Origin of the sequence: Amycolatopsis sp. NBC_01480, from assembly GCF_036227205.1 — a bacterium.
GTDB lineage: Bacteria > Actinomycetota > Actinomycetes > Mycobacteriales > Pseudonocardiaceae > Amycolatopsis.
On sequence record NZ_CP109442.1, the window covers coordinates 968,024 to 1,023,911 of the forward strand.

53 protein-coding genes (2 of these 53 cut by a window edge) are annotated in these 55,888 nt (G+C 69.9%); 23 read left to right on the forward strand and 30 right to left on the reverse strand.

The features are described from left to right. From OG371_RS04535 to OG371_RS04550, 4 genes are all read right to left on the reverse strand, one after another. On the reverse strand, positions 1-2,228 hold the 5' portion of the coding sequence (locus OG371_RS04535; protein ID WP_329065823.1) for an NACHT domain-containing protein. Its footprint begins 895 nt before the window's first position; the window shows 2,228 of its 3,123 coding nt (coding positions 1-2,228); its start codon is at positions 2,226-2,228; its stop codon lies beyond the left edge, outside the window. Positions 2,229-2,340: 112 nt separating this feature from the next. Next, positions 2,341-3,348: an adenosine deaminase gene (locus tag OG371_RS04540; RefSeq protein WP_329065825.1), complete on the reverse strand. Its 1,008-nt coding sequence runs from the start codon at positions 3,346-3,348 to the stop codon at positions 2,341-2,343. Between the two features lie 49 nt (positions 3,349-3,397). Then, on the reverse strand, positions 3,398-3,952 hold the full coding sequence (locus OG371_RS04545) for a TetR/AcrR family transcriptional regulator (RefSeq protein ID WP_329065827.1): 555 nt from the start codon (positions 3,950-3,952) through the stop codon (positions 3,398-3,400). Further along, a complete protein-coding gene (locus tag OG371_RS04550; protein ID WP_329065829.1) occupies positions 3,933-4,937 on the reverse strand; it encodes an AraC family transcriptional regulator in 1,005 nt (334 codons plus the stop codon). The genes OG371_RS04545 and OG371_RS04550 overlap by 20 nt, the downstream gene beginning before the upstream one ends. 31 nt (positions 4,938-4,968) lie before the next feature. Here OG371_RS04550 and OG371_RS04555 point away from each other — a divergent pair, with 31 nt between their 5' ends. Then, complete coding sequence (locus OG371_RS04555) at positions 4,969-5,703, forward strand: SDR family oxidoreductase (protein WP_329065832.1); 735 nt, start codon at positions 4,969-4,971, stop codon at positions 5,701-5,703. Positions 5,704-5,716: 13 nt separating this feature from the next. On the opposite strand, the gene OG371_RS04560 is transcribed toward OG371_RS04555, so the two are convergent. Further along, positions 5,717-6,082 (reverse strand): DUF5684 domain-containing protein, encoded by a 366-nt coding sequence (locus OG371_RS04560; protein ID WP_329065834.1) that lies wholly within the window; start codon positions 6,080-6,082, stop codon positions 5,717-5,719. Positions 6,083-6,218: 136 nt separating this feature from the next. Here OG371_RS04560 and OG371_RS04565 point away from each other — a divergent pair, with 136 nt between their 5' ends. Genes OG371_RS04565 through OG371_RS04575 form a run of 3 tightly spaced genes read left to right on the forward strand, consistent with a single transcriptional unit; the run spans position 6,219 to position 10,947 of the window. Beyond that, positions 6,219-8,891 carry a helix-turn-helix transcriptional regulator gene (locus OG371_RS04565; protein WP_329065836.1) on the forward strand — a complete coding sequence of 891 codons (2,673 nt, stop codon included), beginning with the start codon at positions 6,219-6,221 and terminating at the stop codon, positions 8,889-8,891. Positions 8,892-8,917: 26 nt separating this feature from the next. Continuing rightward, on the forward strand, positions 8,918-9,274 hold the full coding sequence (locus tag OG371_RS04570; RefSeq protein WP_329065838.1) for a hypothetical protein: 357 nt from the start codon (positions 8,918-8,920) through the stop codon (positions 9,272-9,274). Next, positions 9,271-10,947, forward strand: a complete 1,677-nt coding sequence (locus tag OG371_RS04575) for a class I adenylate-forming enzyme family protein (protein WP_329065840.1) — start codon at positions 9,271-9,273, stop codon at positions 10,945-10,947. The genes OG371_RS04570 and OG371_RS04575 overlap by 4 nt, the downstream gene beginning before the upstream one ends. Positions 10,948-10,953: 6 nt before the next feature. Here OG371_RS04575 and OG371_RS04580 read toward each other — a convergent pair whose 3' ends face one another. Beyond that, on the reverse strand, positions 10,954-11,679 hold the full coding sequence (locus tag OG371_RS04580) for an SDR family oxidoreductase (RefSeq protein WP_329065842.1): 726 nt from the start codon (positions 11,677-11,679) through the stop codon (positions 10,954-10,956). Positions 11,680-11,761: 82 nt separating this feature from the next. Here OG371_RS04580 and OG371_RS04585 point away from each other — a divergent pair, with 82 nt between their 5' ends. Beyond that, positions 11,762-12,634, forward strand: coding sequence for a LysR family transcriptional regulator (locus OG371_RS04585; RefSeq protein ID WP_329065844.1), 873 nt, complete (start codon positions 11,762-11,764; stop codon positions 12,632-12,634). Positions 12,635-12,658: 24 nt separating this feature from the next. Here OG371_RS04585 and OG371_RS04590 read toward each other — a convergent pair whose 3' ends face one another. The 3 genes from OG371_RS04590 to OG371_RS04600 form a co-directional block, all read right to left on the reverse strand. After that, positions 12,659-14,167: a purple acid phosphatase family protein gene (locus OG371_RS04590; protein WP_329065845.1), complete on the reverse strand. Its 1,509-nt coding sequence runs from the start codon at positions 14,165-14,167 to the stop codon at positions 12,659-12,661. A gap of 56 nt (positions 14,168-14,223) precedes the next feature. Continuing rightward, positions 14,224-15,723 (reverse strand): purple acid phosphatase family protein, encoded by a 1,500-nt coding sequence (locus tag OG371_RS04595; RefSeq protein ID WP_329065847.1) that lies wholly within the window; start codon positions 15,721-15,723, stop codon positions 14,224-14,226. Between the two features lie 146 nt (positions 15,724-15,869). Continuing rightward, complete coding sequence (locus tag OG371_RS04600; protein WP_329065849.1) at positions 15,870-16,802, reverse strand: LysR family transcriptional regulator; 933 nt, start codon at positions 16,800-16,802, stop codon at positions 15,870-15,872. 165 nt (positions 16,803-16,967) lie between these two features. Between OG371_RS04600 and OG371_RS04605 the strand changes: the two genes are divergently transcribed. Next, a complete protein-coding gene (locus tag OG371_RS04605; protein ID WP_329065851.1) occupies positions 16,968-18,377 on the forward strand; it encodes an MFS transporter in 1,410 nt (469 codons plus the stop codon). Positions 18,378-18,565: 188 nt separating this feature from the next. On the opposite strand, the gene OG371_RS04610 is transcribed toward OG371_RS04605, so the two are convergent. The 3 genes from OG371_RS04610 to ligA form a co-directional block, all read right to left on the reverse strand. Next, the gene (locus OG371_RS04610) at positions 18,566-19,330 is read right to left on the reverse strand and encodes a barstar family protein (RefSeq protein WP_329065853.1); all 765 of its coding nucleotides are present in this window, start codon (positions 19,328-19,330) and stop codon (positions 18,566-18,568) included. Between the two features lie 67 nt (positions 19,331-19,397). After that, positions 19,398-20,291, reverse strand: a complete 894-nt coding sequence (locus OG371_RS04615) for a Hint domain-containing protein (RefSeq protein ID WP_329065855.1) — start codon at positions 20,289-20,291, stop codon at positions 19,398-19,400. Between the two features lie 364 nt (positions 20,292-20,655). After that, on the reverse strand, positions 20,656-22,647 hold the full coding sequence (gene ligA / locus OG371_RS04620; protein ID WP_329065857.1) for an NAD-dependent DNA ligase LigA: 1,992 nt from the start codon (positions 22,645-22,647) through the stop codon (positions 20,656-20,658). Between the two features lie 166 nt (positions 22,648-22,813). Between ligA and OG371_RS04625 the strand changes: the two genes are divergently transcribed. Further along, entirely contained in the window at positions 22,814-23,233 is a 420-nt protein-coding gene (locus OG371_RS04625; protein WP_329065859.1) for a tautomerase family protein, read from the forward strand. 3 nt (positions 23,234-23,236) lie between these two features. Here OG371_RS04625 and OG371_RS04630 read toward each other — a convergent pair whose 3' ends face one another. Continuing rightward, positions 23,237-24,148 (reverse strand): LysR family transcriptional regulator, encoded by a 912-nt coding sequence (locus OG371_RS04630; RefSeq protein ID WP_329065861.1) that lies wholly within the window; start codon positions 24,146-24,148, stop codon positions 23,237-23,239. Between the two features lie 50 nt (positions 24,149-24,198). Here OG371_RS04630 and OG371_RS04635 point away from each other — a divergent pair, with 50 nt between their 5' ends. From OG371_RS04635 to OG371_RS04660, 6 genes are all read left to right on the forward strand, one after another. Next, positions 24,199-24,792 (forward strand): carboxymuconolactone decarboxylase family protein, encoded by a 594-nt coding sequence (locus OG371_RS04635; RefSeq protein WP_329065863.1) that lies wholly within the window; start codon positions 24,199-24,201, stop codon positions 24,790-24,792. Between the two features lie 108 nt (positions 24,793-24,900). Further along, complete coding sequence (locus tag OG371_RS04640) at positions 24,901-25,596, forward strand: metallophosphoesterase family protein (RefSeq protein ID WP_329072912.1); 696 nt, start codon at positions 24,901-24,903, stop codon at positions 25,594-25,596. 60 nt (positions 25,597-25,656) lie between these two features. After that, positions 25,657-26,421, forward strand: a complete 765-nt coding sequence (locus OG371_RS04645) for a heparin lyase I family protein (protein WP_329065865.1) — start codon at positions 25,657-25,659, stop codon at positions 26,419-26,421. A 46-nt stretch (positions 26,422-26,467) separates the two neighbouring features. Further along, complete coding sequence (locus OG371_RS04650) at positions 26,468-27,733, forward strand: hypothetical protein (RefSeq protein WP_329065867.1); 1,266 nt, start codon at positions 26,468-26,470, stop codon at positions 27,731-27,733. A gap of 6 nt (positions 27,734-27,739) precedes the next feature. Beyond that, positions 27,740-28,303 carry a chloramphenicol phosphotransferase CPT family protein gene (locus OG371_RS04655; protein WP_329065870.1) on the forward strand — a complete coding sequence of 188 codons (564 nt, stop codon included), beginning with the start codon at positions 27,740-27,742 and terminating at the stop codon, positions 28,301-28,303. 52 nt (positions 28,304-28,355) lie between these two features. Beyond that, positions 28,356-29,579, forward strand: a complete 1,224-nt coding sequence (locus tag OG371_RS04660; protein WP_329065872.1) for an MFS transporter — start codon at positions 28,356-28,358, stop codon at positions 29,577-29,579. Between the two features lie 84 nt (positions 29,580-29,663). Here OG371_RS04660 and OG371_RS04665 read toward each other — a convergent pair whose 3' ends face one another. Next, entirely contained in the window at positions 29,664-30,185 is a 522-nt protein-coding gene (locus tag OG371_RS04665) for a TetR/AcrR family transcriptional regulator (protein WP_329065874.1), read from the reverse strand. A 144-nt stretch (positions 30,186-30,329) separates the two neighbouring features. Between OG371_RS04665 and OG371_RS04670 the strand changes: the two genes are divergently transcribed. Continuing rightward, a complete protein-coding gene (locus OG371_RS04670; RefSeq protein ID WP_329065876.1) occupies positions 30,330-31,388 on the forward strand; it encodes a saccharopine dehydrogenase NADP-binding domain-containing protein in 1,059 nt (352 codons plus the stop codon). A 13-nt stretch (positions 31,389-31,401) separates the two neighbouring features. Here the strand turns inward: OG371_RS04670 and OG371_RS04675 are convergent, their stop codons facing one another. Further along, positions 31,402-32,790 carry a mercuric reductase gene (locus tag OG371_RS04675; RefSeq protein WP_329065878.1) on the reverse strand — a complete coding sequence of 463 codons (1,389 nt, stop codon included), beginning with the start codon at positions 32,788-32,790 and terminating at the stop codon, positions 31,402-31,404. 299 nt (positions 32,791-33,089) lie between these two features. Continuing rightward, complete coding sequence (locus OG371_RS04680; protein WP_329065880.1) at positions 33,090-33,611, reverse strand: penicillin acylase family protein; 522 nt, start codon at positions 33,609-33,611, stop codon at positions 33,090-33,092. 168 nt (positions 33,612-33,779) lie between these two features. Between OG371_RS04680 and OG371_RS04685 the strand changes: the two genes are divergently transcribed. Together OG371_RS04685 and OG371_RS04690 are read left to right on the forward strand one after the other, a co-directional pair. Then, entirely contained in the window at positions 33,780-34,760 is a 981-nt protein-coding gene (locus tag OG371_RS04685) for a LacI family DNA-binding transcriptional regulator (RefSeq protein WP_329065882.1), read from the forward strand. A 173-nt stretch (positions 34,761-34,933) separates the two neighbouring features. Further along, positions 34,934-36,376 (forward strand): GntP family permease, encoded by a 1,443-nt coding sequence (locus OG371_RS04690; protein WP_329065883.1) that lies wholly within the window; start codon positions 34,934-34,936, stop codon positions 36,374-36,376. Here OG371_RS04690 and OG371_RS04695 read toward each other — a convergent pair. Continuing rightward, a complete protein-coding gene (locus OG371_RS04695) occupies positions 36,345-37,715 on the reverse strand; it encodes a carboxylesterase/lipase family protein (protein ID WP_329065885.1) in 1,371 nt (456 codons plus the stop codon). The two genes, OG371_RS04690 and OG371_RS04695, sit on opposite strands and share 32 nt — an antisense overlap. Positions 37,716-37,733: 18 nt before the next feature. After that, entirely contained in the window at positions 37,734-38,639 is a 906-nt protein-coding gene (locus OG371_RS04700) for an MBL fold metallo-hydrolase (RefSeq protein ID WP_329065887.1), read from the reverse strand. A gap of 129 nt (positions 38,640-38,768) precedes the next feature. Between OG371_RS04700 and OG371_RS04705 the strand changes: the two genes are divergently transcribed. After that, positions 38,769-39,713, forward strand: a complete 945-nt coding sequence (locus tag OG371_RS04705) for a helix-turn-helix domain-containing protein (RefSeq protein WP_329065889.1) — start codon at positions 38,769-38,771, stop codon at positions 39,711-39,713. On the opposite strand, the gene OG371_RS04710 is transcribed toward OG371_RS04705, so the two are convergent. After that, complete coding sequence (locus OG371_RS04710) at positions 39,649-40,479, reverse strand: SDR family NAD(P)-dependent oxidoreductase (RefSeq protein WP_329065891.1); 831 nt, start codon at positions 40,477-40,479, stop codon at positions 39,649-39,651. The genes OG371_RS04705 and OG371_RS04710 overlap by 65 nt on opposite strands. Positions 40,480-40,585: 106 nt before the next feature. Between OG371_RS04710 and OG371_RS04715 the strand changes: the two genes are divergently transcribed. Continuing rightward, a complete protein-coding gene (locus OG371_RS04715) occupies positions 40,586-41,023 on the forward strand; it encodes a MarR family winged helix-turn-helix transcriptional regulator (RefSeq protein WP_329065893.1) in 438 nt (145 codons plus the stop codon). A gap of 39 nt (positions 41,024-41,062) precedes the next feature. Beyond that, positions 41,063-41,839 (forward strand): SGNH/GDSL hydrolase family protein, encoded by a 777-nt coding sequence (locus tag OG371_RS04720; protein WP_329065895.1) that lies wholly within the window; start codon positions 41,063-41,065, stop codon positions 41,837-41,839. Positions 41,840-41,860: 21 nt separating this feature from the next. Here the strand turns inward: OG371_RS04720 and OG371_RS04725 are convergent, their stop codons facing one another. From OG371_RS04725 to OG371_RS04755, 7 genes are read right to left on the reverse strand one after another with little or no spacing between them, the layout of a single operon-like run. Next, positions 41,861-42,418: a YbhB/YbcL family Raf kinase inhibitor-like protein gene (locus tag OG371_RS04725; protein ID WP_329065897.1), complete on the reverse strand. Its 558-nt coding sequence runs from the start codon at positions 42,416-42,418 to the stop codon at positions 41,861-41,863. Beyond that, positions 42,415-42,969, reverse strand: a complete 555-nt coding sequence (locus tag OG371_RS04730; protein ID WP_329065899.1) for an isochorismatase family cysteine hydrolase — start codon at positions 42,967-42,969, stop codon at positions 42,415-42,417. The genes OG371_RS04725 and OG371_RS04730 overlap by 4 nt, the downstream gene beginning before the upstream one ends. Then, complete coding sequence (locus OG371_RS04735; RefSeq protein ID WP_329065902.1) at positions 42,966-44,117, reverse strand: MFS transporter; 1,152 nt, start codon at positions 44,115-44,117, stop codon at positions 42,966-42,968. The genes OG371_RS04730 and OG371_RS04735 overlap by 4 nt, the downstream gene beginning before the upstream one ends. Further along, positions 44,114-44,671, reverse strand: a complete 558-nt coding sequence (locus OG371_RS04740; RefSeq protein ID WP_329065904.1) for an MFS transporter — start codon at positions 44,669-44,671, stop codon at positions 44,114-44,116. The genes OG371_RS04735 and OG371_RS04740 overlap by 4 nt, the downstream gene beginning before the upstream one ends. A 19-nt stretch (positions 44,672-44,690) precedes the next feature. Then, positions 44,691-45,125 carry a MarR family winged helix-turn-helix transcriptional regulator gene (locus OG371_RS04745; protein ID WP_329065906.1) on the reverse strand — a complete coding sequence of 145 codons (435 nt, stop codon included), beginning with the start codon at positions 45,123-45,125 and terminating at the stop codon, positions 44,691-44,693. Positions 45,126-45,152: 27 nt separating this feature from the next. Next, on the reverse strand, positions 45,153-46,019 hold the full coding sequence (locus tag OG371_RS04750; RefSeq protein ID WP_329065908.1) for an alpha/beta fold hydrolase: 867 nt from the start codon (positions 46,017-46,019) through the stop codon (positions 45,153-45,155). Further along, complete coding sequence (locus OG371_RS04755) at positions 46,016-46,621, reverse strand: GNAT family N-acetyltransferase (RefSeq protein WP_329065910.1); 606 nt, start codon at positions 46,619-46,621, stop codon at positions 46,016-46,018. The genes OG371_RS04750 and OG371_RS04755 overlap by 4 nt, the downstream gene beginning before the upstream one ends. Positions 46,622-46,738: 117 nt before the next feature. On the opposite strand from OG371_RS04755, the gene OG371_RS04760 reads away from it, so the two are divergent. Continuing rightward, the gene (locus OG371_RS04760; protein ID WP_329065912.1) at positions 46,739-47,650 is read left to right on the forward strand and encodes a TetR/AcrR family transcriptional regulator C-terminal domain-containing protein; all 912 of its coding nucleotides are present in this window, start codon (positions 46,739-46,741) and stop codon (positions 47,648-47,650) included. Positions 47,651-47,654: 4 nt separating this feature from the next. On the opposite strand, the gene OG371_RS04765 is transcribed toward OG371_RS04760, so the two are convergent. Together OG371_RS04765 and OG371_RS04770 are read right to left on the reverse strand one after the other, a co-directional pair. Then, positions 47,655-49,724, reverse strand: coding sequence for a phosphocholine-specific phospholipase C (locus OG371_RS04765; RefSeq protein ID WP_329065914.1), 2,070 nt, complete (start codon positions 49,722-49,724; stop codon positions 47,655-47,657). 204 nt (positions 49,725-49,928) lie between these two features. Next, on the reverse strand, positions 49,929-51,275 hold the full coding sequence (locus OG371_RS04770; protein WP_329065916.1) for an ABC transporter substrate-binding protein: 1,347 nt from the start codon (positions 51,273-51,275) through the stop codon (positions 49,929-49,931). Positions 51,276-51,635: 360 nt separating this feature from the next. Between OG371_RS04770 and OG371_RS04775 the strand changes: the two genes are divergently transcribed. Together OG371_RS04775 and OG371_RS04780 are read left to right on the forward strand one after the other, a co-directional pair. Next, positions 51,636-53,177: a choice-of-anchor A family protein gene (locus OG371_RS04775; protein WP_329065917.1), complete on the forward strand. Its 1,542-nt coding sequence runs from the start codon at positions 51,636-51,638 to the stop codon at positions 53,175-53,177. Between the two features lie 31 nt (positions 53,178-53,208). Beyond that, positions 53,209-53,373 (forward strand): hypothetical protein, encoded by a 165-nt coding sequence (locus OG371_RS04780; protein WP_329065919.1) that lies wholly within the window; start codon positions 53,209-53,211, stop codon positions 53,371-53,373. Here OG371_RS04780 and trpD read toward each other — a convergent pair. Next, positions 53,348-54,385: an anthranilate phosphoribosyltransferase gene (gene trpD, locus OG371_RS04785; RefSeq protein ID WP_329065921.1), complete on the reverse strand. Its 1,038-nt coding sequence runs from the start codon at positions 54,383-54,385 to the stop codon at positions 53,348-53,350. The genes OG371_RS04780 and trpD overlap by 26 nt on opposite strands. A gap of 481 nt (positions 54,386-54,866) precedes the next feature. On the opposite strand from trpD, the gene OG371_RS04790 reads away from it, so the two are divergent. Further along, on the forward strand, positions 54,867-55,520 hold the full coding sequence (locus OG371_RS04790) for a DUF4232 domain-containing protein (protein WP_329065924.1): 654 nt from the start codon (positions 54,867-54,869) through the stop codon (positions 55,518-55,520). 70 nt (positions 55,521-55,590) lie between these two features. Here OG371_RS04790 and OG371_RS04795 read toward each other — a convergent pair whose 3' ends face one another. After that, positions 55,591-55,888 carry the 3' portion of an NAD(P)-binding domain-containing protein gene (locus tag OG371_RS04795; RefSeq protein ID WP_329065926.1) on the reverse strand. Its footprint extends 485 nt past the window's final position, so the window shows 298 of its 783 coding nt (coding positions 486-783); the start codon falls outside the window, past its right edge; it ends in the stop codon at positions 55,591-55,593.

Sequence of the window (55,888 nt, forward strand, 5' to 3'; positions counted from 1 at the left end):
ACCGCGGCGGCCACCGTGTCCCGGTTCGGCCCGGTCAGCTCGTCCGGCCCCGGCAGCAGGCCGACGACGAACCGGCCGGCCTTCGCCAGCATTTCCGCCTGTTGCACGTCTACCGGCGGCACGAGCTGCCGCGCCGCCTCCTCCACCTCGACGCGCCGGCTGTGCGGGTCCACCACGTCGGCGTACTCCAGGCAGGCGGCGGCGACCAGCTTCAGCCGATCGGCGACGGCCTGGTCGGTGCTGCGCTTGGCGCGCCGCAGGAGGCTGTCGAGCAGCTCGGCGACCTCGCCCTCCCGGGCCCGCGCCGCGGCCATGAAAACGACCTCGTACCAGGAGTCCTCGTGCGCGTGGCCGGCCAGCTCGTCGAGTTCGCCCCGCTTCACGATGTCGGCGGCGGCCAGGTAGTCGCGGAACGTGCGGTGCACGAACTGGATCTGGTGATCGGCCGCGCTCTCCCGCAGCACGGACCGTTCCAGCAGGTGCTGGAGCAGCGGTTCGGAGGGAAGGTCTTGCGCGCGCAGGCCGGCCTTCGCTTCGTCCAGCCGACCGAGTGCTTCCGGCCGGGGCACCAGCAATTCGTTGCGCCGCACCATCGGCGAGGCGAACCGTTCCAGCAGGATCTGCTTTTCCGCCTTGACCAGATCGAGGCTGTCGACGACGGTCATGCCGCGGTGCGCCGTGTCGTCCCAGCGCGTGAGCAACAGGTCGAGCGCCTGGTCGAGCAGCTCACGGCGGGTCCGGGGCAGGTACTGGTCCTCGCGGTAGAGGGCGCACATCAGCCCGGCCATCAGCGGGCTGGACACCAGGCCGCGCAGGTTCGGGCGGGTGTCCAGCTCCGTGCGCAGCCGCTCCGGGTAGGTCTTCAGCAGTTCCTGCTGCTGGGCGCTGGGTTCCTGGTCGGTCGCGGCGGCGAACCAGCGTTCGATGACCCGGCCGAGGCCGAGGCGGCTGAGTTCGGGCAGCTCGAAGCGTTCCAGGCCGATCTCGGTGTCGGTGTCGACGAACCACCGATCCTCCACAGCGGACGGTCGGGTGGTCACGACGTAACGCGCGTTCGGGCAAGTGCGCACGAGCGTTTCGACCCAGGTTCGGGTCCTCGCGCGCCGTTCCGCCACGAGCTCGTCGAGCCCGTCGACCAGGAGCATGGCCCGGCCGGACGCGAACAGCTCGGTGACCCAGCCCTTCGGCTTCTCCTCGGCGAGCGTGGGCGCGACGGCGGCCAGCAGCTGCTCCGGGTCCTCCGGCAGGTCGGTCCCGGCGAAGCGGCGCAACAGGATCGGGAAGGGCACGACCCCGCGCCACGGGCCCTCCTCGGCGTGGCGGCGGGCGACGTCGTTGGCCAGCCAGGCCAGGAACGTCGTCTTGCCGGCGCCCGCACCGCCGAGCAGCAGCACCCGGCGCGCGTCGGCGATGGCGTTGGCGGAGTCCGTGCCCGCGCCGGTCAGCTCCGGGGTGGGGGTCGCCGCCTGCCGCCGCGTGACCGGCGGGACGACGTAGTACTTGTCGAAGGAATAGTCGGTCGGCCCGCGCCGCCGGGCGACCCGGAACAGTTCGAAACCGGCGTTGTCCTCGCGGATGAAATCGACGTAGCGTTCTTCGAAATTGCGGTCCGGAATGGGGTCTTCGTCGGACACCCGGTCCGGATAGGAATCGTCCGGGCGGCTGATCCACGCGTCGCTACGGGTTTCCTTGTTCTCCACGCGAACCCGGCGGTACGACTTCGGCCGGGCGGCCGCGTTGTGCTGGACCACCTCGTCGTAGAACCAGGTCGACACCGCGAGCGCCACCACTCCGGCCGACTTGTCCAGCGCCCCGCGCAACGGCGCCGAGTTCACCAGCCGGAACGCCAGGTTGATCGCGGTCCCGGTGTAACCGTGACTGTCCGCGGCCACCTCCCCGGCATGCAGCGCGACGCGCAACTGGACCCGCTCGCGCTCCGGCAACCCGGCATTACGCTCGGCAAGGGCGCGCGCCAGCTCGTCCGGCAGCGCCGCGGCGAGCGGATTCTTGGGCAGCTGCCCGGGAATCAGCACCAGCACCCCGTCGCCCCGATCCTCGTGCGGGCACTTCTCCCAGGGCACCCCGGACCGCTCGAACGCCGTTTCGAGCGCCAGGTAAACCCGCTCCCGCGCCTCGATCTGCGCCGGCCGCGTCGTAAACCGGCTGAACTCCTTGACATCGACTACGAAAATCGCGTAATGCCCGTCAGCCGGCCCGGTTCTGGTCACGAATTCCAAGTTACACCGGCGGGTTGGGAGCGGTCCCGGTCCCCGCGCCCCAAGGACTCGTGAGTGGCTGTGACGGTTCTAACCGTCATAAACACTCACGAGCCCTGCAGTGCTAGAACGCGCGCACGTGCTCATCAACCGCGGCAAGGTGGGCACGAACGTGTGCCGGTTCATCGAAGGACGCGCGGAAGCTGTTGCGCGCCAGGTCCGCGAGAGCAGCCCGATCCAAACCAAGCTCCGTCCGTACCGCCTCGTAGTTGTCATTGACGTACCCGCCGAAATAAGGCGGATCATCAGAGTTGACCGTCACCAGCAGACCGGCCTCCAGCATCGCGCGCAGCGGATGCTCAGCCATGGACGGGACCACGCGCAGCGCCACGTTCGACAGCGGGCACACGGTCAGCGGCACCCCCTCATCGCGCAGCCGAGCCAGCAGGGCCGGGTCGCCAGCAGCGGCGACGCCGTGGTCGATGCGGTCGGGGCGGCAGACGTCCAGGGCCTCGCGCACGTAGTCGGCCGGGCCGTCCTCGCCTGCGTGAATGGTGGTGCGGTGGCCGCGCGCCCGGGCGGCCTCGTAGTAGTCCGCGAACTTCGCGGGCGGATTGCCCCGCTCCGCCGCACCTAGCCCGATGCCCAGGATTCGCTCCCGCCACGGCTCGATCAGGTCCAGCACTCGCAAAGCGTCAGCCTGCGAACGGTGCCGCTGACAAGTGACGATCAGCGCACCGTCCACGCCGAGGTCGGCTCGCGCGTCGGCGATCGCGGACAGGACGCTGTCCAGCTGATCGGCGATCGGCACGCCCGCGTCGAGGAACGTCTGCACGCCCAGGAACATCTCGGCTCGGCGGACGCCGTCGTGGGCCGCGCGGGTCAGGTAGGCGTGGGCGAGGTCGTAGAAGTCCTGGCCGGCGCGGAGCACCGAGGCGGACCGGAACAGCAGGGGCAGGAAGTGCTCCAAGCCGGTGAACGTGTACGCGGCGCGGGCCTCGTCGACGTCCGACCAGGGCAGTTCCACCCGGTTGCGCGCGGCGAGCGTGAACAGCAGCTCCGGTTCGAGCGTGCCCTCCAGGTGAACGTGCAGCTCGGCTTTGGGCAGCGTCGCGATGAACGCGTCGGTCACGGTGCGGCTCCTTCAAAAGTGAACTGGTCGATTCACTTCCTGCCGCACCCTACCCGAGCAGCCGGCCGATGGCGAGGGCGTGGACGGCGTCGACCCGCGATCGGGGCTCACCGCAAATGAGCTGCATCTGCAGCCCGCGCCACAACGCGACGACGGCGGCCGCGGTGCCGTCGGGATCCTCGATCTCCGGCCACGCCCGCAGCGCGCCGGCGACCACCGTGGCCCACCGGTCACGGACGTCACCCAGGAAGCCGGCGTAACGATCGGGCAGGTCGACGGCCATGCCGAAGCGCGCGAAGAACAACCGGAGATGCGGCAGGCGCTCGGCGATCTCCCGCCACGCCGCCCCCAGCCGGTCCGCGGCGGTGCCCGGAGACCGGAGCAGCCCGTCGAGCCGATCGAGCAGGGCCGTGCCGCCGAGGATGTCGTCGACGGCCGCGGCGAGCAGTTCCTCCAGCGAACCGAAGTGGTACAGCAGCATGCGGTTGTTGGAGCCGACGCTCCGAGCCAGCTCGCTGAGCGACAGGCCGGTCACCCCCCGCTCGAGGATCACCTCGCGAGTCAGGGACAGCAGGCGCGCTCGTTCACCAGGACCACTCGCCACCGGCCGATGGTAAAGCCTCGGCCTCAGCCTGGCGGGCAAGGTCGCGAAACTGTTTGGGCGAGGACCCGACCACGCGGCGGAACGCGGTGCTGAACGCGCTTTCGGACTCGTAACCGGTGGCGGACGCGAGCTCGGAGATCGACCGGGTGCCGCGGCGCAGGGCGTCGCGGGCCAGGCTCATCCGCCACGCGATCAGGTACTCCAGCGGCGCGGTGCCGACCCGGCTCTTGAAGGCCGCGGCGAAGGCCGAGCGCGACATGCGGCTGATGCCGGCGAGTTCCTTGAGCGTCCAGCGGTGCGCGACGTCCGCGTGCATGGCGCGCAGCGAGGCGCCGATGCCGTCGTCGTTGAGAGCGCCCAGCCAGCCGGTCGGCCGCCCGGTCGAGTCGGCGTGGGCGCGCAGCATGTGGACGAACACGATCTGCGCGAGGTGGTCCAGCACCAGCGTGCCGCCGACGGCGGCGTTGGCCTCGGTCTCGGCGACGAGCAGCTCGCTCAGGTTGGCCAGCAGCTTGCCGCGGGGATCCGTGGCGCGCACGTGCACGAGCGAGGGCAGGACGTCGATCAGCATCGAGGCGTTCTCGTCGTCGAACGAGAAGTGCCCGCCACACAGGGAGGTGACCTCCCCGGATGACGGTCCGATGTGGAAGACCCCGTTCATCGCGCTGCCCCACAACGCTTTCGCGTCAAGTGGTGTCGCGGCGGAGCCACCGGAGAGCACGTACGACGGAGGGTTGCCCAGCAGGAAGAAGTCGCCTTCGCCCAGCAGCACGGGTTCGTGTCCTTCGAGGTCCAGCCGGCATTCGCCGCGCACCACGACGCCGAGCTTCACGTGCGGGTACGGATCAAACCGCACCGCCCACGGACCCGTGGCGTGCAGGCTCGCACCGACCACGACCCGGGGCCGCAGCAGCCCGATGGCGTCCGCGATCGGATCGCCAGAGCCGATCCGCCTGGACGACGCGTAAGGAATTGTGGACGTCACATTATGGATCGTACGCGCCCGCGCTTGTTGGATGGAGTTCGTGAACACCACGAAGCAGACGGCGCTCGTCACGGGCGCCAACAAGGGCATCGGATTCGAGACCGCACGACAGCTCGCGCAGCAGGGCTTCACCGTCTGGCTGGGCAGCCGAGACGAGGCACGTGGCGAAGCCGCGGCAAAGGAACTGGACGGGGACGTTCGAGTCGTCCGCCTCGACGTGACCGACACCGAAAGCATCACGGCCGCGGCGGCCCGCATCGGCGAGGAGACCGGCGCGCTGGACGTGCTGGTGAACAACGCGGGCGTCGCGATCGAGGAGGGAGAAGGCCTCCCGAGCACGGTCCGGCTCGACACCATCCAGCGCACGTTCGACGTGAACTTCTACGGCGCCCTTCGCGTGACGCAGGCCTTCCTGCCGCTCGTGCGCCAGGCCCCGGCCGGGCGCATCGTGAACGTGAGCAGCACGATGGGCTCGGTCACCGCGCTCACGTCGCCGGGCAGCCCGCTCGCCGAAATCCCGGCTTTCGCTTACACCGCCTCGAAAACCGTCCTCAACGCGCTCAGCGGGCTGCTCGCCGTCGAACTCCGGGACACGCCGGTCAAGGTCAATTCGGTCTGCCCCGGCTACAACGCGACGGACATCAACAACAACAGCGGCACCCAGCACCCGTCCGAAGGCGCGAAGGTGGTCGTGCGCGCCGCCACCCTTCCGGCCGACGGCCCGAGCGGGACCTTCTTCGACGTGAACGGCCCCGTGGGCTGGTGAGGCTCCGGCGTCTTCAGGCGGGCGACGCGGTGTAGCGCGCCCCGCCGAAGGCGAGGATGAGGTAACCGATGATGGAGAACACGAACAGCCCGAAGAAGCCGAACAGCCCGCCCTTGCCGAACGCCTTCGCGACGTCGAGCGAGACGATGATCGCGACGACGATGTTGACCACCGGGATCAGCAGCAGGATCAGCCACCAGCCGGAGCGCCCGGCGACTTTCAGCAGCGTGTAGATGTTGTAGATCGGGATGATCGCCGCCCAGCCGGGGCGCCCGGCCTTGGTGAACACCTTCCACAGCGCGATGATCATGAGCAGGCCGAAGACCACGCCCCCGCCGCCGAGAAGGGGGCTGCTGAGGGACGTCGAGGTGTCGTTCATGGAGCTGGTGTTCCGTTCGGCCGAGGGGCGGGAAGGATGGCTGACCTTAGCGGCACACGGCGGAGCGGGCAGCGTGGCACGGCCGGCCGGGTAGGCTGAGCGGCATGATCAGCGGCCGGGCCTGGTGAGCACCCCCATGCCCGAGCCGCCGATGATCGGCCAGGACGCGGGGAAACGCCGGGTCGACGGGCTGATCGACGGGGCGCGGGCAGGCCGGGGCGGTTCGCTGGTGGTGAGCGGCGAGGCCGGCATCGGCAAGAGCACGTTGCTGGAGCACGCGGTCCGGACGGCCTCCGGTTTCCGCGTGCTTCGAGCCTCCGGCGCCGAGTTCGAGCAGGAGCTGCCGTACTCCGCTCTGCATCAGCTGTGCGTGCCGATCCTCGAGCACCTCGACGAGCTGCCTGAGCGGCACCGCGACGCGTTGCGGATCGCGTTCGGGCTGGCCGACGGGACGCCCCAGCCGTTTCAGGTCGGGCTGGCGATCCTTGAGCTGGTCACGACGACGGGCAGCGACCGGCCGGTGCTGTGCGTGATCGACGACGCACAGTGGCTGGACGAGGCGTCGTCGCGGGCGATGGCCTTTCTCGCCCGGCGCGTCGGGGCCGATGCCGTCGCCATGGTCCTCGCGCTGCGGTCACCGTCTAAAGTGGACGAGCTGGCCGAGTTGCCGGGGCTGGCCGTCGGGCGGTTGAGCGTCCAGGACGCCAAGGCCCTGCTGGCCGCCCGCAACCCGTTCCCGCTTGACGACCGGGTCCGCGACCGGCTCGTCGCCGAGGCGGACGGCAATCCGCTCGCGCTGCTGGAACTCCCCCGGGCCGGCGGTTTCGCGCTGCCCGATGCCTCGGTGCCGTCCCGGATCGAGGACGGCTTCCGGGCGCGGCTGACCGGGCTGTCGGCCGATGCCCGGCTGTTGCTGACCGTCGCCGGCGCCGATCCCACCGGTGATCCCGGTCTGCTGTGGCCGGCCGCCGAGGCGTTGGGCATCAACGTCACGACAGCTGGCGCGGACGCGGCCGCCACCGGGCTGGTCGAGTTCGCGGCGCGCGTGCGGTTCTGTCATCCGCTGGCCCGCTCGGTGGTCTACCGCGCCGCCGACGACAGCGTGCGTCGCGCGGCTCACGGCGCGCTGGCCGACGCGACCGACCCGCTCACGGCCCCGGACCGGCGCGCGTGGCACCGCGCGCAAGCCAGCGCCGGCCCGGACGAGGACGTCGCGGCCGACCTGGAGCGCTCCGCGTCGCGGGCCAGGTCACGCGGTGGTGTCGCGGCCACGGCGGCGTTCCTCAAACGCTCCGTCGCGCTCTCACTGGACGCCGGACGCCGAATCGAACGCACCCTGGCCGCGGTGCAGGCCGGCATCGACGCGGGTGCCGCCGACCGGGCGGCCGACCTCCTCACCACCATCGAAACCGCCACCCTGGACGAATTCCAGCGCGCCCACGTCGACCTGCTGCGCGGCCGGATCGCCTTCATCCGCCCCGGCGACAGCGACGGCCCGTCCCTGACGGTGACCGCGGCGCGACGGCTGTCCAAACTGGACCCCGATCGGTCACGGGACTGCTTCCTGGACGCGCTCGAGATGAGCCTGCTCGTCGGCCGCGCCGGCGGTGTGGTCGACGAAGTCCTCACCGCAGCCCGGTCCTCGGCACCCGCGCCGAGCGCCCCGGACCTGCTCGAAGCGTTGATCACCCTGGCCGAGCAGGGTTACCGGGCGGCCCTTCCGTTGCTTCGTCAGGCGTTCCAGGCCGATGGAAGTCCACTGTGGATCCAGCGTCCCGGGCTCGCGTCGATGATCAGCACCGAGCTGTGGGAGCCCGACATCCTCCCCGCCATCGTCGAATGGCTGGTGAAGGCCGGCCGGGAGTCGGGCTCACCCTCGTTGCTGAGGCTGGCCTTCGCGCAGAAGACGACCGCCGCCGCCCTCGCCGGTGACATCGGGCTGGCGCTCGCCGCGACCGCCGAGGAGGCCGCGATCGCCGACGCGGCCGGGGAGCCGCCGCTGATGTACCACCGGCTGCTGCTGGCCGCCATCCGGGGACGACGTGAGGAGGCGTTGGAACTCTTCGAGACGGCCACAGCCTCCGGCGAAGGGGGGCAGGTGACCGATCTGTACTGGACATCGTCCTTGCTGCACAACGGTTTGGCCGACTACCCCGCCGCACTGACCGCAGCCCGTCGGGCAACCGAGCACAGCGACCTCTTCCTCACCGGAGTGGCTCTGCCCGAACTCGTCGAGGCTGCCGTCAAGTGTCACGAACCCGAGGTGGCGACGCGGGCCCTCGAGTCGTTGACCGAACGCACGGAAGCGGCGGGAACCACGCTCGGCCGCGGCGTCACGGCGTACGCCCGAGGCCTCGTGACGGGAGCCGAGGACGACTACCGGGAAGCCATCGAGTGTCTCGCGGACGGTCCTTACCTGCTCTACGAAGGCCGCGCGCACCTGCTGTACGGGGAATGGTTGCGGCGCAAGGGCCGCCGCAAGGATTCACTGCCAGAACTGCGCACCGCCCACGAATCCCTCTCGACGGCCGGAGCCGAGGCCTTCGCCCGACGCGCCGCCGACGAACTGGGCGCCGCCGGGCAGCAGGTTCAGCGCCGATCCGCCCAGGCGTACGAAAAGCTCACGATGCAGCAGGTCGCCGTCGCCCGGCTGGTGGCCGCAGGCGCCACGTCGAACGAGGTCGCCACCCAGCTCTTCATCAGCAAACGCACGGTCGACGCCCACCTGCGCTCGATCTTCGGCAAACTCGGGGTGACCTCGCGCAAACAGCTGAAGGATCATCCTGATCTGCTCGGCCTGGACCGCTGAGCACCAATCCCGACAGTGAGGACACCATGAGTTTCGATTTGGCAGTGTGGTTCGAGCCCGACTCGTCGCTGATTCCTGAAGCTGCGGAGGAGAAGTACGCGCGGCTGTGCGAGGAGGACTTCGCGGGCCTCGTTCCGAGCGAGCACGTTTCCGCCTTCTACCAGGCGTTGACGGCGAAGTACCCGGAGCTGACCGCGCTCGCCCCTGAGGACTTCGAGACGTGCCCGTGGAACGCGGGGCTGGAGGTCTCGCCCGGTCACGTGATCATGCCGATCGCCTGGCCGCGGGCCGAGGAGGTCGGCTCGGTGGTGCGGGCGCTGGCCCGTGAGCACGGCCTCGTGTGCTTCGACCCGCAGGCCCGGGCCGTGCACGCCGCGAAATGACCAGCCCCGCGCGCCTGACCTGGACCGCCGACTCGGTACCGGCCGACCTCCGGGACCGGCTGATCGGCCCGGGAGCGCCGTTCGAGCTGGTCACCGAGGACGTGCTCGGCGCCCCGCACCAGGTTTTCGCGCGACGGCCCCGATCGCTGCGGCAGCTGCTCGACACGTCCGCGGCCGAGAGCCCGGACCTCGTCTTCCTCGTCGCCCCCGGCCGCGAGTGGACCTACCAGCAGGCGGTCGAGGACATCGACGCGATCGCCGTCCTGCTGGCCGAACGGTACGGAGTGCGCGCCGGGGACCGGGTGGCCATCGTGTCCGCCAACTCCGCGGAATACGTTCTGGTCCTGTGGGCGGTGCTGAGTCTCGGCGCCATCGTCACCAGCCTCAACGGCTGGTGGACTGGGCACGAGCTGACCGCCGGCATCCAGCTGACCGAGCCGGTCCTCGTCGTGGGCGACGAGCGTCGGCTGGAGCGCCTGGACGACAGCCCGCTGCCCGCGCGATTGCTCACGGAGATCCTCGACGAGTCGGCGGAATTCCGGGGCCGCACGACCCCGGCGCCGGACATCACCGAGGACGCGGCCGCGGTCATCCTGTTCACCAGCGGCACCACCGGGCGGGCCAAGGGCGCCACCCTGTCGCACCGGAACGTGGTGAACTACGCCCTGTCACAAGGGCTGAGCCGGGCCATCGCCGCAGCGGGAGCGGCTGCGACCGGGCCGGCCGGGCAGGCCGGGCGGGCGGCGTCGATCGTGGTGAGCCCGATGTTCCACGTCTCCGGATTCGTCGGGGTGGTGATCTCCGGCGCCGTGTTCCGCACGAAGCTGGTGTTCACCGAACCCGGCGCCTGGGACCCGGGCCGCCACCTGGAACTGACCGAACGGCACCGGATCACCGCCTGGTCCGGCGTCCCGACGCACTTCTGGCGCCTGCTCCGGCATCCGGACCTGGCCACCCGCGACGTCAGCTCGGTGATCGCGGTCAACTCCGGCGGCGCCGTCTTCCCGCCGGAGCTGGTCCGGGCGCTGCGGCGCGAGCTGCCCCGGGCGCGGCTGGGCAACGGTTACGGCGCGAGCGAGACCGTCGGCCTCGGCACCCAGGCCAGTGGCGCACTGTTCGCCGAGCACCCGGATTCGGTCGGCGTCGCGCCGCCCACGTCCGAGGTCGAGATCCGCGGAACCGGCGGCGCCGTGCTCGCCGACGGCGAGATCGGCGAGATCCACCTCCGGCACCCGTCGGTCTTCCTCGGGTATTGGGGCGAGCCCGAAGCCACCGCCGAGGTGCTCGGCCCCAATCGCTGGTACGCCACCGGCGACTTCGGGCGGATCGAGAACGGGTTGCTGTACCTGGAAAGCCGCCGCACCGACCTGATCCTGCGCGGCGGCGAGAACGTCTACCCGATCGAGATCGAGAACCGGCTGATCGAGCACGCCGGGATCGCCGAGGCCGCGGTCGTCGGCGTTGACCATCCGGAGCTGGGCCAGGAGGTCAAGGCCTTTGTGGTCCGGGCGCCCGGCGCGGACGGCCTCACCGCCGAGCAGGTCCGCGAGTGGTGCGCGGCGGCGCTCGCCGCGTTCAAGGTGCCGAGCCGGATCGAGTTCCGGCCCAGCCTGCCGTACACCGTTTCGGGCAAATTGCTCAAGCAGCAGCTCAGAAACGAGGATCCGCAGTAAGCCGGGTTACCAGGCGACCACACCCTCGTCGTCGAAGAATCCGCCACGCGGTCCGTCGTCCGGCAGAGTGGCGAGCCGGATCGCGATGGCGGCGCCCTGCTCGGGCGTGCGCGGCGAGGCGAAACCGGTGAAGTCCGTCGCCACGTAACCGGGGCAGCAGGCGTTCACGATGACGTTCGTGTCGGCGAGCCGGCGGGCGTACTGCACCGTGAGGCTGTTGAGCATCGACTTCGACGGCGCGTACGCGGCCATGATCGGGCCGGTCTGCAGGGTCAGCGAGCCCATGTTGCTGGAGACGTTGACGATGCGCGGCGAGTCCGCGCGACGCAGCAGCGGGAGCACCGCGTTGGTCACCCGGACCACCCCGAACACGTTGGTGTCGAGGACGGTGCGGACGACGTCGAGGTCCAGCTTCGTCGGGTCCTGCACGTCGCCGTCGGCCCGGCCGCCGATGCCCGCGTTGTTCACGAGCACGTCGAGCCGTCCGGTGGTCTGCTCGATGGCCGACGCCGCGGCGGCGGCGCTTTCCTCGGAGGTGACGTCGAGGGCGACCCCGAACGCGTCAACGCCGTCCGTGCGCAACTTCTCGACGGCTTCCTCGCGCCGGACGTCGTCGCGCGCGCCCACCGCGACCGTGAAGCCGAGCGCGCCGAGGCCCTGCGCGATGGCCAAACCGATTCCCTTGTTCGCGCCGGTGACCAGCGCGGTCTTCGTTTCGTTCACTCCGCCCATGGTCGGCCGGCCGCGCCCCGGCTGTCCAAGACCGCTTCGGCAAGCTCTGATACCGGCCGGGTACCAGGCGTAGGCTTCGGCCGTGGACGATCTCGAGACCCGCGAGCTCCGGTACTTCGTGGCCGTCGCCGAGGAGCTGCATTTCGGCCGCGCCGCGGTCCGGCTCGGGATCGCCCAGCCGCCGCTGTCCCGCGCGATCCGTCAGCTGGAGCACCGGCTCGGGGTCCGGCTCCTCGATCGCGACCGTCGTGGCGCGGCACTCACCGAGGCCGGCGAAGTGCTGCTCCGCGAAGCCAAAGTGGCCCTCGACGCGGTCGCGGCCGCCGCGCGCCGAACCCGCCGAGCCGGGGATTCGCAACGGCCGCTGGTGCTCGTGACCAAAGCCGGAGCGTCCAACGAACTCCTGCAACGGCTGCTCGACGCGCTCGCGAACGAACCAGGTGCGGCACCGATCGAAATCCTCCTGTGCGAGGTCGGCGAGCAGGCCGGGCTGCTGCGCGACGGGCGCGCCGACGTCGCCCTGATGCACCGGCCGTTCGACGACTTCGCCGGGTTCGACACCGAGGATCTCTACGTGGAGAGCCAGATCGCGCTGCTGCCCGCGAGCCATCCCCTCGCGTCGCGCGATCGGCTCACCATGGCGGAGGTCAGCGACGTGCCGGACCTGCCGATCGCCCGGTGGCCCCGGCTCGACGGGTCCTATCCGGACGGTCCCGGGCCAGAGGTGCACACCCAGTCCCAGCTCGCCCAGCTCGTCTCGCTCGGCCTGACGCTGCTGGTCATCCCCGCGTCCAGCCGGGCCTGGCAGTGGCCCGATCACGTCGCGGTGCCCGTGGTCGACGCGCCGGAGGTGACCACGGTGATCGCCTGGCCGCCGGGCAGCCACTCACCGGCGATCGCCTCACTCGTCCGCTCGGCGGCCGGGCTGCGCGGTTCCATGCTGTCGACGGGCTGATTCTGAATCCACTGTGGACAATTCTTATGCGCGACGCATCGTGACCTCGTCGATCAGCGTGCCGTCCTCGGCGATCGCGCGCACCGTCATCCGGGCGGACGTGCTGCCCGCTGCCGGGGCGACGTCGACCGCCACCAGGCCGTAACCCCGATAACGCACCCGGGACCAGGTGACCGCGGTGTCCGTATGGCTGGTGCTGTTCTTCTTGAAGCACTTCATCGTCGGGGTGCCGCCGGAGTTTTCGTGGTCCAGATAGCTTTCCGGCGGATTCTTGTAAAACGGGTCGAGGGCCTCACCGCCGCCACCGGCCGTGATGTACGTCGTGCCGTCTGATGCCGGGGTGACCGTGCCCCGGGGTTTCACCGGTTTGGTGCCCTTGCCCGCGCGGATCGGGTCGGTGCGCTCGTACAGCCGGTTGTGCGCGTTGAGCACCAGGTCGACCCGGTGCTTGTCGAACAGCGGCGCCCACTTCTGCTGCGCGACGCTCTCGGCCCCACCGGCGTCGGCGGTGGAATACGGCACGTGGTGGAGGCAGACCACCACGAAGTCGATCGTCGGGTCGCTCCGGAAACTGCCGAGCCGGGCGTCCAGCCAGGTGGTCTGCTTGCCCTTGGTGTAGTCGGCGTTCCCGGTGTTGCGAGAGCAGATGTCGTTGCCGTCCAAGGAGATCAGCCCGACGTTCTGGTACCGCCACGAGTAGATGCCGGTGGAGCCGCTCCACGCGTTGTCCGGCATGGTGAACCTGGCCGCGGTCCCGGCGTAGCCGTTCGCGGCGTACCAGGCCTCCATCTCGCGGTTGCCCAGCGTGATCATCCACGGCGTGCCGGCCGCGACGATCTCGTTCTGGGCGAAGGCGGAATCCCACTTCCCGGCGTCGTACTTGTCGGTGTCGGTGTGCCCGCCTTCGGCGTTCGCGGTGCCGGAAGTGATGGCGTAGCCGATATTTCCGAGGGCGAGGTGGAAGGCCGGTGCGAGATCCGCGAGTTGGCTATTAGCGCGGCCCGCGTTGTAGCCGACGCCCTGGTCGCCGAAAGCGGTGAAGGTGAACGGGTCCGTACTCCCGGTGGCCGGGGCCGTGCGAAAGGTGGCGATCTCGCCGGGACGCTCACTCGCGGTGGGGTCGTAATCCTGGTGCCCCACCACATAGTGGTACGTGGTGGCGGGGGTCAGGTTGTCGAGCCGGACGTGCAGGTAGTACTGGCTCATGGAGTCCGGCGCGTGCGGCGGGAAGTCGTGTTCGGGTGCCTGCCACGACAATTCGCTCTTCAGCGTGCGTGCCTCGGCGGCGATCGGGGCGCCGAAAACGCCCGAGCTGTCGGCGATCCGGACGTACGGCCCGGTGACCGCGCCCAGCTCCTGCCAGGAGATCACCACCTGCTTGGACGGGTCCTGGCCGTACGCGAGGTGGCGTCCGAGCGGGCGCAGTTTCGCCGCGGCGGCAAGGGGTGCGGCCGTCGCGGTGCTGGGGAGCAGTGCACCGGCGGTGAGGACCGCGCCGCCCTGGAACAACGCCCGTCGGGAGATCTCAGCCATGAGGGAGCCTTTCAGGACTCGTGAGTGTTTATGCCGGTTCTAACCGTCATAGCCACTCACGAGCCTTTACGTTGCAGGGTGATCTCGTCGACCGGCGTGCCGTCCTCGGCGAGCGCGCGCACCTTCAGCTGGGCGGGGCTGCCGTTGAGGGCCGGGGTGACGTCGGCGGTGACCAGGCTGTAGCCGCGGTACCGCACCCGGGACCAGGTGACCTTGGCCGAATGCTCCCCGCCGTCCACGTCGTCGAACCGCATCGTGGCCGTGGCGTCCTTGACGTGGCCGTAATAGGAGTCGGCGATCTTCGTGTCCACCCACTCGTTGACGCCCTCGCCGCCCCCGCCGGCGGTTATGTAGGTGGTGCCGTCCTTGACCGGGTCGACGGTGCCCTGGATCGGCGCCTTCTTGCCGGCCTTGCCCGCGCGGATCGGGTCGGTGCGCTCGTAGACGTGGTTGTGCCCGTTGAGCACCAGGTCCACCTGGTACTGGTCGAACAGCGGGGCCCACTTCTGTTGCGCGCCAAGCTCCGCGCCGTTCGACGAGGAGGTGGAGTACGTGCACTGGTGGCAGTAGACGACGATGAAGTCGATCGTCGCATCACCACGGAACCGGGCTAGTTGCGCCTTGAGCCAGGCCAGCTGCTTGCCCTCGGTGTAGTCCAGATTGGACGGACTGTTGTAGCAGATGTCGTTGCCGTCCAGGCTGATCAGCCCGACGTTCTGGTAACGCCACGAGTAGATGCCGGTGGAGCCGTCCCACGCGTTGTCCGGCATGGTGAACCGCGCCCGCGCCCCGCCGTAACCGTGGTAGTCGTACCAGCCCTCCATCTCGTGGTTGCCGAGCGCGACCATCCACGGGATCTCGGCCGCGATGGGCTCGTTCTGCGCGAAGAAGGAGTCCCACTTGCGCGCGTCGTAGGCGTCCTCGTCCGGGTGCCCGCCTTCGCCCTCGAGCGCGTAACTCATGTCGCCCATGGCGAGGTGGAACTGGGGCGCGAGATCGGCGACCAGGCTGTTGGTCGCGACCGCGTTGTAGCCGACGCCCTGGTCGCCGAAAGCGGTGAAGGAAAACGGGCTGGTGCTCGACGGCGTCGGCGCGGTGCGGAAGGTGGCGACCTCGCCGAGACGGCCGCTGGTGGTGGGGTCGTACCCCTGGTGGCCCACGACGTAGTAGTAAGTAGTGCCGGGGAGCAGGTTGTCCAGCCGCGCGTGGAGGTAGTACTGGGTCACGGATTTCCCGAGGTGCGGCGAGAACGTGTGGTCCGGCTTCTGCCAGGCCAGGTCGCTGACCAGCGCCCGCGCCTCGGCCGGGATCGCCTCGCCGTACTCCCCCGCGACGGTGCCGAACCGCAGGTACGGCCCGGTCACGTTCGCGGGCGCCTGCCAGGAGACCACCACCTGCGTGGCCGGGTCTTGACCGTAAGCCAGATGCCGCCCGAACGGCCGTAGCGCCGATCCGGCGACGGTTTCGGCGGTGAGCAGCACGGTCGGGACGGCGAACGGGCTGGCCGACGCGGTGCCGGGAAGCAGCAGTCCGCCGGACGTGAGAGCAGCGCCCATGCGGAAGACGTTCCGGCGGGAGTATCGCCGGGTGTCCTCGTACTGTTCCTGCAGGGTTCGAGTGCTCCTGCGCCGGGGAGTCTCTGCCATGGCTGAATGTTAGGAAACTTTCCTAACATGGTCAACCGTCCACTCGGGCGCCGTTGTCAGCGGGCCCAGTCCGGCACCCAGACGTCGTCGCCGGCGGTGGCTTGGCAACGGGCCTGGAGGTACTCGAGGAAGTTCGCGAGGACGGGGTGGCGGTTGTCCGCGCGCCAGATCACCGAGAGCGGGTAGACCGGGATCGGGTCGACGACCGGGATCCGTCGCAGGTGGTAGCTTTCCGGCCAGAGATATCGGGAGCCTTCGCCGATCAGGTTGGCGAGCCGGGTGGAGTCCGCGAGTTCCGCGAGGAGCACCTCGGCGCCGAACACCGGTCCGATCGTGTCGATGGTGAGGCCGAATTCCTTCGCCAGATCTTCGTAATAGCCGACGGGCTCGGCGTCGGTCATGCCGGGCATCCAGATCGGGTGCCCGGCGAGCTCGGCCGGCGTCACCGTTTTCTTGTCCGCCAGGGGATGCCCCGGCCCGACGAGCAGCTCGTGCCGATCGTCGATCACCCGCGCCGACCGGAGTCCACTCGGGACTCGGCCGGCGGAGTCGCGCAGGGACCGGAAGGTGGCGTCCACGGTGCCCGCGCTGACTTCGGCCAGCGCCGAGGTGGCGTCGAGGTTCGCCAGCGTGACGACCTCGAGTTCGATGCCCGGGTGCTGCCGGTAGAAGTCACGAAGAATGGTGGACGGCGCGATCCGGCGGTTGACGACGTCGATCCGCAGCGCCCGCCTCCCCGGCGTCACGGCGACCTTGGCCCGTTCGGCAGCGCGGAGGAGCTCGCGGGCGTGGGGCAGGAACGTCTGCCCGTCCACAGTGAGCCGGACCCCGCGGGCGATCCGCTCGAACAACTTGACGTCGAGTTCCCGCTGCAGCGTGGCCACCCGCTTCGACGCCGCCTGCTGGGTGATGCCCAACTCGTCGGCGGCGGCTTGGAACTGGCCGCTCTCCGCGACGGTGACGAAGGTACGGACTGCTTCGAGATCCACCGTGCGGAGATTACTCCCACAACTCTTGGTTGTGCCTCGTGCTCGTCCTGGCGACGGTATTGCGATTTTTAGGCTACTTACACCTTCCACTCACAACTTGTTGTTGTGGATCGCCGGTGGGTTGGTTGTTTGATCGCGGTGCTGACGGTCGGCTTTGATGCGGGCATGAGGAGCAGGAAGTCGTTGGGGCGCCGGTTCGGCTGGCTGTGGGCGGCGTACGCGGTGAGTGCGTTCGGAACTTCGTTGGCGTTCGATGCGTTCTCGCTGATCGCGATCCAGGTGCTGCACGCCGGCCCGCGCGAGGTCTCGGGGCTGGCCGCCGCCGGGCTGGCGGTCGGCGCACTGGTCGCGGTCCCGCTCGGCCCGTGGATCGAGTTCCGGCGCAAACGCCCGGTAATGATGACGATGGATCTGCTGCGGTTCGTGATGCTGCTGAGCGTGCCCGCCGCGTATGCGTTGGGCTGGCTCGGTTTCGCCCAGCTCTTGGTAGTTTCGGTGATCGTCGGCGCCGCGGACATCACCTTCACGGCGGCCAGCGGCGCCTACCTGAAAGCGTTGGTGCGCCGGGAAGACCTCCTACCCACCAACGGCCGCTTCGAGGCCACAACCTGGACCACCACCATGCTCGGCCCCCCTCTGGGCGGCGTGGCGATCGGCCTGCTCGGCCCCGTGGTGACGGTGCTGGCCAACGCGGCCAGCTTCTTGCTCTCAGCCGCCGGAATCCGGGCGATCGGTGGCCGGGAACCCAGCCCGGCGCTGATCGGCGGGCCGGAATCCAGCCCAGCACCGATCGCCCGGCAGGGAAACAGCCCGACGCCGACCAGCAAGCAGCGGCCCAGTCCGGCACCGGCCAGCGGGCGGAAAGCCAGCCCGGCGCCAACCGCGATGGCAGGCGGCGGGCGGGAGGCCAGGCTGGTGCCGACTGGCCAGCGGCGGTTGCGGGTGGCCGACCTGCTGGAAGGCTGGCGCTACATCCTGACGCACCGCGGGCTGCGGCCGTTGTTCTTCAACGTCATCCTGGTCAACGGGCTGATCATGGCGGCCCAGCCGCTGATGGCGCTGCTCATGCTCGGGCAGCTCGGGTTCACGCCCTGGCAGTACGGCCTCGCGTTCGCCGCCCCCTGTGTCGGCGGGCTGGTCGGTTCGCGGATGGCCCCCAGGCTCGTGGCGCGGTTCGGGTCGCATCGGATCATGCGGATTGTCGGCGGGTTGCGTGCTTGCTGGCCGATCGGGCTGGTCTTCGTTCACCCGGGCGTGGGCGGCCTGGTGCTTGTCATGGCGGTCGAACTCGCGGTGATCACCTGTTTCGGCGTCTTCAACCCGGTGCTGGCCACCTACCGGCTCACCCAGGTCCCGGCGGACCGGGTCGCCCGGACGCTGTCCGCCTGGTCGGTCGCGAGCAAGGCGAGCATCGCGGCCCTGACCTTCCTGTGCGGCCTCCTGGCCGGTGCCATCGGCTCGCGCCCGGCGATCGCGGTCGCCGGGCTGGTCATCTTGGGCACGCCGTTCCTGCTTCCTCGGCACGACCGGGCAAGACACCAAGAGCGAGAAACCCCGACTGCCGCCCGCAGATGAGCATCAGCCACCTTTATCCGCCTCAGGCCTAGCATCGCCAAACGCGCACGTTGCCCGCGATTCCCTTACAGATGAACAATGACCTCGGCGGACCCAGTCTGTACCGCCTCGGTACGTTCAGCCCATCCGGGGCCACCCGCCGCCGACCTGACGGAGCGTCATAGTTACTTGCACACACGCCCTCAAAGTCAGCAAGTCGCGAGATCTACGCGAAATTCGCGCATTAGTCCCACAATCGAATCCAGGAAGACGTGATCAAGAGATTCTTGAGACTCCTGAAAGTTCCGCCAAATAATCCTCGCCGGAGGTCCCTCGCCGAAATTCGAAGAAAGACAGTCCGCGAGAGCGTCGAGATTCGATCCAAAGTATCCACCCGGGCCATTGACCGCCTCACCCAATGCGCAGTAGAAATCCGATCTCGTCGAAATTTGTCCACCATCCAAGTTGGCAACCTCTTCCACTCCATAGCGAGCAGCCCTACGGTTCGTAGCGAACCAAGAATTCTGAACGACGTGCAGCCATGCGTCCCGATAGTTCGCTGGCCACCGAAGCCATTCACCCTTCACCAGGGCGACCCCCGATGCCCAACGCAGCCAAATTCTCTCAGCTTCGGGATACTCACAGCGATTGCCGAAAAACCGGTAATCGACTCTCGAAATTTTTCCGCCCGCCTCCTCTACGCCCACATCGCCGAGCACAACACGGCCAATGAAATACTCACCAATCTTCTCCTGCTGACGATTCATGATCTCCATCACTGCATCTTCGACCCTCCGTCTACCCCGCTCGACCTCATGGACCCCAAGGAAGGCCAATTCCGGCAATTCTTCTTCCGGATCGACAAAAAATCCCTCTACTCCTTCAGCTGCAACAAGTACCCCTCTGCACTCTTCATCAGATACCCTGTACAGCGGAAAATCCACCTTTCCCACCACCGGCAGCTCGCCAGCCATACCAATCCCCAAACCGTAACCAGTGCAGCGACAATCAAGCCGTTGCACCAGTCAACCAATAGAGCTACTAATTCCACCCCGAATCAGGGAACTGGGGTGCGCTGAAGCGTTGAATCTTCGCGTAATGCGTGGACGTCCACCCATATACCTTGATGCCGTTCGGCAGCTCCTTTTCCAGAATTCTGTCAGTTTCCGGCCTACCGGGCACGCGATACTCCTTGGAACCTGCCCACCACGAGTGTTCACGTCCCCCGTACGTGTCGTGCGAAGAAATCCGTCCCGCCTTCACGTCGTCATAGGCTGAAGCGATCTTATTGTTCATCCCGCTAGGCAGGGGATCCGACAGCTTCCCGCTGGGGCAGTTGCTGTTGTGAACCAAGACCGGCGTCCGACCGGCGAGTACATAGTACGTATGGACACCGTCGATCGTCAGGTCATAGGTGACCCCTCGTTCAACGCTGGAACTGACCCTGGTGATCGTGAGATTACCCCTAGGCGTGTCGAACTTGTCACCAGGCTGGAGTTGGCCTGCTTCGACCCAGTGATGGCTGCGCGCTTCCCAGATCTGGTGATGCTCAGTGGTGCTGACCGGATGGTCCGGTCCGCTCGCCGTCGTAAGCTCGACCCGGTCCTGGTCATCGGTCGTCACGTGAACCGCGGTTACGAGGTGTACCTCTCCCCCTTTACCGTCAGGCTCAGTGTTGGTGATCTTTTCGCCGACCTTGACCTCGGCGATCGGTTTTGTGACCCCGTCAGCCATCAGGACGCGGGTGTCCCCGGTGAAGCTGTGTGGAGCCTTGCATGCCGCAGCTGCGATATCGACCGAATCATCACCACCGCGCACAGCGTCGGCGATGTCACCGATGAACTTACCCGCCGCAGCGAACTTCTCAGACTCCGCCAAAGCCTTGATCGCCTTGCCACCCTTGAGATAAGGCACAAGCGATGCCGCCGCAGACAAACATGAACCCCACGACGGATCGTTAGACCGACGCCGCCGGGAACGGGCCGCGCAGGTGCTCCACTGCTGCCGCGATCGGCGCCGCGTACAGGACAAGGATTTCCGGAACGCCAGGACCCGTCATCGACGAGGTCAGGAAGGTGACCGGATCGAGGCCGCACAGCGCGAAGACAACGGTGGCGAGGACGGCGAAGGCGATTTGCGCCGCACCAGCGACGCGCGCTCGGGTGTCGACGGCAGCCCTGGCATCGGGCGCGCCTGCGGTCGGGATCCACTCGCAGCGGTCGGCAGCCGCGCCCTGTCCGCGGAGTCAGCAGTGGATGGACGGAGCATGAAGCTGCGAAACGGGTCCATGTCCGCTGCCTCAGATGATGCCGGCGGTGATGAGCTGTTGCCAGATCACGCTTTGGTCGGCTACTTCGACGTCGAACTTCTCGGCCTTGGCCAGTTTGGCGGCTCCGACCTCGGCGCCGGTGACAAGAAGATCCGTGCTGGCCGAGACTGACGACGCAATCGTCGCGCCGGCTTTTTCGCACAGGCGCTGGAAAGTCGGGCGGGGGACCTTCTCGCCGGAGCGTGGGTCGCTGATCGCGCCGGTGACCACCACGGTCTTGCCCGCCAGTGGGGCGCCCGCGGCCACGACCGGGGGGAGGTCCTCCTCGCGCACGTCCAGGGACACCCCGCGCGACCGCAGCCGCTCGAGTTCGGGGCGGAGCCGGGTCAGGTGCTCGACCAGCGAGGTGGCCACCTTCGGGCCGATGTCTTCCACCGCCACCAGACCGTCGACGCCGGCCTCGGCCACCGCCTCCAGCGAGCCGAAGCCCGCGCGGCACAGGCGTGCGGCCGTGCCCTCCGACGCCATCGGGATCGCGAGCCCGATCAACGCCCGGCGCAGGCCCACCTGACGGCTCGCGTCGATCGACTCGACCATGCGCGCGGCCGAGACCTCGCCGATGCGGTCGAACTCCAGCAGACGCTCTTCGGTGAGGCGGTAGAAGTCCGACGGGTGCTCCAGGTCGCCCGCTTCGGCCAGCCGCTCGATCCACACGCCGCCGATCGCGTCGATGTCCGCGGCCGCCCGGGAGGCCCAGTGGATCAGCCGCCGCACCGTCTGGGCCGGGCAGGAGACGTTGGTACAGAACAGTTCTCGGCTGTTTCCCTGCTCGGTCAACGGCTGTTCGCACGACGGGCAGACGGCCGGCGGCACGATCTCGCGCTCCGCGCCCGTGCGCTTCGAAGCGTCCAGCACCCCGGCGACGAACGGGATCACGTCGCCGGCACGGCGCACCAGCACGGTGTCGCCGATCATGATGCCGCGGGCGCGGATCACCTCCTGGTTGGCCAGCGTCGCGCGGGTGACCGTGGTGCCGCCCACGAAGACCGGTTCCAGCCAGGCGACCGGGGCGATCTTGCCGGTCTTGCCGACGTCCCAGACCACATCGGACAGCACCGTGGTCTTCTCCTCCGCGGCGAACTTGAACGCCAGCGCGCCCCGCGGCGAACTCGACCGGGTTCCCGCGGCGGCGTACGCACCACGGTCGGCCAGCCGCAGCACGGCGCCGTCCAGGTCGTAGTCCAGGGTGTTGCGCTGCTGCTCGATCGCAGTGATCACCTGCTGCGCCTCCTCGGCGTCGGCGCAGCGGCGCATGTCGGCGGCGGTGAACCCCAGCGTCCGCAGCGCGCGGTCCAGATCGGTCTCGGCGCTGTCGGGTTCGGTGTCCAGGTCGAACGCGAAGAACCGCAGCCGCCGCTCGGCGACCACGGCCGGGTCCTTGGCGCGCAGGGTGCCCGCGGCCGCGTTACGCGGGTTGATCAGCGGCTTGTCCGGGTGCGCGGTGTTGTACGCGGCGAAGGTGGACCGCAGCATGACCGCCTCACCCCGCACCTCGACCCGTCCTGGCGCATCGACCTGCGCCGGGATCCCGTCGGTCAGGGCCCGCACCAGCATGGTCACGTCGTCGCCGGTCGTGCCGTCCCCGCGGGTGACCGCCCGCGCGAGCCGCCCGCCCTCGTAGACCAGGGCCAGCGACAGGCCGTCCAGCTTCGGCATGACCACCACCGGCTGCCCCGGGAACCGGTCGAAGAACGCCGCCACCTGTTCGGGCTTGGTCGCCTTCTCCAGCGACAGCATCGGCCGCGAGTGCCGGATCGGCGCGTGCAGCACCGCCGGCGCACCCACCTGCTCCAGTGGGTTCGGCTCGGGCGCCAGCCCCGGATTCGCCTCGATCAGCCCCCTCAACTCGTCCTCGATCGCGTCGTACTCCGCGTCCGCCACCACCGGCGAACCCCGGTAGTACGCGTCGCGCAGCACCACGACCTGGTCAGCCAGCTCCTGAATGCGCTCCCCATCGTTCACGGGGCAAGACGCTACCCGGGGGCACCGACAAAACCCGATCGAGCGCCGTCATGACAAAAACGCATGTGCCCTATACCCAGCATGCGTTGGACACACAACCCTTGCCCCGCTTACGTTCGAAGGGCGGCCACCGGAAACGGCCGCGGTGAGCAAAGGAGCGGCACCCATGCCCATGACGAAGATCTACCTCCGCGAGGGCACCAAGCCCGAGCACAAACGAGCCCTCTCCGACGCCGTGCACCAGGCGCTGGTCGAGGTCCTCGGCATCCCGGAGGACGACCGGTTCCACTTCTTCCACGAGCTGGCGGACGAGAACCTCATCACCGAGCCCGTCGCGTTCGGACTGGAACGGCGACGGCAGGCCATCTGCGTCCAGCTCTACTTCGCGCACCGATCCGAGGCAGTCCTGAACGAGCTGTTCGCCGCGCTCGTCGCGAACCTCACCCGCGGCACCGGTCTCGAGACCCGCGACATCTACCTCAACGTCATCGAATCAGCCTCCGCCAACTGGTGGGCCGAAGGGCGCGTGCTCAACCAGCAGACGGGCTTCGACGAGCGCATCGCCGCGGACAAGGTCCCCGGCTGACGTTCAGGCGAGCGGCAAGCCGGCCGCGGCCTCACGCAGGCAGTCCGCGAGCGCGGTCATCGCGGGTGTGGCCGGACCAGGCAGTCGGGCCATCACCACGCGGCCGGTGACCGGCTCCCCGTCGGCGACCCGGGCCAGCCGCACGCTCGCCGGGACCAGGCCGACCAGGTAGGGCGGGATCGTGGTGACGCCGTGCCCCGCGCCCACCAGCGTGAGCTTGCCGAGCCAGTCACGGGCCATGTGGCTGACGGCGGGCCGCTGGGGCAGGGCCGGCCAGACGCCCATCGCCGGCTCGCCCGTCGTCTGCGGGCTGGCGACCCACGGCGACGCGGCCAGCTCGGCCAAGGTGACCGAGCCGTCGAGGCCGAGGTCCCCGCGGGCCGGCACAGCCACCAGCAGGTCTCCCTCCAGCAGTATCTCGACTTCCAGCGCGGGCTCCTGATCGTCGGGCGGCCGGAAGGGCTGGCGCGAGGAAAGCACGGCGACGTTCACCGTTCCGGCCCGCACACTTCGCGTGAGTGCCGGCGTGGAGCCCTCGCGAGTGGTGACCTCCACGTCCGGCGCGTGGCGGCGCATCAGGGCCAGCGTCTCGGGGATGAGGGCGGCGCCCACGCTGGTGAACACGCCGAGGCGGATCGGTGCGACGGCGGGTGCGGCTCCGCTGAGCAGGCGCTCGGCGCGGTCGATCTCGTCGAGGGCGGCCGAGGCGTGCCGGAGCAGGACCGATCCGGCGGCGGTGAGACGGGCCCCGTCGGACCTCCGGTCGACCAGCCGCCGGCCGGTCGACCGTTCGAGGGCCGCGACCTGGCGGGAGACCGCGGACTGGCTGTACCCCAAGGCCGACGCGGCCGCGGTGAACGAACCGGTCTCGGCGAGTGCGCGGAACATCCGCAGCGTCGTCGAGGACCACTCCATGAGCGAACAACCTACCCCGCGGCACGCGCCGCACCACTGAACGGAGCGTCATGTCGGCACCCCTCGACTCCCTCGGCGGCCGCTTGCCGCTGCTGCACCCGGCCGATCTCGACGAGGAGCAGCAGCAGGTCTATGACGTCCTGACCCGGATCGTCGTCCCGGAAGCGGCGGCAGGCGGCTTCACCGCGCGGCTCGCCGACGGTCGGTTCATCGGGCCGTTCAACGCCCTGCTGCGTGCCCCGCGGATCGCGCTGGGCCTCGGCGGCTGGACAAGCCGGATCACCGAGGCCGGGCTCGCGGAAGACGTCCGGCAGGCGGTGATCCTGACCGTCGGCAGCGCTTGGCAGGCGGCGTACGAGATCGACGCGCACGTCGCCGCCGCGCGGGCAGCCGGCCTGCCGGAAACCGCGATCACCGCTCTCGTCGACGGCACCGAGCCGACCGGATTGAGCGCCGACGCCGACCTCGCGCATCGGCTGACGACCAGCCTGCTGACCGGTCGCGGGGTGCACGACGCGCTGTACGCCGAGGCGATCGGCCGGTTCGGTGAGGCGGGCGTCGTCGCGATCCTGTGCCTGATCGGGCAGTACCAGACGATCTCCTCGATCCTGGTCTGCTTCCGGGTGCCGGTGCCCGAGGGGTGATCCGGAAGTTCGGCCGCCCTACACACCCGGGACAGCGAAGGGCCACGAACGCTCGGGACAGCTCGCCTACGTTCTCGGAAGACATCGGACGTCAGGGAGTATTCGGTGATGGATCGCAGGGCGTTCATGGTGGCGGCCGGTGCCGCGGCGGGGACGGCGGTCGTGCCCGCGACGGCCGAAGCGGCCGAGGGCCGGCCCGTCCGCTTCACCATCCTCAGCGACATCCAGGGCGACCTCGCCGACTTCGGCCACGCGCTCGACGACCTGCACTCGGTCAACCCGGGCAGCGCGGGCCTCGGCATCGCGAGCGACATCACCCCGCGCGGTTACGACTTCGAGTACGCCGAGGTCCGCGCGACCCTGGACCGGCACCCGCACCCGCGCGAGGTCGCGTGGGCGATCGGCAACCACGAGTTCTCCGTGCCGAAATGGCGGGACCCGGACACGCTCGCCCAGGAGACCTGGCCCAACGGCACCACGGAGGACTCGCTCTTCCGCAGTTTCTTCCGCTTCGCGGGCCGCAACACGATCTACCGCGAAACGTCGTTCGGCGGCGTTCCAGTGCTCTGCCTCGGCACCGAGCGCTACGCGAAGTACCACGGCCCGAAGCTCTGGGACGAGGTCCGGCTCAGCGACCGGCAGTTCACCTGGCTCGAGCAGCGGCTGGAATTCTGGCTCGCCCGGCGGAAACCGGTGATGGTGCTGACCCACCAGGTCTCGCCCCGCGCCGTGGTCATCAAGGCCCGTGACTTCACCACCCGCACCTGGCTGAAGCAGATCACGGTCCCGCTGCACACCTCGTGAGCGCTCGTCCCGATCATCGGCAAGCTGGTTGAGGAGCGGCCAGGCCTTGGCTAACATCCGATGAATCGTCCCTTGTGTGCCGCCGCCGCACAAACGAAAGTGCGGAGGAAAAACGTGTTCAAGCTACTACTCACCCGGCCGGCCGTCATCGGCACGTGCGCGCTGGTTCTGGCGGCGCTTTCGACCGGACCCGTCCAGGCCGGCGCCCATTCGTCGCTCTGGTCGGCGGATCCGCGCAAGGGGACGGGGGCGTTCGCGTCGATTCAGTGTGATAGCAACACCTTCACCACCACGACCGATCCCGCCAAAGGTCCGGTGTGGCAGGTGAAGCAGCTCGCGAACCAGGAGCGGTGCGAGTCGGAGGGGCCGGACATTTCCCTTGGCAGCACCTACTATCTCGGCTGGTCCTCGAAATTCGCCATCACCGATTCGACGAGCCGGTACATCTTCCAGCTCAAGTGCAGCCCCAGCACCGGCACGGCCAATCACCCCATCGTCCTCGAGGTCATCGGCGGGGAGCTCCAGCTGCAGAACTGGACCCAGGACCACCAGAAGGTGTTGCTGTGGCACACCAAGGCCGTCAACAACCAGTGGAACGACTACGTGCTCCGGGTTTCCGAGGACCAGCAGAAGGGCACGATCCAGTTCTGGTTCAACGGCGCGCGCCAGAAACTGACCACCGGCTCGGACACCTTCACCGGCACCACGTACGACGGAACCCGGGACTACCTCAAATGGGGGCTCTACCATCCGGCCCCGGCCACGGCCACGCAATGGCTCAGCACCATCAAAATGGGCACGAGCCTGGCCGACGTGACCGGCTGAGCGGAACGGCCCACCGGGGTGCCGGCCGTTCAGTAAGCTCCCCCCGGTGGAGCCATTGACGGCGATCAGCGTGATCGCGGCGAAGTACGGGGTGTCCGCCGTGATCGGCGCGCTCACCGGGAACGAGGGCCTCGGCGGCCTCGGCTCGGAGCTGATGGGCGCGCTGATGGAGAGCGAAGACCGGATCGCCGAGCAGCTGGACGGGATCAGCCGCAAGCTCGACCGGATCCTGGTGCAGCGCTACGCCACCGCGCTCGGCGCCGGCCAGCGCATGCTGCTCGACGCGAGCACGGCCACCGACCCGCAGGTCCGCGTCGCCGAGCTGAGCCGGGCGCGGGATCTGTTCCTCGAAGCCAGTGCCGCGGCGTTGTCGCCGTTGCAGCTCGCGGTGGCGGAGCGTTACGTCGCGCTGTGCTACATCGCGCTCGGCCGGCGCGAGGCGGCGGCGACCGCGTTGAAGTCCATGGACCGGGCGGCCGCCGAAGCGATACTCGACGCCGCGGCGGAGGCGGGCCCACCGGCGTACGAACGCGCCCGCAAGCAGCTCGGGTGGTCCGGGCGGGTCGGCTCGCGGTCCCGGCGCGACGATCTGCTCGAAGACCAGGCCGACGACATCATCCTCGCGGCGTTGCGGGAAGCGGAGCTGGCCGAGGAGCTGTTCCGGGAATCCCGCACCCTGGCCCAGGGAATGGGTCTCCCGCTCGCCCCGCTGCCGCACCAGGAGGAGCTGCCGCACGAGCCGGACGCCGAGGACGACGGACCCGACCCGCTGCGGAACACGAAGATGCAGCTGGTGCTCCGCCCGCCCGCGCCCGGCCCGGTGCGGTACGGCCCGATCACGGTGACCTGGCGCAAGGTGCTGATCCAGCCGACCAAGCCGTCGTCGAGCAGCAAGACCACGGCGAGCATGACCGAAGTCCGCCAGTACCTGGAATCCTGCTCGATCTCGATGGACCAGGTGGACGGCGAATTCCTCCGGCGGCTGCGGCGCCGGCTGCACCAGCCGATCGTCGCGTGGCTCGAGGTGGACGTGACGATCAAGCTCGAACCCGCCTTCACCCGAAACCGGATCATCGGCCTTGCGAGCCGCTCCACCGACCCGTCTTCCCCAGACGCTTGGGTGGACTTCCACCTTTGCGGGCTGACCGCGGGCCAATCGGAGCTGACGATCAAGTCCTCCATCCCGTTCTTCTTGCAGGGCAAGGAAGTGGCCGAGTCCTATGTGCCCAGTTCGTTCGTCAGCATGCCTGCGGGGCTGACGAACGAGATCGCGCTGAGTGTGGACAACACGTTGATCTTCCCGTCGGCCTGACCGCCTGTGTCACGCGGCCGGGTCATTCTGCTCAATGGACCGTCGAGTTCGGGGAAGTCCGCGATCGGGCGGGAGATGCTGCCGCTGCTGCCCGATCCGTGGTTTCTCGTTCCGGTCGACGGGATCAGCGGGATGCGGTCGACGCAGTACACCCACGCCCGCGACGACGCCGAGGTCCAGGACATGCTGCGGCGCACCCGGCGTGGCTATCACCGCGTCGTCGCGGCGCTTGCGTCGACGGGTAACGACGTGATCATGGACTATCCGCTCAGCGAGCCGTGGCGCCTCGATGACCTGCTCGACGTCCTCGACGGTTACGACGTCACCCTGGTCGACGTCCGTTGTTCCGCCGAGGAACTCGCGCGGCGTGAACGCGCGCGCGGCGACCGTCCCCTCGGTCTCGCGCACTCGCAGACGCTGGTCTATTCCCACGAGGACAACGACATCACGGTCGACACCACCCACCGCAGCGCCGCCGACTGCGCCCGCGACGTCGTCGGCCGCCTTGACGACCTCGGTGATCCGAAGGCGTTCGAACGGCTCCGCGCCGCCCAGGCGTCCCAGGACTGACCGCTCGAAAACGAGTTGCCCGCGTCCCGCCGCCATCCCGATACTCGGCGGCGTGCCCCGGAACCGAGTTGTCACCGAACCCTTGCGCCACCCCGGATTCCGGCGGCTGGTGACCGGGCGCACCTTCGCGGAGTTCGGCAACGCGATCGCGCCTGTCGCGCTCGCGTTCGCTGTGCTGGACCTGACGGGGTCCGCGGTGGACCTCGGGCTGGTGGTCGGCGCGCGGTCGGTGGCCAACGTGGTGCTGGTGCTCTTCGGCGGCGTGCTCGCCGACCGGCTCCCCCGGTCGGTGATCCTGCAGGGCACCGAAACCGCCGCCGCGCTCACCCAGGCCGCGATCGCGGTCAGCGTGCTCGGCGGGTTCGCCTCGGTGCCGCTGCTTGCCGGGCTCAGCGTGGCCAACGGCGCGGTGTCGGCGATCGCGCTGCCCGCGTCCTCGTCGATCGTCCCGCAGACCGTGCCGGCTTCGCTGCTTCAGCAGGCCAACGCCCTGAACCGGATCCTGTCCAACACGGGCCGGTTCGCCGGCGCCGCAGCGGGCGGGGTGCTCGTGGCCGCGCTCGGCTCGGGCTGGGCGATCGGCGCGAACGCCGCGGTGTTCCTGCTGGCCGCGCTCGCTTACCGGCGGTTGCGGGCCGTGCGCGTGGAGCGGTCCGGAAGGTCGCGTCCTTTCGCCGACCTGGCCGAGGGCTGGCACGAATTCCGTTCGCGCACTTGGCTTTGGGTGGTCGTGCTCCAGTTCATGATCGTCAACGCCGTGGCGGCGGGCGGGATCCTGGTGCTCGGGCCCGCCATCGCGGACGAGACCTTCGGCCGATCGGGCTGGGGGCTGGTGCTCGCCGCCGAGACCGCGGGCTGGGTGCTCGGCGGGGTGCTGGCCGCGCACTGGCGGCCGTCCCGCGCGCTGGCGATCGGCGTCGCGCTGGTCCTGGTGAACGCGGTTCCGCTGGTGGTGCTGGCGAAAGCGCCGAACCTGGTGCTGCTGGTGTCGGTCATGCTGCTCACCGGCGGCGCCATCGAGCTGGGCGCGGTCGCCTGGGACGTCTCCATGCAGGAGAACGTGCCCGCGGACAAGCTCGCCCGCGTCTACTCCTATGACGTGCTCGGCTCGATCATCGCGGTGCCGATCGGGCAACTGGCCGCCGGCCCGCTCGCCGAACGCTGGGGCCGCGAGCCGATACTGTTGGCCGGCGCCGCGCTGATCGTGATCGCGACGCTGTTTGCTTTGGGCAGCAAGCAGGTCCGCGGTCTGCGACGCCTCGCACCCGTTTCCTAGCGCCGCGCCACGCAACGTTGGACCGGTAATTCAGGTCTCGGGCCAGAGAGCCCGTCAACCTTTCGATTCACAGCACCAGCGCACTCAGCGCGGCCCGGCCACCGTGTCCCGGAGCGAGGCCGAGACCGCGTCCAAACAGGACCCGAAGTCGCGCTTCCCACGGCCGTCCACCCACTGGTCAAAGGCATTCTGGAACACCACCACCGCAACCTGAGCCACCAATCGAGCCCGCGCGGACTCGACACCACGCTGCTCAAGCGCATCACGAATCGCAGCAGTGACCGCCGCGAACTTCGTCCGCTCACGCTCCTGAAGCTCCACACTGCACGCGATCACAGCCCGACGCGCCCCCGAACCCTCGACGAGTTCAACGAGCTGCGCGCCGACCCGGCCGACCGCGTCGAGGACCGCTGAGAGCGGCGACTCGGATACGTCGGAGGCGAGGACGGCGTCGGCTACCGCGACGGGCAGACGGTCCGAGCCCGCGAAGAGGACTTCGCGCTTGTCGGGGAAGTACCGGAAGTACGAGCGCCGCGTGATCCCCGCGCGTTCGGCGATCTGCGTCACGGTCACGTTGTCGTACCCGTGCTCGCCGTACAGCTCCAATGCGGCCTTGGTCAGGCGCTCTTCGGTTCCGGGATCCCATCTCGCCACCCCACGAGGGTAGCAAGTGATGCCTCAGTGTGTCGTCACTCGTGCTAGCCTCGGGTGACGACACACTGAGACGTCACTAACCGAAGGGGACCACCGATGACACAAAACGCAGGAAACGGCGAGGTCTGGGTCCTCGGGGCCACCGGCCGGATCGGCCGCGCGGTCGTCGCCCGCCTGGCCGAGCGGGGTATCACGCCGGTGCTGGTCGGGCGCGATCGTGAACGGCTGCGCAAGGTCGAGGCGAGCCAAGAAGCGAAAGTCGTGGTCGCCGAGAACCTCACGGAGCAGATCGCGCGGGAGCGGCCCGCGGTAGTCGTCAACACCATTGGTGATTACGCCGACACCTCCGCGGCGATCGCGCGCGCCTGCCTGCCCGGCGGCCACTACGTCGACCTGGCCGCGGATCTGACCGCCATCCCCCGGCTGCTCGACCTGCACGAGGACGCCGTCGCCGCGGGCAGCACGTTCGTCACCGGTGCCGGATTCGGTGTGCTGGCAACGGAATCCGTCGTGATGAAGCTCTGCGAAGACCGTCCCACCCCGCAGAAAGTGCGCGTCGACGCGCTGGCCTCGGTGGCCACCGAAGCCGGGGTGATGGGCGCCTTCGCCGCGTCGTCCGTCGACGTGCTGACCACCGGCGGGCGTCGTTATGCCGACGGTCGCCTGGTCAAAACGCGACTCGGTGCAGATGCGCAGACGTTCACGCTGCCCGACGGACAGACCGCGAAGTCCGCGAGCGCCCCGTCCGGTGAGTTGCTGGCCGCGCAACGGGCGAGTGGCGCGCCTTCGGTCACCGTCACCTCCGCGCTGGTGCCGACCGCGCCGGCCCTGCGGGCGGCGCTGCCCCTGCTCGGGGTGCTGCTTTCCGTTCCGGCGCTGCGACGTTTCGCCATCAGCCGGATGGCGCGTATGCCGATCAAGGCAGCCGCCCGGCCCCGCGAGCACTCCTGGGGCCACGCGGTCGTCACCTGGCCGGACGGCACCAGCCGCGAAGGCTGGCTGCGCGCCGACGACGGCATGGACTTCACCGCCGACGTCGCCACCGAGGTGGCCGTCCGGCTCTCCCGGGGCGAGGGCAAGCCGGGCGCCTACACCCCGGGCGCCGCCTTCGGTCCCGATCTCGCCGTTGCCGCCGGTGGTGCCTTCTTGCTCTGAGCCAAGCGTTAGCTCACTCTTCGAACAGCGAGAAGAGGGTGTTCAGGCCCTCCGCCAGCAGCGGGTGCGTGAAGATCGCGTCCGCCAGGTCGGTGGCGGTGAGCTTGCCCAGCATGGCGACCTGGACCATGGTCATGATCTCGCCTCCTTCGCTGCCGAGGACCGCGAAGCCGAGGATCTCCCCGGTGTCGGCGTCGACGACGGCCTTCATGAAGCCACGCGTCTCGCCGGTTTCGAGGGCCCGGACGACCGCGTTCATCGGCAGCTTCGCCACCCGGATCTCCCGCCCCTGCGCCAGGGCCTCGCGCTCGGTGAGGCCGACGCGGCCGAGCTGCGGGTCGATGAAGACCGCGTGCGGGACGAGCCGATCACGCGTGCTTGCCTTCTCCCCCTTGAGAAGCTGGGCGCGCAGGACGCGGTAGTCGTCGTAGGAGGAGTGGGTGAACGACGCGCCGCCGGTGATGTCCCCCATCGCGTACACACCGGGGACGGTGGTCTCCAGGTGCTCGTCGACCTCGATGAAACCGCGCTCATCGAGCCCGATGCCCGCTTCCCCGAGGGTGAGTGCCTCGGTGTTCGGGATCCGGCCGATGGCCGACAGCAGGTGTGAGCCTTCCAACTGCCGCTCACCGTCCTCGGTGCGCACGGTCAGCCGCAGGCGGCCCTCGCCGGCCGGTTCGGCCCGGACCGGCGTCGCCGAGGTCAGCACCGTGATCCCCTCGCCGCGCAGGATTCCGGCGACCGCGTCCGAGACGTCGTCGTCCTCGGCCCGCATCAGGCGCGGGCCGTGCTGGACGATGGTGACCTCACTGCCGAACCGGCGAAACATCTGGCCGAACTCCGGGGAGATGTAGCCGCCGCCGAGCACGATCAGGTGCTCCGGGACCTCGTCCAGCTCCATGATCGACGTCGAATCGAGCACCGGCACGTCGGCCGCCCCGTCGATCTCCAACGGCCTCGGCCGGGTGCCCGCGTCGATGACGATCACCGGCGCGCTCAGCTGCCGCAACCGGCCTTCGGTCAACTCGACTTCGACGGTTTTCGGCCCGGTGAAACGGGCTTCGCCGGCGATCACGTCGAGCCCGTCCAGCTCCAGCCGGCCCGCGTAACCCGCCCGGGCGCCGGTGACCATGTCCCGTTTGCGCTCCCGCACCGCCGCCAGGTCCACCGAGACCGGACCGGTGCGCACGCCGTACTCCGCCCCGCGGCGCGCCTGGTAGGCGAGGCGGGCACTGGCGATCATCGTTTTGGTCGGGGTACAGCCGGTGTTGACGCAGACGCCGCCGAGCGGGCCGCGCTCGACCAGCGCCACCCGGCGGCCGGCCTTCGCCAGCTCGAGGGGCAGGAAGCGGCCGCCCTGGCTGGTGCCTATCACGATCACGTCGTAGTGGTCATCGGCCATGGTGCCAGCTCCCGTGGGTGCGAACTCTCCTGGCGCGAACTGTACTGCGGGCGGGCGGCTACCGGGCCGCGCTGAACGCGTCGGCCACCCCGGTTTTCAGGTCCGCGACGCCGGGCTGGTGGCCCACATGCTCAGGTAGCCCAGGTCCGCGCCGTCGTGTGTCCACAATGGCCCGCACGGGCTCTGGTACTCGCTCACGCCGAGACCGTCGGAGACCGTGATGCCGTTTGTTCACCACGCCGGGCAGCCCGGCGTCTCCGCAAAGGGAAGGGCAGGCCAATGAACTCTCGATGAAACGCCTAGCGCCCCGCCACCACCGCCGTCCGCAGCTGCGGCGAACGGCGGATCTGGTCCTCGCTGTAGCGCTCGGCCACCCACTGCTTGCGGGAGAACAACACCGTCTGGTCGTTGTGGTGCGGCGAGGTCGGATCGGCGGACTCCGAGTACGTGAGCAGCGTCGACGTGCGCGGGCCGGCGGCGGTCAGCTCGGTCGCCATCACGAAGCTCGAACCGAACGTCACCGGTGCGAAACGGCCGTCGGCGCCGAGCGGGTCGGCCCGGCCGACGACGTTGTAACAGCCCTCCGCGCCGGTGCAGCCGGGCACCGGGACCGCCGGCCCGCCGACCGTGGTCTGCTGGGCGGCGGAAAGCGGCGCGTCGAGCGGGACGTCGAGGTCCGCCATCCCCTGCACCGCCTCGGCGAGGGCCTGCCGGACGCCGGCGCTGTCCGAGTTAAGGGTGCTGGGCGTCGTCGCCGGGTGCTTCGGGTCGAACGGCACGCGCCACAGGTCGGGCGCACGGTTCGCGCCGACCCGCCACAACCGTCAGCACCATCGAACCGAAACGCCGCATGCCCGTCCCCCGCTTGCCCGGCCAGACCCGTCGAAGCGAGTTTAGCGAGATCTCGCCGGCGGGAACGGCTTTCTGCCGCCACGGGCCGGGATGTGCGAAACTGGCGGAATCGGTTCCGGTCGGCAGGGGGTCAGCACATGCGGCGTGTGTCGCTCGCGGATGTCGCGAAGGCAGCGGGGGTGGCCAAAGCGACCGCGTCGCGCGCGTTGTCGGCCGAGCAGCACGACGTCGGCGCGGCGACGCGGGCGAGGATCCAGGAGGTCGCCGCGGACCTGGGCTACCGGCCGAACCGGGCCGCCCAGAGCCTGCGCACCGGGCGGCGGCAATTGCTCGGCGCCGTCGTTCCGACCGGCGTCCACGGCTGGGAGCCGATCCTGCGCGGCGCGGCCGAACAGGCCCGGAAACGGGGCTATCACTTAATTCTGCACACCGTCGGACCCGATTTCGACGGCCGGCGGCTGGCTGAGGACCTGACCGGGCTCACCATCGACGGGGTGCTCCTGATCGGCCTGGAGCGCTCCGTACCCACCCCCTCGCACGAGGACGGCCACCCCCTGCCCGCCGTCCTGGTCGACGAAGAGCTGACCCACGCCGACGGCACCATCGTGCGCACCGCGTTGTGGACCGCCGGCCGCACCGCCGCCCGCCGGTTGCTGGACGAAGGCCGGACGTCGCTGGCCGTGCTGGTCCCGCCCGTGCGCACGGCGAGCACCACGGCGCTGGCGCAGGGATTCCGCGACACCTGCGCGGAGGCCGGCCACCCGGTCCCGGACGCCCGGGTGCTGAGCCTCGATCCGGCGGAAACCGTTGACCTGCGGTCGTTCCTGCGTCCCGTCGACGGCCTGTTCGCCGGCACGGGGCCGCTGGCCGTGACCGCGTTGCGGGCGTTGCGCCGGATGAAGGCCTCCGTCCCGCGAGACGTGTCGGTGATCGCTTACGGCGACGGTGACCTGCTTCGCCACGCCGAGCCCCCGGTCACGGTCTTGCGGCTGCCCCACGAACTCCTCGGCGCCCGGGCGGTCGACGTGCTCGTCGACACGATCGAGCAGGTCATCGCGCCGCCGGTGATGGTCGAGCTGGCCGCCGAGCTGGTCGTACGGGGCTCGACCGCGCCGTAACCCCGCCTGATCGCGGCCGGGAGCGCAGCCTGATCGCGGCCGGATCCCGGCCGGGCTTGACCGCGTCCGGCTCGGGGTGCCAGACTCCGGAACCGGTTCCGGAATCGGTTCCAGTGGGCGGCGCCGCTCTCCTCTCCGACAGCCGCCGTGGTCAAGAAGCGGAGGCTTTCGCGTTGGGCGAGCACACGTGGTTCCTGTTGGTGCTCCTGGTGGCGGCCATCGGGCTGCTGGTGACGTTGATCAACTCGCGGTTGCGGCTGCACCCCTTCGTCGCGCTGCTGGTGGTGTCGCTGGTCGCGGGCCTGGCCGCCGGGGAGCCCGCGGGCTCGGTCGCCAAGTCGATGGAGACCGGGGCGGGCGACATCCTCGGCAACGTCGGCGTCACGCTGGCGCTGGGCACGATGCTCGGCCGCCTCCTCGCCGATTCCGGGGCCACGGACCGGATCGCGGCCACGGTGGTGGCCCGGTCGACGCCGCGGACGCTGCCGTGGCTGATGACGCTGGCCGCGTTCATCATCGGGATCCCGATGTTCTTCGAGGTCGGCCTGATCGTGCTGCTGCCGCTCGTGTTCAGCGTCGCCGAGCGGCTCCGGCTGAGCGGCGCGGCCAAGACCTCGTCCTACACCCTGCTCGCGACGCCGACCATCGCCGCGCTGGCCACCCTGCACGGCATGGTGCCGCCGCATCCCGGCCCGCTGATCGCGGTGTCCGGGCTGCACGCCGACCTGGGCAAGACCATCCTGGTCGGCCTGGTCTGCGCCGTGCCGACGGTGATCCTCGCCGGTCCCGTCTTCGGCCGCTGGCTCTCGGCCCGGCTGAGCATCGAGCCGGACCGGGCCCTGGTGGACCAGTTCACCCACCGCGGCGCCCTCGAGGAGCGCGACGGCGGACGCGACCTGGCCGGGGCCGGCGTGCCCGCGCGGGAAGCCGGCACCGGCACCCGCCGCCGGGCGGTGCCGACGCGGACCGCGGTCGTGGCCATCCTGGTGCCGGTCGCCCTGATGCTCCTGCGGACGCTGGCCGAGATCGTCCTGCCGAACGGCAACGGGGTCCGCTCCGCCGCGGTGCTGCTCGGCGAGCCCGTCATCGCCATGCTGGCCGGTTTCCTGTTCGCGCTGTTCGCCCTCGCCCTGCTGCGCGGCCGCGACGGCGAGTCCGTCCGGCGGTCCCTCGCGGACAGCCTGAAGCCGGTCGTCGGCATCCTGCTCATCATCGGCGGCGGCGGCGCGTTCAACGAGGTGCTGCAGGACTCGGGCATCAGCGACGCGGTCGGCTCCGCGGCCGCCGGGCTCAGCATCAGCGTGCTGGTGCTCGGCTGGCTGCTGGCGCTGATCCTGTCCGCCTCCACCGGCTCGGCGACAGTCGGGATCGTGTCCTCGACCGGCATCGTCGCGCCCCTCCTGACGGCCGGCGGCAGCTGGTACACCTCGATGGTCGTGGTCGCCATCGGCGCCGGCTCGATCGGCCTGAACTACGTCAACCACGCGGGTTTCTGGCTGGTGAAGGAATCCTTCGGCATGTCGATGGGCCAGGCCACGAAGCTGCACACCACGGTGCAGACGCTGGTCAGCGTCCTGGGGCTGGTCATGCTCCTGGTGCTGAACCTGTTCGTCTGACGTGGTTCCGCGACGCGGTGAAGAGCTCCGCCACGGGCCGTTGCGGGTCGTACGCGGGCCAGCCCGGGTCGCCGGTGCGGGCGAACGCGATCCAGGCCGCGTGCATCCGGGCGGCGAGGCCGGGCGGGACGGGATCGGGGCCGAGCAGGCCCGTTTCGCCGTGCAGCCAAGGCTTTTCGGCGAGGTCGAAGACAAACGGCAGCTCCACGGTGTGAGCCGCGCCGAGCCGTCCGTCCAAAGCCGTCGAGCGGTAGCCGAACGAGTAGAGGTGCGTGCGACCGTCCGAGATCCGCGCGTGGGCCTGCGCCAGACGCGCGGTCCCGGCCCCGAACAGGGTCTCACCCAGCGCTGCGGAAGACCCCAGCTTTCCTTGCGGCACCAGGTAAAGGTTGCCCTCCTCGGTGTTGGTGCCGAGCAGCAGACCGACGTCGGGGGCCGGGCCGGCGGCGAGACCGTCGGCGGGCTGGACCGGGAGGACCAGGCTGAACGGGCTCAGTCCGGCGAGCGGGTCCGTGGCAGTTTCGGTGCGTAGATCGAGGCCCGCCAGCGTCGGCAGGATCGCCAGGAAACGCTCGTCCGGGATCGGTGCGAACGCCTCGGCGACCGGTTCGACGCCCAGTGCGGCGGCCGCCGCGGCGGTGACGCGGCGCGCCTGCTCCGGGGTGAACGCGCCGGTGCCGTTGCCGCTCTGGACGATCGCCCGCCGGAACAACCCCTTGGCTTCCGGCGTCGCGAGCAGTGCGCCGGTGAGGGTGGCGCCCGCGGACTGGCCGAAGACGGTGACGTTGCCCGGGTCGCCGCCGAAGACCGCGATGGTGTCCCGCACCCAGCCGAGTGCGGCGAGCACGTCGAGCAGCCCACGGTTGGGCGGGGCACCGTCCAGGTCGAGGAATCCGGGGATGCCGACGCGGTAGTTCACCGTCACAAGAACAACGCCGTCGCGGGCGAACGCGCTGCCGTCGTAGAGCGCGGCGCGGGCCGAGCCGGTGACAAAACCGCCGCCGTGCACGAAAACCATGACGGGACGCCGGTTTCCGTCGGCGGCGGGCGTGCGGACGTCGACGGTCAGGTACTCCTCACCCCGCACCCAGCCGGGCCCGAAATACGGGGTCATGTCGAGCCGGCCGAAATCGCGGACCGGCTGGGGCGCCGTCGGCGAAGGCGCCGTGCCATCTCGGTCACCGGACCAGCCCGGGTGCGGCGCGGGCGGGGCGAACCGGCCGGCGCCGACCCGGGCCGCCGCGTACGGGATGGCGCGGTAGAACTCGCCGGACTCGTCACGTCCGCCGCGCACGGTGCCCGCCGGGGTCTCGACGATCGGATTTGCTTGCTGGGACACGAAAATCCTTTCCAGGAATCAAGCGATGCGGGAGAAGCCCGCCCACTCCTTGACGACGAACTTCGACCCGTCCCGCTCGACCTGCGCGGCTCCCTGTCCACCGAAGTGCGCGGGGAAAACAAGCGCGCCATTCTCGGCGGCCTGGCCCAGCAGCTTGTGCCGCGTGGCCCGTGCCTCGGCCGGGTCCTCGCAGAAGCAGGAATTGGTCTCCGGCGCCACGATCTGCAACGGGCTGTGCACCAGATCCCCGACGAACAGGGCCCGGTCGCCGCCGGATTCCAGCGTGAGCACCGACGAGCCGGGGGTGTGGCCGGGCGCCAGGTCGAGGCGCAGGTTCTTGTCGATCCGGTACGACCCGTCCCACCGGTGCGCCAGCCCCGCCTGGTGGACCGGCGTCACGCTGTCCTCGAAGACGTTCTGGTTGCCGCGGCCGAACACCGTCTCGTACTCGTTGGCCGGGTCCCAGAACTCGAAGTCCTGGCGGGTCATCAGGTACGTCGCGTTCGGGAAGGTCGGCACCCAGGCGCGGCCGTCGAGCCGGGTGTTCCAGCCGACGTGGTCGATGTGCAGGTGGGTGTTGACCACCACGTCGACGTCCTCGGGCCGGACCCCGGCGGCGGCGAGATTGTCCAGGTAGGCGGTGTCGCGGCGGCTCCACACCGGCGCGTAAGGCCGTTCCTTGTGGTTGCCGACGCCGGTGTCGACGAGGATCGTGCGGCCCTCGCTGCGCAGCAGCCAGGACTGGATCGCCGACTGGCACTCGCCGGTCTCCGGGTTCCAGAAGTCCGGCGCCAGCAGGCCGCGGTGCTCGTCGGCCGCGCCTTCGGGGTGATCCGGGAAGAACTGGCCCGGGGTCATTTCGACCGAGCCGTAGAACTCCTTGATCCGGGTGACCGTGACGTCTCCCAGGGTGAGCTGCTCCATGTGGTCCCGTCCTCGGTTTCGGTGGCTGAGACCGAGCCTGGACGCCGGCGGCGGGCACGAGCCACTCCCGCGTTGTCCTACCCCGCGGAGGGTGTGGCTGGGCCCGGCGGTGCCGCGGATACTGGGGGAATGGACGGACCTGGACCGCTCGGCGACTTCCTGCAAGCCCGGCGGGCGCGGCTGCGGCCCGAGGACGTCGGGCTGCGTGACCTCGGCCCGCGCCGGCGCGTCAGCGGGCTGCGTCGCGAAGAACTGGCGCAGCTGGCGGGGGTCAGCGTCTCGTACTACACGCGGCTGGAGCAGGGCCTGTCCCGCGGCGCCTCGGCCGAGGTGCTCGACGCGATCGCCCGCGCCCTGCGGCTCGACGGCCACGAGCGCGACCACCTCGACCGGCTCGCCGGCGCCTCCCGCCACATGCCCCGGGTCCGCCGTCCCCGCCCGGAAAAGCTCGCCGACGAGACGCGGGACCTCCTGCGCGCCGTCGACGGCGTCCCGGCGCTGGTGCTCGGCCGGCGCACGGACGTGCTGGCCTGGAACGCCCTCGGCCACGCGCTGCTGGCCGGCCACCTGGACTTCGCCGGCCCGGAAACCCCGGCCCAGCGCCCGAACATGAGCCGGCTGGTCTTCCTCGACCCACATTGCCGCGAGCTGTACACCGACTGGAAACGCAAGGCCCGCGCCGTCGTCGGCAACCTGCGCATCGCCGTCGGCAAGCACCCGGACGACCCGCTGCTCGCGGAGCTGATCGGCGAGCTGACCATGAAAAGCCCGGAGTTCGTCGCCCTGTGGGCCGACCACCGCGTCCTCCCCTGCGACGCCGCGTCCTACGAACTGCACCATCCCGCCGTCGGCATGGTGACGGTGACCCAGCAGACGCTGGCGGTCGCCCGTTCACCGGAACAATCGTTGATCGTGTGCACGACGCCTGCTGGGTCTGCTTCGGAGGAAGCGCTCGCATTGCTCCGGTCGGCTCGAGTGGCGTCCGCGGACCATCTGGCAGGCAAGGAAATCAGGCCGGCACCTCCGGCTTCGGCGGCGCATCCGACACCCGGTCGAAGCCCGCTTTCCGGTTGATCCCGGCGGTGATCGTGACCACGCGGCGGCGGGGCAGGAACCGGGCGCCCCAGGTTTTCCACCGGTTGCTCGCCCGGCCGGGGTAGGAGGCGTGCTTGCCGCGCGCGAAGTCGTCAAGGGTTTCCGCGGCGACTGCCTCGGGGGTGTCGGTGGCGCGGGGGTCCATGGTGGCGGTGGTGCCGTCGAAGAAGCCGGTGGCGACCGGGCCGGGATGCGCGGCCATCACCCGGATTCCCGACCCGTTCAGCTCTTCCGCGAGGGCTTCGCTGAACGACAGGACAAACGCCTTCGTCGCCGCGTAGCCGGCCTGGTACGGCATGGGCTGGAAGGCGGCCGACGAGGCGACGTTGATGATCCCGCCGCGCCCGCGGCCCCGCATTTCCTGGCCGAGCAGGTGGGTGAGCCCGAGCAGACCGCTGATGTTGACGTCCACGGAAAGCGCCTGCTGCTCGAACGGCCGGTCGAGAAACGGCCCCACCGAGCCAAGACCGGCGTTGTTGAGCAGCAGGTCGACATCGATGTCCCGCGCGCGCAGTTCCGCGGCGACGTGCGACGGGCCCGTCCGGTCACCGAGATCGGCGGCGATCACCTCCACCCGCACGCCGTGTGCTTCGCGGATCCGAGTCGCCAGGCGCTCGAGGGCGTCGGCCGACCGGGCGACGAGCACGAGGTTCGCGCCGCGGCGCGCGAGTTCGAGGGCATAGGCCGTGCCGATCCCCTTCGACGCGCCGGTGACCAGCGCCGTGATTCCGCTGTACTCGGTCACTTTTCCCCATCTCTCGGGCGTCGAGGCCGGTCAAGTACTTCGAGCCTCGAAGCATAACCCGACTCTAACAGCTTCAAGACTCGAAGCAAATGACTAGGCTGCGGACATGGACGGTTCGGATCTGGAGCGCGTGGTGCGCGGCAACCACGAGATCTTCATGCTCACCAGCGACCGGATCGGGGCCCTGCTCGCCAAGCACGGCCTCACCTACGCGACCGCGTCGGCGCTGTGGGCCATCGATCCGGCCAAACCGCCGGCGTCGATGAAGGCGATGGCCGAGCGGCTGTTCTGCAACGCGCCCAACCTGACTTTCCTGGCCGGCCAGCTCATCGCCCGCGGGCTCGTCGAGCGCACTGTGGACCCGGCCGACCGGCGCTCACGCGTGCTCGTCCTGACCGAGGACGGCGTCCGCGTACGCGCGGAAGTCATGCGCCACACCCTCGAGCTGACGCCGTTCGCGAACCTCGACAGCGACCAGCTGGCGACGCTGGCGCACCTGCTCGACGTAGCCCTCGGCGGCGCATCGGCCGAGGAGCCGAAATAAACCGCTAACACTCCGAAACCCGTCAGCGATACGGCGAAGGTGAAACTCAGCGCGAAGTACGCCGCCGTCGCCCTTCTCATCGCCGGACTGGCCACGGGGGCCGGGCTGGTGCCCTCGGCTCAGGCCGACACCGCACCCAAGCCCGCCTGGTGCGCGGACCACTCGAACGTCTCCATCATCGGCACCTCCGCGGACACCGGTTACGGCACCACGGGTTACCCCGCCGGCCGCGACCTGCCTTCGCCCACTCAGTACGGCTGGACCACCAAGTTCACCAACGACCTGCACGCGCAGTGGGGCACCACAGTGGACAATCGAGCCCACAATGGCGCCATGGCCAGTGATTTCCTGCCCGGCGGCCGATGGAGCGACACCACCACCGCCACCGCGGACATGGTCCAGTCCCAGCCGGACCTCGTCGTGATCGACCTCGGCGGCAACGAGTACCTGATCCAGAAGGACCCGGCCCAGTTCGCCACCGACTTCGCGAAGGTGGTCGACAACGTGCGCGCCGCGCGTCCGGACGCGACCATCCTGCTGTCCATCTACGCCGAGCTCAAGTGGACGAAGACCCCGTCGTCCCCGCCCACCCAGACGCACACCTGGAACGAGTACGCCACCCAGATCTACAACACCGCCGTCGCCAAGGGGGTCGCGCTGGTGGACCTCCGCCAGTACATCCCGCCCGCCGCGTCCGCGACGCTGCCCAACCCCTCGCCGTGGCTGCCGGACAACTTCCACCTCAACGACGCCGGCAACCTCGCCGAGTACGGCGCCTACTGGGGCTGGGCTTCCTCCATCGCCTCGATCTGCTGAGGACTGTCCACTGGGGACACCTCAGCGTTCGTAGACACCAGTCAGCCGGGCGCGGCCGAGCACGGGTGCGGTCAGCGCGGACAGGAACGTCCGAGGCCGGGCCGCCAGGACGGCATTGTCCACATCAGCCCCGAGCGCGAACAGCTGGAAGACGTAACGGTGCGGTCCATGGCCTTTGATCGGCGCGGGACCGTGGTAGCCGCGGCCGATGGTGGAACGGAGCGTCCGCACGCCGGCCGCGGGTTGCCGTCCGTTGAGGGCGCCGGGTTCGAGCGACCCGGCGGCCGGGTCGATCAGCGCGAGGCAGTGCACGGCGGGCTTGCTGAGCGGCACGTCGATGTCCTCGACGACCAGGAGCAGCTGGGCGGTGCCGGCCGGCGGCGGCGTCCAGGCCAGCTGGGGCGACCGGTCGTCACCGCCGATGTTCTTGGCGCAGTTCTCCAGCGGCATGGACTCGCCGTCGCCGAAGTGCCTGCTCGTGAGGGCCAGGGATTCGGGGCCCTGCAACGGCGGCCGATGCCACGCCATGTGCGTTTCGCCGGCCTTGCGGTTCTTCAGGAGCTGTCCGAGCAGAGTCATCGGGTTGCCTCGATTCGGCCGAGGATCTCGGCGGTGGTGGCGGTTTCGCCGAGCTTGGGGAAAACGCGCTCGACGCTGTGCCGGTGGGCTTCGGCGTCGGGATCGGTCATCGCGTCGGTGGCCAGGACGACGTGGTAACCGTGATCGGACGCCGAGCGTGCGGTCGACTCGACGCCCGAACTGGTCGAGATGCCGGTGAGTACGACCTGCGTGACGCCGAGGTCCCGCAGGAGGGTGTCGAGGCCGGTGTCGTGGAACGCGCTCCGCCGCCGTTTGGTGATCAGGTGATCGGACGGCTGGACGTCGAGTTCGTCGATGAGGTCGGCCCAGCCGGGCGCCATCGCGCCGCCGCGGGAAGGCCCGGGATCGGTGCGGCCCGGCGGGCGCCCGGTGACGTTCACCAGGACCACGGGCAGGCCGTGCCGCCGGAATTCGCCGGCCAGGCGGGTCGCCTGCTCGACGGCGGCGGAGATCGGATCGTCGCCGACGATGCCCTTCTGCAGGTCGATCACGACCAGCGCGGGGCTGGGGTCGATGGTGGTCAGTGTCATGAGTGTTGTTTCTCCTGTGGCTGCTTGACAACCGATTTGGTGCCACGCAACGCCGAAGCGATCGCGGCGAGAAAGGCCAGGGCGGCCCCGAAAGCGAACACGATCACCAGTCCGGAGTGGAACGGGCCGGCGATCAGCGACGGGAAGAACTCGCGTCCGGTCAGGGTCTGCTGCTGTGCCGCGGTCAGGTGGGCCAGGGTGCCGCTGGGTTCGAGCAGGTGCTGGATCGGGTTCACGCCCAGCTGCGCGGCGAACAGCGACGAGACCGGCGGCAGGCTGCCGACCTGCGCGGCGACGCCGGCCGGAACTCCTTGCTGGTGCAGCCCGCTGGCGAGAGCGTGCGGCAGGCTACTCGCCAGCCCAGCGATCATCAGCGAGAAGAACAGTCCGATCGAGACGGCGGTGCCGGAATTCTGGAAAGTAGCCCGCATTCCGGACGCGACCCCACGCGAGGCCGCGGGCACGCTGCCCATGATCGAGGACGAGTTGGGCGAGCCGAACATCCCGCTGGCGATCCCGTTGAGCGCGATCAGCACGGCGAAAACCCAGTAGCCGAAGTCGATCGGCAGGATCATCAGGCCGAGGAAGCTGGCGCCGAACAGCACCGCGCCGCTGGTGGCCAGGCCGCGCGAGCCCAGCCGGTCGGACAGGTAGCCGGAAACCGGGCCCGCGGCGAGGAATCCGGCGGTCAGCGGCAGCATGAAGATGCCGGCCCACAGCGGTGTGTCGCTGTAGTCGTAGCCGTGCAGCGGAAGCCAGATGCCCTGCAGCCAGATGATCAGCACGAACTGCATCCCGCCCCGGCCGATCGAGACGGCCAGCCCGGCGAGGTTGCCGAAAGTGAAGGCCCGCAAGCGAAAGAGCGACAGCTGGATCATCGGCGCGGCCACGCGGTTCTCGATCGCGACGAACGCCGCCAGGAGAATCAGCCCGCCGGCGATCAGGACTTCGACCAGCGGGTTGGTCCAGCCCATGGTGTGCCCCTGGTACGGCTGCAGGCCGAAGGTGACCGCGATCAGGACCGCGCTGAGGCCGACCGCGAAGGTGAGGTTGCCCCACCAGTCGATCCGGCCGCCGCCGCGTTTCCCGGGATCACGCAGGGTGCGGTAGGCCCAGAGCGTGAAGAACACCCCGACCGGCACGTTCACCCAGAACACCGCCCGCCAGTCCCAGGCCGACAGCAGTCCCCGGCGACCAGGCCGATGAACATCCCGGCCAGGCCGGCGACCTGGTTGATGCCGAGCGCGAAACCGCGTTGCTCCTCGGGGAACGCGTCGGTCAGGATCGCGGCCGAGTTCGCGGTCAGCATCGAGCCGCCGACCGCCTGCAGCACCCGCCAGCCGATCAGCCACATCGCCCCGTGGCCGCCGTCGAACGGGTCGAACGACAGCAGCACCGAGGCGACGGTGAACACGGCGAACCCGGCGTTGTAGATCCGGACCCGGCCGTACATGTCGCCCAGCCGGCCGACCGTGACCACCAGCACGGCCTGGACCAGCCGGTAGCCCATGATCATCCACAGCAGGTACGCGATGTTGCCCGGCGCTAGCGGGTCGAGGTGCACGCCGCGGAAGATCGCCGGCAGCGCGATCAGTACGATCGAACCGTCCAATGAGGACATGAAGACCGCGGCGGTGGTGTTGGTCAGCGCCGTCCACTTGTACCGGTCGCCGGTCGCGCGCGGCCGGGCAGGATCCGTCATCAGCTCGCTCCCCCACGGGTCAGATGTGCTGGGCCAGCCGCTCCAGCAACGGCGCGGCCGCCCCGAGCTGCTTCAGCTCCTTCGGGGTGAACGCCCCGCTCGACAGGACCCGGGCGACGAGTTCGGCCCGCGCGTTTCGCTTGTCCTTCAACGCCTGACGGCCCGCCTCGGTCACCGTCAGCACCACGCGCCGGCCGTCGTCCGGGTCCGGGCCGCGTTCGACCAGGCCCTGGGACCGCAGTGTGCTCAGCGTCGCCCCCATGGCCTGCGCGGTGATCTGCGCCTCCCGGGCCAGCGCCGAGGAGGTGGTGGGCCCCGACCGCTCGAGGCGGGACAACGCGTTCCGCTCGGGCATCGTGAGCCCACCCTCGACGGGCACTTGCCGCACCCTCCGGATCAGCGCGCTGACGCCCACCAGCAAGGCGGAGGCGACCGCGTCAACGTCATCACTCATGTACTAAGGCTAGCTGATAAACCTGCCTTAGTAAATTCCGGTGGCCAGCCCGTCGAAGATCTCGACCAGTTCGGGCCGGTCGAACGGGCCGACGTGCGGGGCCGCGACGCTGCGCACGTCGGTCGGATTGTCCGGAGTGAGGCGATCGGCCTCGGCGATGAAGCGATCCTGCAGTGCCGGCGGGATCAGCCGGTCGCGGGTGAAACGCACGTACGTCCGGGGAATCCGGCCCCAGGTGTGCGCTTCGCCGCGGGCTTCGGCCAAGGGGATGCTGACGGGCTCGTCCGGTTCGAGCAGGTTGAGCAGCCGGCCGACCGCCTCGTCGGAGAAGTCGCCGGCGAGGCACTGCTTGATGCCCTCGATCACGGACGGGTCGGCCGAGCGCCAGTTGATCCGGGCCACGCCGAGGACCGCCGGATCGGCGACCATCGCCCGGATCACGTTGGGCAGCAGGCTTTCGCGGTTCTCCGGCGTTTCGAGGTAGGCGGTCATATTCGGCAGGTCGACGCAGCAGTAGGCCGCCAGGTACACGACCCGGTCGAGCAGCTCGGGAACGGCGTTGCCGACCCGGCTCACGGTGACGCCGCCCTGGCTGGCGCCGGCCAGGATCGCCGGCCCGTGACGGCGGGCGCGGCGCACCACGTCCACCACCCGCTCGACGTAGTCGTCGATGGTGAGCTTCGCCAGCGGCGACGGCTCGGTCGCCAGCCCCTCGACGTCCTGCGGGGCCTGGTACGAGCGCGGGAAGAACCCTTCGGTGCCGTGCCCGGGCAGGTCGACGGCCACACATCGGTGCCCTCGCAGGGTGAGCTCGGTGATCAGCCCCGAGCAGAAGTACGCCGAGGAATTGGTGCCGTGGACGAAAACCAGGGTCGGCGACGGGCTGGTGGTCATCGGGATTCTCCTTGCTGTGAGTGGTGGTTCGGCCGGGTCATCGGCCACAGCGGCGGACTGTCCGCCACCCGCACCGGCTCGCCGAGGTCGGTGAAGCCGTGACGCAGATAGAGGGCGCGGCTCCGGGGTGAACTCGCCTCCAGGTACACGGCGAGCCCGTCGGCGTCCGCGCGCGCCAGCCCGTGCCGCAGCAGCAACGAGCCGAGTCCGGCGCCCTGCCGTGCGTTCGCCACTCCCATGCACGAGAGATAGAGGTGCGGTTCGCGACGGGGATGCCGTTCGGCCAGCGCCTGTCCCAGGTTGGCCAGCCGCACACCGTTCTCGCCGAAAACCGGGTCGGGCGCGTCCTCTTCCAGGACCTGGCCCGCGTCCAACGCCAGCCACACCGCCGCGCCCTCACCACGGCCGAACAGGTAGGCCTCGCCGCTGTCCAGCAGCTGCCCGTAGAAAAACGACTGGAGACGGCCGCGTTCCGCCGCGTCCGGGAAGAGCCAGGAGGCGACCGGATCGTTCATGAACGCCTCGGTGAGGACGCCCGAGACCGTCGGCCGGTCCTGCTCCTTCGCCTGCCGCACGAGTGCGTACGGTGTATCTTCGGTCATGCGTACACCGTATCCAGACAATCCACCGATCGACCTGAAAACCGCTGGTGGAAGCAAGAAAGTGTACTATCGTCCGGGAAAGTGAACTAGTACATTCAGCCGGATCGGAGAAGGCCCATGCCTGCGGAACCGCCGTACCGGCGCATCGTCGAGGAGATCCGCGGCCGCATCCGAACCGGCGAGTTACGGCCAGGCGAGCGGATCCCGTCGGTCCGGCAGCTCGCCCGGTCCTGGGGTGTCGCCGCCGCGACCGCGACCAAGGCGATGGCGGCGTTGCGCGAAGACGGGCTGGTCGAGGCGAAGGTCGGTTCCGGCACGGTGGTCAGCGTCCAGCGCAAGCCGCCGGCCGCGCCGCCGCGGGCCGTCGGGGCCAAGCAGCCGCTGAGCCGGAAGCACGTTCTCCGCGCCGCCATGGCGATCGCCGACGTCGAAGGGCTTGACGCGGTGTCGATGCGGCGGCTGGCGGCCGAACTCGGCGCCGCGCCGATGTCGCTTTACCGGCATGTGGCGAACAAGGACGAACTCGTCACGCAGATGGCCGACGAGGCCTTCGGTGAAGCCGCGCTACCCGCGGAAGGGCCGGACGGGTGGCGGGCGAAGCTCGAGCTGATCGCGCGTCGGCAATGGGAACTGTGCCGTCGTCACCTCTGGCTGCCCAGGGCCGTTTCCTTCACCCGCCCGGTTCTCGCGCCGAACATGATGGCGCACACCGAATGGACCCTGCGCGCGCTTGACGGGCTCGGGCTGCCGATGGCCGTCCGGACCCGCGAAGCGCTCACGCTCCACGGCCTGGTGATCACCGTCGCGCTGGCCCTGGCGGCCGAGGTCGAATCGGAGCAGGAAACCGGCGTGACGCTCGACGGGTGGCGGCTGGCCCAGCGCCAGCGCACCGACCAGCTCCTCGAAAGCGGCCGCTTTCCCTTGCTGGCCGCCATTCCCCCGGACACCGCGTCCGACCTCAATGGACTGTTCGAGTACGGACTCGCCTGCCATCTCGACGGTTTCGCCGCGCTCGTCGAGCGCCCGTAGGCAGCTACACCGTCGCGATGGCCGGATCGCTGGTCGAGGCCTTCCCGTTCTCCACATGCCCGGAAAAGCGGCGGACGTACGCCTGGTCGGCGTCGATCGTCACGGTGATGTCGTACCACTGATTCGCCTGGCTGACGCCCCAATTCGGCACGACCTGAGACGCGCCCGCAGCGACGTTGTAGGTGTAGCTCTGGGACGGGTCGTAGGCGTCGGTCCCGACGAACCGGACCGGTGAGCTGCCGGGATTGACGAAGGTGAGCGTGACGTGGCCGCTCGTGGCGTCCTCCCGCGCGACGACCTCCGGGCCCACCGAACCGGTGGTGCCGGCCAGCTCGCGCAGCCAGCCGTTCGGTCCGAAGATCGAAAGCTGGTACTCCGCGCCGCTCGGCAGGGCCCAGCTGTCGGTCTCGGATCCGCCCGCGCCGACGGTGTACACCCAGGGGATGTCGGTGCGGATCTTCGAGGTGATGTAGAAAGACGCCCCGGCATCACCTGAATTGAGGAAGGTCAGGTACATCCGGCCGTCCTTCGCCTCGGTGTCGACGGCGAGGTTGTACGGCAGCGGGCGAGCCTTGCGCAAACCGCTCTCCTGCCGGGGAAGCGAGCCGTCGGCGGGCGGCACCGGCGTGTAGACCGGCGGGGTGCTGTGGTCGGGCGGCGGCGCGTAACCGCCGGTGTCGGGCAGGCCCGGGACCGTGCTGTTCGCCCCGGTGAAGTCGAACGCGCGGGTCAGGTCGCCGCACACCGCGCGCCGCCACGGCGAGACGTTCGGGCTGTGCACGCCGAACCGCTGCTCGATGAACTGGATGACCGAGGTGTGGTCGAAGGTCTGGGAGCAGACCCAGCCGCCCACGCTCCACGGGGAAAGGGCCAGCAGCGGGACCCGCGGACCGAGCCCGTACGGGTTGTCCTTCTGGTAGCCCGCCGAGGCGCCGCCCTCGTAGACCTCGCCGGTGGTGTCCGCAGTGGACAGTCCCCAGTTCGTGTTCAGCGGCGGGAACGGCGGCACGACGTGGTCGAAGAAGCCGTCATTCTCGTCGTAGGTGATCAGGAAGACCGTCTTGCTCCACACGTCCGGGTTCGAGGTGAGCGCGTCGAGGATTCCCGAGATGTACCAGGCGCCGTAGTTGGCCGGCCAGGACGGGTGCTCGCAGTAGGCCTCGGGCGCGGCGATCCAGGACACCGACGGCAGGCTGCCCGACTGCACGTCCGCGCGCAGCCGGTCGAAGAGCCCGTCGCCGTTCTCCACGCTGGTGCCGGTGCGGGCCTTGTCGAACAGCGGGTCGCCGGCCTGGGTGTTCTGGTACTGCTTGAAATACAGCAGCGAGTTGTCGCCGTAATTGCCGATGTACGGGTTGTCCGTGGTCCAGCCCCAATGGCCGGCGAGGTCCAGTCCGTGCCCGGCGTCCTGATAGACCTTCCACGAGACCCCGGCCGCCTCCAGCACTTCCGGGAACGTCGACCAGCCGTAACCCGCCTCCTCGTTCCCGAGCACCGGCCCGCCGCCCGAACCGTCATTGCCGACGTAGCCGGTGTACAGGTAATAGCGGTTGGGATCGGTGGAGCTCATCAGCGAGCAGTGGTAGGCGTCGCAGACGGTGAACGCGTCGGCCAGGGCGTAGTGGAACGGAATGTCGCCGCGGTTCAGATAGGCCATCGTCGGCTGGTTCTTCGCCGGGATCCAGCCATTCCACGCTCCGCGCTGCCACGCGGCGTGCGTTCCGTTCCAGTCGTGGTTCAGGTCCTGGAAAAACGTCAGGCCGAGATCGTCCTTGTCCGGCCGGAACGGCAGGGTCACCTGCCCGCCGGAATCGGGCTGGTGCCACACGGACTGCCCGCCCGGCAGGTAGACCGGCCGCGGGTCGCCGAAGCCGCGGACCCCGTTCATCGTGCCGAAATAATGGTCGAACGACCGGTTCTCCTGCATCAGCACGACGATGTGCTCGACGTCGGCGATGGTGCCGCTGGAGATCGCGGCCGGAATCGACGCCGCGCGGGCGATGCTCGGAATCGACGAAGCCGCGGCCGTCGCCGCGGCCAGCTGGAGAAATCTGCGGCGATTGACCTCGACCATCACGACCTCCTCGCTGCCGCCGACCGCGAGATCCGTTGTCTCCCAACCGGGTGCCAAACGTCGAAAGGATGAGGCGGGCGCCCGCGCCCTGTCAACCGACGATCGGCGCGATCTTCTCCCGGAAGGACTTACGGACATCCACGCATGCCCGATCGGCCGTCCCGCGCGCCGGCGGCGTCGCCCATTTGCCGCCGGCGCGCGCGGTCATTTGCGGTATTTGACCGCGACCTGTTCGGCGAGATCCTGGGAGCGCTGGAGTGCTTCCTTGGCCGTCAGGTCGCCGGCGATGGCGGCGCTGAACAACGCCGAGGTCTTGTTGCCGAGGTCCTGGAACTCCTGCACGTCGACGAACTGGATCCCCACCGTCGGCCGGGGCTGCACGCCCGGTTTCAGCGGGTTGACCGACTCGATGGCGAGCTCGGTCGGGCTCGCGAACGCCCCCGAATCCGCCAGGTACTGCGGGTCGCTGTAGGTCGACCGGCGCTTGCCCGCGGGTACCTTCGCCCCGCCCAGGGTCTGGGCGGCCAGCTGCTCGTACTTCTTGCCCGAGGCCCAGGAGATGAACTTCCAGGCCGCGTCCTGGTGCTTGCTCGCCCGCTCGATGCCCCACGCCCACGCGTAGAGCCAGCCCGAGGAGCCGGTGTTCACCACCGGCGCGGCGACGTAGCCGATCTTGCCCCGTACCAGGCTGTCCGGGGCTTCGAGCTGGGTGGCGCCCGCGGTCGCGTCGTACCACATCGCGACCTTGCCCTTCAGCATCGCGTCGAGGCATTCCGCGTAGCCGGCATTGGCGGCGTTGTCCTCGCCGTGGTCGTGGGCCAGGCCGATGTAGAACTTCGCGCCGGCGGCGAATTCGGGCGAGTCGACGGTGGCCTGCCAGTCGGCACTGAACCAGGCGCCGCCGAAAGTGTTCACCACCGTGGTCAGCGGCGCGATCATCTCGCCCCAGCCCGGCTGGCCGCGCAGGCAGATCCCCCGCATGCCCTTGCCCGGCTGGTCGGCCGCGGCCGCCGCGTCGGCGACCTGCTGCCAGGTCGGGGTGGCCGGCAGCTTGATCCCGAGCTGGTTCAGCACGTCGAGCCGGTACATCAGGAACGAGGACTCGCCGTAGAACGGCTCGGCGTAGACCTTGCCGTCGTCGCCGGTGAGCGAGGCCTTGATGGAATCGATGATGTCGGCCTGGTCGAAATCGGTGTCTTCGGCGGCGTAGTCCGACAGCGGCGCGAGCAGGTTCCGACGGGCGAACAACGGCGTCTCGAAGTTGCTGATCGAGGCGACGTCGTAGCGGCCGGCCTGGGCGGAGAACTCTTTCTGCACCTCGTCGCGCAGCTGGTTCTCCGGCCGCAGGGTGAAATTGACCTTGATCCCGGTGTCCCGGGTGAAGACGTTCGCGGTGAGCTGCTGAAGCTCGACCATCTGCGGATTGTTGACCATCAGCACGTTGATCGTCTCGTTGTCCTGCTTCGGCGTCCCGCAGGCCTGGGCGCCCAAGAGCACCGCCGCCACCGGAAGAACGAGGAAAACCCAACCACGCCGCGCGCTCTCGACCATCCCAGCCGTTCCTCCCACCTCATGGCGCGGCCTCCGATCACCAGTGATCGCAAAAATCACCGGAAAGGGTGGCAACGTCGTCACCATCGGTACGTGTGATCGCACGCAAGGTACCCGACCACCCCCGATCAGGCGAGCCGAACGTGGCATCAGGCCGAATATTTGCTACAAGCCGCCCTCGACGGCACCCGTCCGGCGCCACGGCGGGGCGGGAGCCCGCCCATGATCAGCTGCGTACAGCCCCCGGAAATACTGCGGCGATTACCGGTAAATAGCGACGAGTCGTTTTCCTCGCCCAGTCGGGGGGAATTATCGCCTCCGGTTGCGCCCGGCGGGATGAATGGCACAAGAATCGGGCTCATGCGCGCCAGGCGGTTTGCCTCGATCTCAGCCAGTGTCGCCGCCGCCGTGTGCGTGGTGGCCATTGTGGCCTCCCCCGGCGCGACTGCCGCGCCGTTGCCGGGCGGGCTCGGCCCGTGCCTCGGAAACGCTTGCCCCAACCCTTATCCGCCCGTCGGCAACGGCGCGATCGCCGGCCGCGACGAAGGCATCAACGTCTACGTCGGCGGTGGCTTCCAGGTGGGCGGCGCGGCCGCGGAAGCCGAGGGGAAACTGGTGGTGCTCGGCGATTTCGCCATGGCGAAGCGCGCCGGTGCGTCCTCTGTGTACAACGTCGGCATCGTGGGCGCCGGCTCGCGGGTGCCGCCGCCGGACGGTTCGGATTTCCTGACCACCGGCGGCGGCGTGACCGTCGCGCCGGGCCAGCGGCTGCTCGCCGACGGCGGGGTCGTCCGGCACGCGGGCGCGTTGACCGGCACCGTCACCGGCACGACGAAGGCCGACCCGGACGCGGCCAAGCCCTACCGCGACCTGCGCGCCCAGCTCACCGAAGCCAGCCACTGTTACGCGTACCCGGATTCCGGCCCGCGCCCGGCCACGGGCACGGCCCGCAACGAGGGCTACCGGACCCTCTTCACCGGCGACGGGAAATCGGCACTGCAGGTGTTCACTGTGGACTTCGACCTGACCGGCCGGGGCGGCGCCATGCAGGGCCTGGAATTCCAGGGCATCCCGGCCGGCGCGACGGTGCTGGTCAACCTGACCGGCGCCGCCCGCGCGATCAACACCTACAGCGGAGACCTCGCCGACCAGGACGGGTTCAACAAACTGCGGGAACGGCTCCTGTGGAATTTCCCGGACGCCACCAGCGTGCGAATCGCCGGCGGCGCGCAATTCCAGGGCAGCGTGCTGATCGGGAACCAGAGCAGCCTCGCGACGGTCACCGCATCCGGCATGAACGGCCGCTTCTTCACCACCGGCTCCCTGCTGCACACCTCCGAAGCCACCGGCGGCGGCGGACAGGAACTCCACGCTTACCCGTTCAACGGCGACCTGCCCGACTGCACCACGACTCCGACCACCAGCCCCAGCTCACCGACGACTTCCAGCCCCACCTCGTCCAGCCCGACCAGTTCCAGCCCCACCTCCTCTAGCCCCACCTCCTCTAGCCCCACCTCGTCCAGCCCGACCACGAGCAGCCCGACCAGCAGCAGCCCCACTTCTTCCAGCCCGACCTCCCCCAGCCCGACCAGTTCCAGCCCCACCTCGTCCAGCACCGCGACGAGCAGCCCCACCAGCAGCAGCACGGCACCCACCACGAGCCCCACGTCCACGACATCGAGCACGTCGAGCACCCCCGGCGGCCCAGGGCCGACCACCGGCACCAGCCCAGGTCAGCCGGTCGGCCCCGGCACCGGTCCGGGAACCGGCCCGTCCGGTGGCAAGCCGCTGGCGTCCACCGGGTCCGATCTTCGCGGCACGCTGACCGTCGGCGTCTTCCTGCTGGCCCTCGGCGGCGCACTGGTGGCCCTGACCATCCGTCGCAAGCGCCGCGAATCCTGATCCACCCCCCGCGGGCTGCTGTAATGGCCCGATGAACCCGACGATCGCGCAGTGTCTGGAGGACATCCGCGGGCGCGACAACGCTGCCCGGAGCCGCGCGTTCGAGGCGGTCATCACGGCCACGCGCCAGTACCGCAAGAAGTACGCCAAGCTGTGGAGGACGGACCAGGTCAGGCCAGCGAGGAAGCCAGCTTGATCCAGCGGTCCAGCAGAAGAGCCGCGGCACCGCTGTCCACCGCAGCGCGGGCTCGGTCCAACCCGTCGGCGAAAGCGTCCTCAAACGACACCGCGCTCCCCCCGTGTGCGGCCAGCCCGCCGGCAGCGTTGGCGAGAACGGCGTCACGCGCGGCTCCGGGAGCGCCGCTGAGCACCGTGTGGACGGCCTTCGCGTTGTACGCGGCATCGCCGCCGAGCAGGCCGTCCGGCTCCGGGCGGGCCAGGCCGAAACGGGCGGTGTCGAACGTCGTCATCCGCACGCCGCCCGCGGTCGTCCACACGTCGGTGGGGGCGGCGGTGGTGATCTCGTCCAGCCCGTCGTGGCCGCGGACGACCAAGGCACTCGTGCCGCGTTCGGCCAGCACCGCGGCCAAAACCGGGGCGATCTGGACGTTCGAGCAGCCGACCAGTGCGGCGCCGGGACGGGCGGGGTTGGTCAGCGGCGCCAGGTAGTTGATCGCGGTGGGCACGCCGAGGGTGCGCCGGACCGGGGCCGCGTGCCGGAGGCCGAGGTGGAAAGCCGGCGCGAAGGTGAAGCCGATGCCCAGCTCGGTGACGCACCGGGCGACCTGCGCGGCGGTGAGGGTCAGCGGCAGGCCGAGGGCTTCCAGGACGTCCGCGGAACCGCTCTTGGACGAGACCGAGCGCCCGCCGTGCTTCACCACCGGGGCGCCGGCGGCGGCCGTGACGATCGCGGCCATGGTGGAGATGTTCACCGTGTGCGCGCCGTCGCCGCCGGTGCCGACGATGTCGACCACCCCGGACCCGTCCACCGGCAGCGGCACCACCCGCGCCATCAGCGCGTCGAGCAGGCCGCTGATCTCCGCGGCGGTCTCCCCCTTGGCCCGCAACGCGACCAGGAGCCCCGCGAACGCGACCGGCTCGTGGCTGTCGTTCATCACCTCGCCCATGGCCCACCGGGTGTCGTCCGCGGTCAGGTCCTCCCCGCGCAGGAGCGCGGCGAGCAGGCGGGGCCAGGTAGGTGCGGTCACGGCGGTCTCCTCGACGCGGCCCCGGATCGAGGGCGTGGTTGCTTCGGCGCCCGATTCTAACGAGCTGCAGCCCTCTCACCGGCTCGGGTGCGCGAGACCGTCCACAGTAGACACGACGTCCGGCGGCACTCAGCCCGGCCTGGGCGTCCACCTGGGAAACGTCCACCGCCGCATCCCCCGCGCGGGGGTTAATGCCCGGCACCCACGTCATACGCCCACGCGGCGGAGGTTTCACCGGCGCACCCCGCCGCGCTGTCGTCGCGCGAGCGGGGGCGGGGATGGGGTGCCGGGCCCGCGTAGGGGGCGGGCCCGGCACCAACCCGCAAGGCCATTCGAGAAGCCGCCGGTGTACGGCCAGGCAACAGGCGCCCGGGTCGGCAACCCCTGGTTCGATCAAGCGTCCGTCCCAGTGAGTAGGTTGACGGGAAAAGCTCACGAAGAAGGGACGACAGTGGTGAAGCTGCGACAAGCAGGCGGGCGAGTGATCCTGCTCGCGACGGGGGCGCTGGTCGTGGCGGCGGTAGCCGCCTGCGGGGGAAGCCAGACGGCGTCGGGCAGCTCGGGTGGTTCCGCGTCGGCCGAAGCGCCGGCCACCAGCCAGGACCAGGCCGGAGCCGCCGGAGGGGGCCAGCCGGCCACCGCGAAGGCGCCGCAGAACGGCGGCGCGTGCAAGGCCGCCGACCTGAAGGCTGCTTTGGGCTCGAAGCAGGAAGTGCCCACGGACGTGCAGGGTCAGCTCGGCGCGGCCGGCACCCACTACAAGGCCGACCTCGTGTGGACCAACCACTCCGGCCACTCGTGCACCATGCAGGGCTTCGGCGGGGTCGACGTGGTCGGCCCGAGCCAGGGGGCGGACCACGCGACGTTCTCGTTGCCCCGCATGGGCGACACCCCGGCCGTGGTCAAGCTCGCGGCCGGCGGGACCGCGCACACCACGATCACCTACATCGACCCGAGCGGCGCCCAGCCCGCCTCGCAGTCCGGCCGGTTGTGGACGCCGACCCACCTCTCGGTGACGCCGCCGAACGAGACCGCGCACCTGTCCGTCCCGTGGACGCTCGGCACGCCGTTCTACCAGGACGCGGAGGCCGGCATCGCCGCCGCCGGGATCTCGTCGGTCACCGCCGGTTCCTGAGCCCGGGAATCGCCTGGCCGGCCCTGGGAGAGGCCGGCCAGGCGACAACCTCCACTGTGGACAGTTCCGCTCACCCGGCCGGCGGACGGGCGACCCGCTGCCGGATGTCCTCCAGCGCCTGCTCGAGCCCGGCTTGGTTGCCCGGGGTGAACCACGTCGAGCGAAGCTGCTCGTTGATGCCCCCGGGTGTTTCGTGCGCCTGGCCGAGGTCGGCCAGGCTGGTCCCGTAATCGTCGAGGGCCGCCTCGACGCCCGAGAACATCGTGCGCACATACCGTTCCGCCGCGTCGGGCGCGACGCCTTGCCGCGTCATCCAGCGGGCCACGGTGTCCAGGTAGTGCAGGTGGGTCGAGATCGACGCGGTGGCG

Excerpts from the sequence above, each read along its gene's own strand:
- OG371_RS04555 (WP_329065832.1), top strand. The coding sequence starts at position 4,969 with ATGGAGTTCGTGAACACCACGAAGCAGACGGCGCTCGTCACGGGCGCC.
- OG371_RS04560 (WP_329065834.1), bottom strand. The coding sequence starts at position 6,082 with ATGAACGACACCTCGACGTCCCTCAGCAGCCCCCTTCTCGGCGGCGGG.
- OG371_RS04565 (WP_329065836.1), top strand. The coding sequence starts at position 6,219 with ATGCCCGAGCCGCCGATGATCGGCCAGGACGCGGGGAAACGCCGGGTC.
- OG371_RS04570 (WP_329065838.1), top strand. The coding sequence starts at position 8,918 with ATGAGTTTCGATTTGGCAGTGTGGTTCGAGCCCGACTCGTCGCTGATT.
- OG371_RS04575 (WP_329065840.1), top strand. The coding sequence starts at position 9,271 with ATGACCAGCCCCGCGCGCCTGACCTGGACCGCCGACTCGGTACCGGCC.
- OG371_RS04580 (WP_329065842.1), bottom strand. The coding sequence starts at position 11,679 with ATGGGCGGAGTGAACGAAACGAAGACCGCGCTGGTCACCGGCGCGAAC.
- OG371_RS04590 (WP_329065845.1), bottom strand. The coding sequence starts at position 14,167 with ATGGCTGAGATCTCCCGACGGGCGTTGTTCCAGGGCGGCGCGGTCCTC.
- OG371_RS04595 (WP_329065847.1), bottom strand. The coding sequence starts at position 15,723 with ATGGGCGCTGCTCTCACGTCCGGCGGACTGCTGCTTCCCGGCACCGCG.
- OG371_RS04605 (WP_329065851.1), top strand. The coding sequence starts at position 16,968 with ATGAGGAGCAGGAAGTCGTTGGGGCGCCGGTTCGGCTGGCTGTGGGCG.
- OG371_RS04610 (WP_329065853.1), bottom strand. The coding sequence starts at position 19,330 with ATGGCTGGCGAGCTGCCGGTGGTGGGAAAGGTGGATTTTCCGCTGTAC.
- OG371_RS04625 (WP_329065859.1), top strand. The coding sequence starts at position 22,814 with ATGCCCATGACGAAGATCTACCTCCGCGAGGGCACCAAGCCCGAGCAC.
- OG371_RS04630 (WP_329065861.1), bottom strand. The coding sequence starts at position 24,148 with ATGGAGTGGTCCTCGACGACGCTGCGGATGTTCCGCGCACTCGCCGAG.
- OG371_RS04635 (WP_329065863.1), top strand. The coding sequence starts at position 24,199 with ATGTCGGCACCCCTCGACTCCCTCGGCGGCCGCTTGCCGCTGCTGCAC.
- OG371_RS04640 (WP_329072912.1), top strand. The coding sequence starts at position 24,901 with ATGGATCGCAGGGCGTTCATGGTGGCGGCCGGTGCCGCGGCGGGGACG.
- OG371_RS04645 (WP_329065865.1), top strand. The coding sequence starts at position 25,657 with ATGAATCGTCCCTTGTGTGCCGCCGCCGCACAAACGAAAGTGCGGAGG.
- OG371_RS04670 (WP_329065876.1), top strand. The coding sequence starts at position 30,330 with ATGACACAAAACGCAGGAAACGGCGAGGTCTGGGTCCTCGGGGCCACC.
- OG371_RS04675 (WP_329065878.1), bottom strand. The coding sequence starts at position 32,790 with ATGGCCGATGACCACTACGACGTGATCGTGATAGGCACCAGCCAGGGC.
- OG371_RS04685 (WP_329065882.1), top strand. The coding sequence starts at position 33,780 with ATGCGGCGTGTGTCGCTCGCGGATGTCGCGAAGGCAGCGGGGGTGGCC.
- OG371_RS04700 (WP_329065887.1), bottom strand. The coding sequence starts at position 38,639 with ATGGAGCAGCTCACCCTGGGAGACGTCACGGTCACCCGGATCAAGGAG.
- OG371_RS04705 (WP_329065889.1), top strand. The coding sequence starts at position 38,769 with ATGGACGGACCTGGACCGCTCGGCGACTTCCTGCAAGCCCGGCGGGCG.
- OG371_RS04715 (WP_329065893.1), top strand. The coding sequence starts at position 40,586 with ATGGACGGTTCGGATCTGGAGCGCGTGGTGCGCGGCAACCACGAGATC.
- OG371_RS04725 (WP_329065897.1), bottom strand. The coding sequence starts at position 42,418 with ATGACTCTGCTCGGACAGCTCCTGAAGAACCGCAAGGCCGGCGAAACG.
- OG371_RS04730 (WP_329065899.1), bottom strand. The coding sequence starts at position 42,969 with ATGACACTGACCACCATCGACCCCAGCCCCGCGCTGGTCGTGATCGAC.
- OG371_RS04740 (WP_329065904.1), bottom strand. The coding sequence starts at position 44,671 with ATGACGGATCCTGCCCGGCCGCGCGCGACCGGCGACCGGTACAAGTGG.
- OG371_RS04745 (WP_329065906.1), bottom strand. The coding sequence starts at position 45,125 with ATGAGTGATGACGTTGACGCGGTCGCCTCCGCCTTGCTGGTGGGCGTC.
- OG371_RS04750 (WP_329065908.1), bottom strand. The coding sequence starts at position 46,019 with ATGACCACCAGCCCGTCGCCGACCCTGGTTTTCGTCCACGGCACCAAT.
- OG371_RS04755 (WP_329065910.1), bottom strand. The coding sequence starts at position 46,621 with ATGACCGAAGATACACCGTACGCACTCGTGCGGCAGGCGAAGGAGCAG.
- OG371_RS04760 (WP_329065912.1), top strand. The coding sequence starts at position 46,739 with ATGCCTGCGGAACCGCCGTACCGGCGCATCGTCGAGGAGATCCGCGGC.
- OG371_RS04765 (WP_329065914.1), bottom strand. The coding sequence starts at position 49,724 with ATGGTCGAGGTCAATCGCCGCAGATTTCTCCAGCTGGCCGCGGCGACG.
- OG371_RS04770 (WP_329065916.1), bottom strand. The coding sequence starts at position 51,275 with ATGGTCGAGAGCGCGCGGCGTGGTTGGGTTTTCCTCGTTCTTCCGGTG.
- OG371_RS04775 (WP_329065917.1), top strand. The coding sequence starts at position 51,636 with ATGCGCGCCAGGCGGTTTGCCTCGATCTCAGCCAGTGTCGCCGCCGCC.
- OG371_RS04780 (WP_329065919.1), top strand. The coding sequence starts at position 53,209 with ATGAACCCGACGATCGCGCAGTGTCTGGAGGACATCCGCGGGCGCGAC.